Here is a 53,472-nt window from a genome sequence, read left to right as displayed (position 1 = left end):
GAGCGCCAGGGCCGCTTCACCGACCTGATCACCTCCGGCCAGATCTTCCGCGACCTCGGCCTGGACCAGGTGAAGTTCGACCCCGAGCACGACCGCGCCATGCTGTGCGGCTCGATGGCCATGATCAAGGACACCGCCGCCCTGCTCGAGGCCCATGGCCTGAAGGAAGGCTCCAACGCCGACCCGGGCGACTTCGTGATCGAGCGGGCGTTCGTGGGGTAAGTAAAAACCCTCTCTCATGGAGAGAGGGAGGGGTCCACGCCCCTGGCGTGGGAGGGTGAGAGGGTACGCCCTCTCAGAACGAAACTCCGGCGAAGACGAACGAAGCTAGGAACCTGGTACGCAAGATCCAGGATTTCGCGGCAGCGGTGTAACCTCTCACCCTCCCACCGCTTCGCGGCGGGCCCCTCCCTCTCTCTCAGAGAGAGGGATCTGTTACGAAGGGGACGCATGGCTGATCCCACCAACCTCAAGAACCTCACCGTCGAGGACGCCCGCGCCCGGATGCTGGACGGCGTCGCGCGCCTGGGCGTCGAGACCGTCACCATCGCCGACAGCCTGGGCCGCGTGCTGGCCGAACCCGTCGTCGCCTCGCGCCCTCAGCCGCCGTTCGACGCCTCGGCCATGGACGGCTGGGCGATCCGTCGCGCGGATTACACGTCCGGCAAGGCTTTCGCGATCGCCGGCGAGAGCGCGGCGGGCAAGGCCTTCGCGCGAGCCGTCGAGGCCGGCGAGGCGGTTCGCATCTTCACCGGCGCCCCGGTCCCGGCCGGCGCTGACCTGGTGATCATCCAGGAAGAGGCCGTCCGCGAGGGCGACGCCGTCCGCTTCGAAGCCGGCGAGGATCCCAAGTCCAACATCCGCCCCGCCGGCGGCGACTTCAAAGCCGGCGACGCCTTGCTGGCGCCCGGCCAGGTCATCGATCCCTGGCGGCTGGGCCTGGTCGCCTCGGCCGGCCTGGCAAGGGTTCCGGTCGCCCGCCGGCCGCGCGTGGCGATCCTGGCCACCGGCGACGAGCTGGTCCCGCCCGGCGGAGCGCCCCGTCCCGACCAGATCTTCGAGAGCGGCTCGTTCAGCCTCGTGGCCCTGATCCAGGCCTGGGGCGGCGAGGCCGTCCGCCTGACCGCTGCGGCCGACGACGCTGAGGCGATCGCCGCTGCCGTGGCGCCGGTGGACGCCGACCTGATCGTCACCATCGGCGGCGCCTCGGTCGGCGACCACGACCTGGTCAAGCCGGCCCTGCGCACTCTGGGCCTGGAGCTCGCCGTCGAGACGGTCGCGGTCCGCCCGGGCAAGCCGACCTGGTTCGGACGGCTCTCCGATAGCCGCCGGGTTCTGGGCCTGCCCGGCAACCCAGCCTCGGCCATGGTCTGCGCCGAGCTGTTCCTGCGGCCGCTGCTGGCGTCCCTGTCGGGCGCCGACGCCGAGCCGCGCCTGGTCGCCGCCCGGCTGGCCGAGCCCCTGCCCGCCACCGGCCCGCGCGAGCACTGGATGCGGGCGGTCCTGTCGGTCGACGCCGAGGGCCGAACGGTCGCCAAAGCCTTCCCGGATCAGGATTCCTCGCTGGTCGGCGTGTTCTCGCGGGCCGACGCCCTGTTGCGCCGGCGGGCCGGCGCGCCGGCCGTTTCGGCGAACGACGTCGTGGAAGTTCTGCCCCTCCGTCGCGGCTGAAACCGCGACGACGGCGAATTGGCGTGCTACTTCGGGACCGACTCTCCCCCGGGGCGCGCCCCGGCCTTCAGGCTCAAGAGGTTCGTTTCATGGGGCATGCAGGCAAGATCGCGACCCACGTCCTGCTGGCCTTCCTGGCCCTGCTGGTCGGGCGCTACCTCGTCATCGACATGCCGTTCACGCGGGACACGCTGCTGCAGGCGGGCGGCTACGCCCTGTCGGCGCTGATCGTCGAGCTGCTGTTCCGCGTCGAGCGCGCGCCCTGGCGTTTCGTGTCGGCCAGCGACCACCTGCGCCTGTTCCGCTCGGCCGTGCTGACGGCGGCGACCTTCATGGTCCTGACCCGCCTGTTCCATCCCGGCATCGATGGCGGCCTGCGCACCGTGGCCGGGGCCGCGCTGATCCAGGGCACCTTCCTGTCGGCCTTGCGCGTGATCCGCCGCAGCCTGCACGAGCGCCTGCTGCTCGACTCGGTGCTGCGCCTGGGTCCCGCCTCGATGCACCCGGCCCTGCCGCGCCTGCTGATCGTCGGCTCGGCGTCCGAGGCCGAAGCCTTCCTGCGCGCGCCCGCCGGCCTGGGCGAACGCTACGCCCCGATCGGCGTCGTCTCGCCGCTGGACCGCGAGACCGGCGACGAGCTGCGCGGCGTCTGCGTGCTGGGCGCGATCGCCGACTTCGACCGGGTGCTGGCCCGCCTGCGCGACAGCGGCCTGTCGCCGTCGGCCATCCTGTTCCTGACCGACAGCGCCATGAGCACCTTCGGGGCCGAGCGCCTGGGCCGGCTGAAGACCGAGGGCGTGCGCCTGCTGCGCCGCCATGGCGTGGTCGAGATGGGCGCTGGCGCCCCGCCCGGACCGGTCCTGCGCGAGATCAGCCTGGAAGAGCTGCTGAGCCGTCCGCCGGTGCGCCTGGATCCCGAGCCGGTCCGCGCCCTGGTCTCGGGCCGCCGCGTGGTGGTCACCGGAGCCGGCGGCAGCATCGGCTCGGAGCTGTGCCGCCAGATCGCCGCCAGCGGCTGTTCCCACCTGACCATGGTCGACGCCTCGGAATACAACCTGTTCCACATCGACCGCGAGATCGCCGAGAGCCACCCGGCCCTACATCGCCGCGAGATCCTCTGCGACGTGCGCGACGCCGCCCGGGTCCATCGCGTCTTCGCCGAGCAGAAGCCGGACATCATCTTCCACGCCGCGGCGCTGAAGCACGTCACCCTGGTCGAGAACCATCCGTGCGAGGGCGTGCGCACCAACGTGCTGGGCACCCGCAACGTCGCGATCGCCGCCAAGGCCTGCGGCGCGGCGCACCTGGCCTTGATCTCCACCGACAAGGCCGTGGCCCCGACCAGCGTGATGGGCGCGGCCAAGCGCGTGGCCGAGGCCGTGGCTCGCCAGTACGGCGGCGGCGGCGACATGCGCGTCAGCATCGTCCGGTTCGGCAACGTGCTGGGCTCGGCCGGCTCGGTGGTGCCGATCTTCCAGAGCCAGATCGCCCGCGGCGGCCCGATCACCCTGACCGACGCCGAGGTCGAGCGCTACTTCATGACCATCCCCGAGGCCGTGCAGCTGGTGTTGCGGGCCGTGGCCCTGTCGATGATCGCCTCCGAGCCCGAGGCCGGGGTCCTGACCCTGGAGATGGGCGAGCCGGTCAAGATCATCGACCTGGCCAAGCGGATGATCGAGCTGCAGGGTCTGGTCCCCGGCCGCGACATCGAGATCCAGATCACCGGCCTGCGTCCCGGCGAGAAGCTGACCGAGACCCTGGTCGACGTGAACGAGGTCGCCCGGCCCAAGGCCCCCGGCATCATGGAGGCCCTGCGCCTCTCGCCCGCCCCGACCATCGAGGACGCGCGCCTGGAGACCCTCGACGCCCTGGCCGAGGACGGCGACGAAGCGGCCGTCCGCGCCCAGCTGTTCGACCTGGTCGAGGACCTGCGCCAGGTCGGGCCGTCGAAGGTGGTGAAGATCCGGGCCTCCTAGGGCGCGGCGGGCTCCAGGCCCCGTCCCGCGAACGAGGTCCGACCTAGGGCCACTTCACGATCGGCGGCATCGAGCTGAGGATCGACTCGACATTGCCGCCGGTCTTGAGGCCGAACATGGTCCCGCGATCGTAGAGCAGGTTGAACTCGACATAGCGCCCGCGCTGCGCCAGCTGCTGCTCGCGCTCGTCGGCCGTCCAGGCCTCGCGCATGCGGCGGCGGACGAGGTCCGGATAGATCTCGAGGAACGCCCGGCCGACGTCCTGGGTGAAGGCGAAGTCCCGCTCCCAGTCGCCGCTGTCGTGATGGTCGTAGAAGATGCCGCCGATCCCGCGCGGCTCGTTGCGGTGGGGCAGGAAGAAGTACTCGTCGCACCAGGCCTTGTACTTGGCGTGCCAGGCCGGATCGTACTTGTCGCAGGCCCGCTGGTAGGCGGCGTGGAAGTCGACGGCGTCCGGGAAGTCCTGCTGGCGCTGGTAGCCGAGCAAGGGGGTCAGGTCGCCGCCGCCGCCGAACCAGCTCTTGGTCGTGGCGATGAAGCGGGTGTTCATGTGCACGGCCGGCACGCGCGGGCTGGTCATGTGGGCGATCAGGCTGATCCCCGTGGCGTAGAAGCGGGGGTCCTCGGCCGCGCCGGGCACGCTGGCCGCCATCTCGGGCGTGAAGGTCCCGTGCACCGTCGAGACGTGGACGCCGACCTTCTCGAACAGGCGGCCATGCATCATGCCCATGACGCCGCCGCCGCCGGCCGCGCGCTCCCAGGGCTTCTTCTCGAACCGGCCGGGTTCGCCGGGATAGAGGTCCGCGGGCGCCTCGTCCTCCAGCTGCTCGAAGGCGGCGCAGATCTGGTCGCGCAGGCTTTCGAACCACGCCTTGGCGCGCGCCTTCTTGGTGTCGAGGTCTTGATCGGTGCTCATGCCAGCCGATTAAGCCTCCGCGCGCCCGCGTGCAAATAGGGGCGCGCGCCTAAGGGGCCGACCGGACGCCGAAGTTGCGGCAGGTCATGGCGACATTCGACAAGAAGGAATGGGCGACCCCATATAGGGCCAAGGTTTCCGCGCCCCGGAGTTCACGCCCATGCCCGCCGCCAAATCGTCCGTTTCGAAGGCCACCAACGTCTGGTTGGCCGCCGGTGTCCGCACGCCGTTCGCCAAGGTCGATGGTCCTCTGGCCTCTTACGATGCGATCGAGCTGTCCGTGCCCGTCGTGAAGGCGATGCTGACGAAAGGCGCGCGGCCCGACTTCGCCGTCTGGGGCACGGTCATTCCGAACCTGACCTGGAGCAACATCGCCCGCGAGGTGCTGCTGGACGCCGGCGCCGACCCGACCATCCCCGCCTTTTCGACGGTGATGGCCTGCTCGACCAGCATGATCGGCGCGATCCAGGCCGCGGGCATGATCGACGGGCGCGGCCGCGATCTGGCCCTGGTCGGCGGCGTCGAAAGCATGAGCCGGGTGCAGATCGGCCTGTCGGTCGCCCTCTCCGACTGGATCCGCAGGTTCCAGGGCGCCCGGACCGGCCAGCAACGGCTCCAAGCCCTCGGCGCTCTGAACCTCAAGGACGTCCGCCTCTTCATCCCCAAGGTCGCCAACCGGGTGACCGGCCTTTCCATGGGCGAGCACACCGAGATCACCGCCAAGGACTGGAACCTGTCCCGCGCCGACCAGGACGCCATCGCGCTCGCCAGCCACCTCGACGCGGTGAAGGGCTGGGAGAGCGGTTTCTTCGACGACCTGGTCATCCCGATCGGCGGCGCCAAGCGCGACACCATCCCGCGCAAGGACACCTCGCTGGAGAAGCTGGCCAAGCTGGGCCCCGCCTTCGACAAGACCAGCGGCAAGGGCACGCTGACGGCGGGCAATTCCTCGCCCTTGACCGACGGGGCGGCGGCGATCTGGGTCGGCTCGGAGATCGGCATGGGCCGGCTGCCGGGCGAGACGCCGAAGGTCAGGATCATCGACCACGAGGTCACCTCGATCGACCTGCGCCACGAGGGCCTGCTGATGGCCCCGGCCTACGGCGTGCCACGCCTGCTGGCCCGCAACGGCATGACCTATGCCGACGTCTCGCTGTGGGAGATCCACGAGGCCTTCGCGGCCCAGGTGCTGTCGCACATCGCCGCCTGGGAGAGCGCCAAGTTCCTGTCGGACAAGGCGGGCGTGACGGCGGCGCTGGGCCAATTCCCGCGCGACCGCATGAACCCGCATGGCGGCAGTCTCGCCCTGGGTCACCCGTTCGGGGCCACCGGCGCGCGGATCCTCAGTCAGGCGGTGAAGGAGCTGGCCGCCCGCCCGAAGGGCGAACGCGCCATCGTCAGCATCTGCGCCGACGGCGGCCAGGGCACGATGATGCTGCTGGAATCAGCGTGAGCTAGGTCAGCGCCGTGAAGATCAAGGCCACGATGGCGACGTCGAAGATGCGGATGGCGACGGACAGCATGGAGGGCTCGCGGCGTTGAGGTCACCGACGATCAAGCAAGACTGGCGCCAAGCAGGCGGTCGCCGCTGATGGCCCTGTTCTTCGACGCCCCCTGGTACGATGCGCGTCTGGCCGAGCGCGGCCTGACCCGCGCCGTCCTGGCCGCCGCGGCGGGTCTGGCCGAGGCCGAACTGGACCTGGCCTTCAAGGATCAGCGCGAGCTGTCGATGCGGGAAGTGTCTGCTTTCGCCGAGCTTCTGGGCGTGACGACGGCCGAGGCCGCCTCGCGGGCTGGCGTCAGACCGCCGCCGCCGAGCGACAGCCAGCGGATCGCGGCGCTGGAGGCGCGTATCGCCGCTCTGGAGGCCGAGCTGGCCGCCTTGAAGCGCCGATGAAGCTTTAGATGTTGGTCTTCTTCAGCAGGCCCGCCTTGGGACGGCGGTCGGCCTCGCCGGAATATTCCGTCCCGAGATAGGTCGATCTGGCCGTGTCGAGCACTTCCTGCCCACCGCGCAGGCCGCGCTTCTGTCCGGACTGGCCCATGACGTGGGCGGCGAAGGCGGCGAAGCCTTCGCGACGCGGCGGCCGGGGCGGGGGCGGCGTCTCGTCCTCGACGACGAACACCGTCTCCTCGTCGGTCTCATGACGACCGCTGTCGCGCGGCGCCGGCAGGGCGCGGCGCGCGGGACCAGAGCGTCGAATGGGATCGATCGGGTCGTTCATGGCCAGGACCTTAGGGCCAGGACGGTTAAGAACGACTGGATCGGTTTGGTTAAGGCTTGTTCGCCAACTTGGCGAGCTGCTCCTGCATCGCCTCCATCTGGCGCTTGAGATCGGCCAGGGAATCGTCGCTGGACGGGGCGGCCGCGGGGGCCGGCGCCGGCTCGGCCTGGGCGGCCGCCGCGGCGTCCTCCGGGCGGACATAGGCGAACGGCGAGAACATCTTCATGGCCCGGTCGAACAGCGCCATGTTCTGGCGGATCTGCTCTTCGTAGACGCCCATGCCGGGGATCTTGCCGGGCGCCATGCCCGCGAACTGGCCGCGCATGCGCTCCTGCTGCTTGGAGAAGCTCTCCAGCGACATCTCGAGGTACGAGGGCAGGAAGGCCTGCATCGAATTGCCGTAGAAGCCGATCAGCTGGCGCAGGAACTGGATCGGCAGCAGGTTCTGGCCGCCGCCGCGGTTCTCTTCCTCGAAGATGATCTGGGTCAGGACCGAGCGCGTGATGTCGTCGTTGGTCTTGGCGTCATAGACCACGAAATCGACGCCCTCCTTCACCATGTCCGACAGGTGTTCGAGGGTGACGTACGAGGAAGACGCTGTGTTGTAGAGGCGACGGTTGGCGTATTTCTTGATGATCACGCGTTGACCGGCCGATTTCTCGGCTCCGGCGGCCGTTTCGCCTTTTTCAGGGTTCTCGGACATTTCGTTCCCTAGGACAGCGGTTACGTCCGCTTCTCGCACCGCAGTATCGCGGATGCAAAGGCATGGCGCCAGTGGTCTGATGACTTGGAGCCGTCGCCAAGGCGTGAAAATGTGCTCGTGACGAACGCGGTTCGGATGTGCATGCTGATGCTGCACTGCAAAAGAACGGACGCCGCAACCGCGCAAGCGTCACGTCAGAACGTCACGGGAGCTATCGCATGAGCGACATCGTCATCGTCTCCGCCGCCCGCACGCCGGTCGGCTCGTTCAACGGGGCGCTCGCCAGCCTGCCAGCCTCCGACCTCGGCAAGCTCGCGATCCAGGCCGCCGTCTCCCGCGCCGGCCTGACGCCGGCCGACATCGACGAGGTGATCCTGGGCCAGGTGCTGCAGGCCGCCGCCGGCCAGGGTCCCGCCCGCCAAGCGTCCGTGAAGGCCGGCATCCCGCTGGAGAGCCCGGCCTGGAGCCTGAACCAGCTGTGCGGCTCGGGCCTGCGCGCCGTGGCCTTGGGCGCTCAGCAGATCGCGGACGGCTCGGCCAAGATCGTCGTGGCCGGCGGCCAGGAGAGCATGAGCCAGGCCCCTCACGCCCAGAACCTGCGCGGCGGCCAGAAGATGGGCGACCTCAGCTTCGTCGACACCATGATCAAGGACGGCCTGTGGGACGCCTTCCACGGCTACCACATGGGCCAGACGGCCGAGAACATCGCCAACCGCTGGCAGATCACCCGCGAGGACCAGGACAAGTTCGCCGTCGCCAGCCAGAACAAGGCCGAGGCGGCCCAGAAGGGCGGCAAGTTCGACGAGGAGATCGTCCCGGTCACCATCAAGGGCCGCAAGGGCGACACCATCGTCGACAAGGACGAGTTCATCCGCCACGGCGCGACGCTGGAAAGCGTCGCCGGCCTGAAGCCCGTGTTCAACAAGGAAGGCTCGGTCACCGCCGCCAACGCCTCGGGCCTCAATGACGGCGCCGCCGCCCTGGTGCTGATGAGCGCCGACGAAGCCGCCAAGCGCGGCCTCAAGCCTCTGGCCCGCATCGCCTCGTGGGCCAATGCCGGCGTCGATCCCGAGATCATGGGCACCGGCCCGATCCCGGCCTCGAAGAAGGCGCTGGAGAAGGCCGGCTGGAGCGTGTCCGACCTCGACCTGATCGAGAGCAACGAGGCCTTCGCCGCCCAGTCGCTGTGCGTGGTCCGCGAGCTGGGCCTCGACCCGGCCAAGGTCAATGTCAACGGCGGCGCCATCGCCATCGGCCACCCGATCGGCGCCTCGGGCGCTCGGATCCTGACCACCCTGCTGCACGAGATGAAGCGTTCCGGCGCCAAGAAGGGCCTGGCCACCTTGTGCGTCGGCGGCGGCATGGGCGTGGCCATGTGCGTCGAGGCCATCTGAGCGCCTAAAGCCTTCAAGGCGGCGCAACCTTAACCGTGGCCGCGCGCTTCCTCTCCTTGCGGGGGCGCGCGGATCACGTGCAACCATAAGAATCTGCGATCGGGAGAGACAAGATGACGAGAGTTGCGTTCGTGACCGGCGGCACGCGCGGGATTGGCCGAGCGATCTGCGAACGACTGGTGGCCGACGGCATGAGGGTCGCGGCCGGCTATTCCGGCAACGAGGAAGCGGCCGCCGCCTGCGCCAAGGAGCTGGGCGTGATGGTCGTCAAAGGCAATGTCGGCTCGTTCGACGACTGCGCCGCCGCCGTGAAGAAGGTCGAGGCCGAACTGGGTCCGATCGACGTGCTGGTCAACAACGCCGGCATCACTCGCGACGGCATGCTGCACAAGATGACCTACGAGCAGTGGTCGGAAGTGATCCGGGTCAACATGGACTCGGCCTTCAACATGACCCGCCCGGTGATCGAAGGCATGCGCGAGCGCAACTGGGGCCGGATCGTCAACATCAGCTCGATCAACGGCCAGAAGGGCCAGATGGGCCAGACCAACTATTCGGCCGCCAAGGCCGGCCTGATCGGCTTCACCAAGGCCCTGGCCCTGGAGAACGCCAAGAAGGGCGTGACGGTCAACGTGATCTGCCCCGGCTACATCGACACCGAGATGGTGGCGGCGGTGCCGGAAAACGTGCTGGCCAGCATCATCGGCGGCATCCCGGTCGGCCGCCTGGGCAAGGGCGAGGAGATCGCCGACATGGTCTCGTTCCTGGCCGGCGAGCGCGCGGGCTTCGTGACCGGCGCCACGCTCAGCCTGAACGGCGGCCAGTACATGGCTTGACCTGAGCCTCACGGCCTCCCCGAAGCCAGGACTTGACGGCCACTGTTGCTGTTTGGCCTCATGTGCGTGACTTCGGGGAGCGGACGTTAACGCGTCCAAGATTCGCCCCAGTCGGCGGGCAGTACGGATCGCATGAAATTCTGTAAGGCGGAGTTGGGCGACTGGGGCGCTAGAGCGACCCTGACGATCGCGGCTCTGATGCTCATGGCGGCGTCGGCGAACGCCCAGCAACTTCCGCATTCGCTGCGGGACGCCCTGCTCGGCCACAAGGGTCCGGCCGAGGCTCGCCGGGTCGCAGCCCCGCCCGTGGCGCGCTACGTCTCCGAATCCGGCGGCGCCTTCGTCTTCGACCAGGCCGCCCCCCAGCCGCTGATCAAGTTCGACAACAGCACCGAGGTCTGGGTTCTGTCGGCCCAGCCGGCCTCGCGCGGCGACGTCATCTATCGCAACGACCTGGGCGAGCCCATGTTGCGGATCACCAAGCTGGGCGGCGTCATCCTGTTCACGGACGACGCCCCGATGGGGGCGGCGGCCGCCGTATCCGGCCGGGCGTCGTCGATTCAGCCGCCGGCGATCATCTCGTTCAACGTCTTCGTGCAGCGCGTCAGCATCGCCTCCGCCCGCGCCACGCGCGCGGCTCAGCACCTGGTCGAGTTCTCGACGGTCCAGGACGTGCGGCCCGAGACCTCGGTCCTGGCGGCCGACTCCGCCACCGTGGTGGCCGAGGCTTTCGAACGCATGGCCCGCAAAGGCGACCGCTCGCTGATCTCGCGGATCGTCCGGGTGCTGCTGGCCGAGGGCCGCAAGCCCTCCGCGGCCTTGAAGGACGGGGCCCTGACCATCACCTACTCGCCGGACCAGGGCCTGGCCGGACGCCCGTCGTCGAAGCGCATCATCAAGGTGCTGAACCGCTGACGGGCCGGGCTTTGCAAATCTTGCAAGCGTAACCATAAGCCCTCAGCCGGCGTTTACCCCGCTGGAATATCGCTGTTCGCCAACACGGCCTCGTGGCGTCGCCCCCAGCGCACAACCGCGCATATTGCGACGCCGTCGAGGCTTTTCGCGCGTCCGCAAGGTTCTATTGTCTCGTCATGGATAACCCCGACATCGTGGAGGCGCCCGAACGCGGGCGCCTGAAGATGGCCGATATCGCCCGGATGGCGGGCGTATCGATCTCGACGGTGTCGCGCGCTCTCGCGGGCAACCCGCTTATCCCCAAGGCTCTGCGCGACCAGATCGTCGAGATCGCCCAGACCCACGGCTATGTCGTCAATCAGTCGGCGCGCAATCTGCGCCTGCGCAAGACCGACACCATCGGCGTCGTCATCCCCGTGGCCCACGAGGCCGGGCAGCTGATCTCGGACCCGTTCTTCCTGGAGATGATCGGCCGCCTGGCGGACGAGATCACCCGCCGCGACTATTCGGTCCTGCTGAACAAGGTAGTCGTCACCGAGGCGGGCTGGCTGGAGCGGATCATCCAGTCGCACCGCGCCGACGGCCTGGTGCTGATTGGCCAGAGCACCCAGCACGCGGCGCTGAACGCGGTCGCCGACGTCTACAAGCCGATGGTGGTCTGGGGCGCTCGACTGCCGGGCCAGCGCTACTGCGCGGTCGGCAGCGACAATGTCGAAGGCGGCCGCCTGGCCGTGGCGCATCTGGTCGGCGCCGGTCGCGCGCGCATCGCTTTCCTCGGCCCGGTCGACGCGCCCGAGGCTGCCCAGCGCTTCGAAGGCTACAAAAAGGGCCTGGCCGAGGCGGGGATCGCCTTTGATCCCGCCCTGGCGGTCCCGACGCCCTACACGCTGGAAGAGGCGCAGCGGACGGTGGCGGCCTTCCTGTCCGCCGGCGTCGCCTTCGACGCCGTGTTCGCCTTTTCGGACGTCGTCGCCCTGGCCGCGATCGGCGCGCTGACCGAGGCGGGCAGGATTGTTCCCGGCGACGTGGCGGTGGTCGGCTTCGACGACATCGTCCTGGCCCGCCACAGCGCGCCGCCCCTGACCACGGTGCGCCAGGACCTGGCGTTCGGCGCGCGGGCGATGGTCGACCTGCTGTTCCGCCGCATGGCCGGCGAGGACGCGGCCTCGACCCTCGCGCCCGTCGAGCTCGTGGTCCGAGGCAGCAGCGTCTAGGCGAACTAGGCCGCCTCGACGCCGATCGTCTTCAATTCCTTGAGGAAGCGGGTCAGGCTGACGTGCGACCGTTTCAGGCCGTGCAGGACCTCGGGCTTGGACAGGGCCGACTGCGGGACGATGAAGCCCTCGCGGCCGATGCGCTGGGCCATGCCCTTTTCCAGCATCTCGACGAAGCGCCGGCGGACGGTTTCGTACGGCAGGCCCAGGGAGTCGGCGACTTGGCGGACGGTCAGCGGCCGGCGTTCGTTGTCCGGCGGAATGTCGTTGACCTCGGAATAGACGCCGCCGCCTCGGATGTGCGAGCAATTGCCCGCCCACAGGGTGGTGAAGACGAGGGCGTAAAGCAGGTCCGAACCGTGGACCTCGTTGGCGATTTCGACCCAGCGTAAAATGTAATCCGTCGCGTAGCGGGTAGCCGCGCGAGCGTTGACGTACTCATCGGACATAGGTGACTCGGTTCCCCTGGTCGCGCGAACAGCGTGACCTGAAAAGGATTGCATGGCTCATCGAACGACGCCATGCGACCAAGTTGCCCACTATGGGTACCCCAATCGGGGAGCTGCGGCAGGTTGACGCGGCTGCCAGATCAGCCGCGCGAGGGGCTCCAGTCGCGCGGCGCCATCTCGAACCCCTCGAACCGGAAGCCCGGCGCCACGGTGCAGCCGACCAGGGTCCAGGCGCCCAGGCCGACGGCGGTCTGCCACCACAGGGTCGGGACGACCACCTGGGGCCGGCAGCCGGCGCGGAGGTCGGGGCTGAGGACATAGCCGGTCGCGCCCGCGCCATCGGGCGGCGACAGGGTCAGCGAAAGCGGCGCGCCGGCGTACCAGTGCCAGGTCTCGACCGCGTCGACCCGGTGCCAGGCCGACATCTGTTCGGCCTCCAGCAGATAGTAGATGCAGGTCGAGGCCGGGCGGCCGTCGGCTCCGGGCGCGTCCTGAAAAGTCTGGCGATACCAGCCGCCCTCGGGATGCGGCTGAAGATCCAGCATCCGGACAATTTCCTTGGCGCCCAGGTCGCCGGCGATACCGTTCACGCTGCTCATCCCTTGAAGCTGTCCTTGGCGGCCCGGATCTCGGCGAAGGCCAGGGCGGGCGAGGCGGCGCCGGGCCGCAGCAGCGGCGCGCGCAAGAACGGATTGGTGGCCTTCTCGGCCGCGATGGTGGTCGGCACGGTCGGCTCGCCGCGCGCGCGGGCCGCGAACACCGCCTCGGCCCGCGCTTGCAGGGCCGGGTCGTCGTCGACCGACAGGGCGAAACGGGCATTCGAGGCCGTATATTCGTGGGCGCAATAGACGGTGGTGTCGTCCGGCAGGTCCGTGACCCGCGCCAGCGAGTCCCACATCTGCTCGGGCGTGCCCTCGAACAGTCGCCCGCAGCCCAGGGCGAACAGGGTGTCGCCGACGAAGGCGATGTGGTCGGCCGCGTCGTGATAGGCGATGTGGCCCAGGGTGTGGCCGCCGACGTCGATCACCGCGAACCGCGTCTCGCCCAGCATCACCATGTCACCGCCGCGCACGACCCGATCGAGGGGCGCGATGCGGGTCACTTCGGCCGGGCCGGTGATCGTCGCACCCGTGGTTTTCTTCAGCGCCTCGTTGCCGCCCGCATGGTCCGGGTGCCAGTGGGTGTTGAGGATCAGGTCCAGGCTCCAGCCCAGCTTGGCCAGCTGCGCGAGGATGGCGTCGGCGTCAGGGGTGTCGATGGTCGCGACCTTGCCGGTGGCTTCGTCGCGCGCGAGGAAGCCGTAGTTGTCGGACAGGCACGGGAACTGATGAACGGTCAGGGCCATGGGCGCTTGCTCTATCGCGCCGACGCCGACGCGAATACAAGGATGGCCTCTGCGCCCGGGAGACTCAATGCGCCGCGACGTGCTGGACTTGAGAGCCTTCTACGCCGCCCCCTTGGGCCGCGCGGCGAGGACCATGCTGACCCGCAAGGTCGAGGAGGCCTGGGGCGACACCCGGGGGCTCGACGTGCTGGGTGTCGGCTACGCCACGCCCTTCCTCGATGCGGCCCGGACCAACGCCCGACGCGTCGTGGCCGCCATGCCCGCCCAGCAGGGGGTGGAGGTCTGGCCGCACGGCGGCCGCAACCAGGCCTGCCTGGTCGAGGAGACGGCCCTGCCTCTGCCGAACGCCATGTTCGACCGTGTCCTGGCCGTCCATGCCCTGGAAGAAGCCGACGATCCCGCCGCCCTGCTGGCCGAGATTGGCCGGGTGATGGCCCCCACCGGCCGGCTGATCGTGGCGGCTTCTTCGCGCGACGGGGTCTGGACCGGGGCGGAGCGTACGCCGTTCGGCCACGGCCGCCCCTATAGCCGCAGCCAGCTGGAGAGCCTGATCCGCGAGGCGGGCCTGGAGCCGGCCGGCTGGACCCGCGCCCTCTATGTCCCGCCCGTCGGAGCCATGGCCAGCTGGGCCGAAGGGTTCGAACAGGTCGGGGCGCGCCTGTGGCCGCGCTTCGCCGGAATCATCCTGATGGAGGCGATCAAGCAGACCTTCGCGGTCAAGCCGCGCGGCCATCGGGCCCGGGCGCGGGTGTTCGCGCCAGGCGTTCTGCTGCCCAGTCCCGCGGGTCCGACCCCTGCGCGCCACACCGGCGGGCGGCCTATTCCCGTTCAAAAGGCGCCCGTTCCTCAGGCGCCGAGCGGTCGAGACCGCTGATCTGACTTGGAGCGAAGCGTTTCGACGCCTAGCTTGGAGTCGCAACAACCGTTCGCTCCTGGGAGCCGCGCCATGAAGATGATCGTCGCCGTGATTAAGCCGAGCCGCCTCGACGCGGTGCTCGAAGCGGTCACCGAGGCGGGGGCGTCAGGGTTGACGGTCACCGAGGTCCGCGGCTACGGCCGCCAGAAGGGCAAGACCGAGGTCTATCGCGGCGCCGAGTACGAGGTGAAGCTGCTGCCGAAGGTCAAGCTGGAGATCGCCGTGCCGACCGACGTGCTCGAGCCCGTCATCGAGGCCCTGCAGCGCACCGCCAACACCGGCAAGATCGGCGACGGCAAGGTCTTCGTCCTGGACCTGGAACAGGCCCTGCGGATCCGCACCGGCGAACGCGACGCCGCGGCGATCGCGGGCTGACCTCAGAAACTGTCATCCCGGCCAAGCGCGAAGCGCGCAGAGCCGGGACCGCAGAAAACGCCCGCGCTTGCCGCGATCCCGGGTCTTCGCCCGGGAAGACAACTATTTTTCGAGTTCCCGCAGATCCCGTCCGCGCGTCTCGGCGCCGAAGCGCGCCGTCAGCAGCGCGGCGATGGCCAGCGGGATGATGATCACCAGCGCGGCCACCTTCAGGGCCGGCACCGCGCCCAGGATGCCGAGCAGCTGGGCGATCAGGCCGCCGGACTTGCTGCAGGCGGCGATCCAGCCGGTGGCCCGGCCCCGGACCCGCAGCGGATAACTCTCGGCGGCGTAGGGCAGCAGGATGGCCAGCAGGCCGTTGGTGCCGATGATCATCAGGGCCACCGGCAGGATCGGGCTGGCGCCGTTCTCGATGGTCAGCACGCCCGCCACGCCGATGGCGCTGACCACCATCGTGCCGACCAGCGACCACTTCGTGCTCCAGCGGCTGTAGAGGAAGGCGCAGACGAACACCGTCGGGAAGGCGATCAGGGCCGACTTGGCCAGCAGCTGGCTGGAGACGCCCATGCTGTAGCCCTTGGACACCAGCTCGGCCGGCAGCCACAGCAGCAGGCCGAAGTTCACCAGCCCCCAGGCGACCGCCGCGATGCTCAGCGCCGTGGTCATGCCGGCGAACCGCCGCTCGATCGGCGGGGCGGTCAGGACGTGGTGGTGATGGTCGGCGGCTTCGGCCGGGGTCTCGTCGCGCTCGCGCACCACCGAGCCGAACCGCTTCATGATCGCGTGGGCGGCGTCGATCCGGCCGATGGTCAACAGGAACTTGGCCGACTCGGGGATCGCGCCGGACAGGGCGATCAGGATCAGGCCGGTCGGCAGGTTCAGGAACCACATGATCCGCCAGCCGAACTCGGGCTGCAGCAGCGCCGAGAGGCCCGACGAGGCCAGATAGCCGCCCACCGCGCCCAGGCCGCCGACCAGCACCAGGCTCCAGCCGCGATGCTTGGACGGCATGGTCTCGGCCAGCAGGGCGTAGACCACGGGCAGCAGGCCGCCGGCGGCCGCGCCCATCATGAAGCACATGCCGACGTTCCACCAGAAATCGGGCATGGCCCCGCAGATCGAGGTGCCGACGAACATCACCGCCGACAGCAGGATGGAGGCCCGGCGGCCGAAGATGTCGGCCAGAATCCCCCAGATGATCGAGCCGGTCACCGTGCCCGTCAGGGCCGCGAACGGCAGCCAGGCGACCATGGCCTTGGAGACTTCGTATTCCTTGATCATGCCCGGCACCACGAAACCCAGGCTGGCCGGCTTCATGATGTCGATGATCAGGGCCACCACCAGGGTGACCATCAGGCCCCAGTGGGCGCGCGACAGCGGCGCGTCCTCGGGTGGGGTGACATCCACCGTGTGGTGGTCATGGCTATGGTCGTGCCCGCGACGAGGCAGCAGGCCCCAGCCGGCCAGGGCGCAACCGGGCGGGATGATCAGCATGCCGATCGTCATCCCCAGGTCCATCGGCATGCCCGCCAGCCGGTAGCCGATGTCGGCGCCCATCAGGTACATCGGCAGGTGCAGCAGCACGCCGGCCGTGACCACCAGACAGCCCAGCCAGAACGCCCACAGCCTCTGTCGGTCGGACAGGACGTGCGGCGCTTTTGACGGATCGATCGCGGTCATGGCTGTTAGGCTCTTGTTTCTAGGGACGTGACCCCGAAGCGGAGCCATAACACGGGTCCGCGCGTTGTCGCATCTCACGGCTTTGGGGTGACATGAGTCCGAATTCTTCCGTCTTTCAACCAGGCTACAACTGCTGGCGGGTCGAGCCCGCGGACCGCGTGGCCCTGTTCATCGACAACGACGAGGCGTTCGACGCGCTGAAGCCCCTGATCCTGGCCGCCAAGAAGTCGATCTGGATCCTGGCCTGGGTGTTCGACCCGCTGACCCGGCTCGACCCCGACCGGGTGAGGAAGAGCCGCGACCCCACCCATGCCGACCGCATCGGCCTGATCCTGCGGCGCCAGGCGGCGCTGAACCCGGCGCTGGACGTGCGGGTGCTGACCTGGGACATGCCCTTTCCCATTGCTGCTTCGCAGCTTTTCGGGCCCCACCGCGGCGCGGCCTTCTTCGCCGGCTCGCGGGTCAAGTACCGGCTGGACGCCACCTTGCCGGCCAGCGCCTGCCATCATCAGAAGGCGGTGATCATCGACGGTGTCAGCGCCTTCGTCAGCGGCGGCGACATCGGCGTCGACCGTTGGGACGACACCCGGCACCTGGACAACAATCCGCTGCGCCGCCTGCCGACCGGCCGTCACTATCCGCCCCGGCACGAGGTCTCGATGCTGGTCGACGGCCGGGCGGGCGAGGCCATGGCCGACCTCTTCGTCGACCGCTGGCGGGCCTCGGGCGGCGATCCGATCGAGCGTCCGGAACGCCCCGAGGAAACGCCTTGGCCGGAGGACCTGCTGCCGGACCTGCGCCGCACGCCGATCGCCATCGCCCGCACCTCGGCCGAATGGCAGGGGCGGCCCGAGATCACCGAATGCATGCTGCTGCACCTGTCGGCCATCCAGCAGGCGCGACGGCTGATCTATCTGGAGAACCAGTACCTGACTTCGCCGATTATCGTCGAAGCCCTGGCCGAACGCCTGGCCGAGCCCGACGGTCCCGAGGTGGTGACGATCGGCCCGGCCCGCAGTCCCAGCTATTTCGACCAGATGACCATGGACAGCGCCCGCACGGCGGCGATCAACCGCCTGCGCGAGGTCGACCTCTACAAGCGCTTCGCCGCCTTCTCAGCCCATACGCCCAAGGGCGCGCCGATCATCGTCCACTCCAAGGTGGCGATCATGGACGACTGGCTGCTGCGGATCGGCTCGGCCAATCTGAACAACCGCTCGATCGGCCTCGACAGCGAGTGCGACCTGGCCTTTGAGGGCCATTCGGACCTCGAGCGCGAGACGATCCGCGCCTTCCTGGGCCGGCTGGTCGGTCACTTCCTGGATCGCTCGACCGCCGACGTGCTCGAGGCGATGGAACGAGAGGGCGGCCTCGCCGCGGCGATCAACGCCCTGGACGTGCGGGGCGGTCCGCCGCGCCGGCTGCAGCCGGTGCCGACGCGCAAGCTGACCGGGGTTCAGCAGTTCATCGCCGACTGGAGCCTCGGCGACGCCATCGCGCCGGACGACGCCTGGCGACCCTGGGGCCGCCGAACCCGCCTGCGACGCGACATCGCCCGGCTCACCGCGCCGCCGCCGACGCCTCCGGAGCGGTTTCAGCCGTGATCTCCAGGTCTACGACCAGCGGCAGATGGTCCGAGGCGACGCGGGCTCGCCCGTCATAGGGCGAGCTGACGCCGCGCGTCTCCAGGCCCTTGGTCAGGAAGACGTGGTCGATCCGCATGAACGGGAAGCTGGACGGGAAGGTCGCCGTCGCCGGGCGCGGCCAGGTCGGGCTGGGGGCCTGGGCGTCGCGCAGGGCCGTGCGCAGCATCCTGTAGGTCGCCGAATAGGGCGTGGCGTTGAAGTCGCCCAGCACCACGCCCGGCGCCAGCCAGCCGTCGGCGCCCATCCAGTCGGGGCCCAGCAGGGCCGCGGCCTGGCGCTTCTGCTCCTGGGGCACCAGGCCCAGGTGGGTGTTGATGATCTGGACCTTGGTCCCGCCGACCTCGACCTCGACCCACAGGGCGCCGCGCGGCTCTAGGCCGGGCACCCGGCGATACAACGGCAGGCCCTTGGCCTTGATGCGTCGTTCGGGCAGCGCCGTCAGGATGGCGTCGCCATAGAGTTCCTCTTCCACCGTCATGGCCGGATGGAAGTGGAAGCTCATCTTCAGCAGCTCGGCGAGGCGGTGGGCCTGGTCGACGCCCTTGGTCCGGGCCCGGCGGACGTCCAGTTCCTGCAGGGCCACGACGTCCGGCCGTTCGGCCGCGATGACCTCCGCCACACGCTCGACATCGAGCCTGCGGTCCGTGCCCACGCAACGGTGGACGTTGTAGGTCATCAGACGAAGTGTCTTCATCCGTCGAAGAGATCGCCCGAGCCGGGCGGAAGTTCCCCCCCGCCAAGTTTTTGGGTTGGCGCCAGACCGTTGCGGCTGAGCATGAACAGGCAGCTTTCTGCGCGCCAATTCTCCAGCGTGCTGGCCGGATTCATCGACCGCGCCGGACCCTGGCCGGCGAAGGCGGCGCAGGCGTCGACGCGCAGATTGAGGTCGGCCGTCAGGGCCAGGAAATCGGCCAGGGTGCAGAGGTGGATGTTCGGAGTCGACCACCACGGCATCGGCAGGGCCTTGGTCTCGGGCATCCGGCCGCGGCTGAGCAGCGACCAGCGCACCCGCCAGTGGCCGAAGTTCGGGAACGAGACGATGGCCCGGTCGGCGATGCGCAGCAGCTCGTCCAGCACGTGGCGCGGATTGCGCGTCGCCTGCAGGGTCTGGGACAGCACCGCGTAGTCGAACGAGCGGTCGGGGAAGTGGTCGAGGTCCTGGTCGGCGTCGCCCTGCACCACCGACAGGCCGCGCGCCATGCAGGCGGCGACGCCGCTGGCGCTGATCTCCAGCCCTCGGCCGTCGACCTGCTTTTCATGTCCCAGCAGGTCCAGCAGCGCACCCTCGCCGCAGCCGACATCCAGCACGCGCGAGCCGGGCCGCACCAGGCGCAGGATCTCGCGGAAGTCCTCGCGGATGGTCGCGTTCGTCACGTCAGTCCCCGGTCGCGCTCGGCCGAGCTCAGGAAGCCGGCCAGGGCCGAGTCCATCACCGGCTCGTCCAGCAGGAAGGCGTCGTGGCCCTTGTCGCTCTCGATCTCGGCGAAGGCCGCGCGGGCCCCGGCGGCGGTCAGGGCGCGGACCAGGTGGCGGCCTTCGGCGGTGGGATACAGCCAGTCGCTGGTGAAGCTGAGCACGCAGAAGCGCACGTCGCGCGCCCCGGTGAAGGCCTTGGCCAGCACCCCGCCATGGCCGGCGGCGATGTCGAAATAGTCGGTGGCCCGGGTGATGTAGAGATAGCTGTTGGCGTCGAACCGGTCGACGAAGCTGGCCCCCTGGTGGCGCAGATAGCTTTCGACCTGGAAGTCGGCGTCGAAGCCCCACGACAGACCGTCGCGCTTCAGCTCGCGGCCGAACTTCCGCTGCAGGGCCGGTTCCGACAGATAGGTGATGTGAGCGGCCATCCGCGCCACGGCCAGACCCTTTTCGGGCCGCACGCCATGGTCGGCATAGGCGCCGCCGCGCCAGTCCGGGTCGGCCATGATCGCCTGGCGGCCTACCTCGTGGAACGCGATGTTCTGGGCCGAGTGGCGCGAGGCCGAGGCCAGGATCACGGCGCTGAACAGGCGCTCGGGATAGTCCACCGCCCATTGCTGGGCCTGCATGCCGCCCATCGAGCCGCCGATCACGGCGAACAGGGTCTCGATGCCCAGCGCCTTCACCAGCATGGCCTGGGCGCGGACCATGTCGGGAATGGTGATCACCGGGAACGACAGGCCGTAGGGCTTGCCGGTGATCGGATTGGTCGAGGCCGGGCCGGTCGAGCCCATGCAGCCGCCGATCACGTTCGAGCAGATGATGAAGTGCCGCTCGGGATCCAGCGGCTTGCCGGGGCCGATCATCCGCAGCCACCAGCCGGGCTTGCCCGTCGTCGGGTGCGGCGAGGCGACATATTGGTCGCCGGTCAGGGCATGGCAGATTAGGACGGCGTTGGACTTGTCGGCGTTCAGGGTCCCGTAGGTCTGATAGCCGATCTCCAGGCCCTCGATCACACCGCCGGAATCGAGCCGCAGGGGTTCGTTGGCGGGAAATCGCCAGGTTCCCCCACCGATGGGCGTGTCGGCGAGCGTGAGCAAATCGAGCGCAGCCATGCCGCCTTGGAGCGCTTGGCGAAGAAGGTGTCAACCGCCCGCTTCCTGACAAGGCGACGGACGGCTATGGAGGACGCCATGGAGCGACTGATCCTGATGCGCCACGGCAAGGCCGAGCGGCACGCCGCCAGCGGCGGCGACTTCGAGCGCGCCCTAGCCGACAGCGGCCGGGCGGACGCCGCCGTCATGGGCAAGATGCTGGCCGGCCTGGGCCTGATCCCCGACCTGATGCTGGCCTCCTCGGCCCGGCGCACCCGCGAAACGGCCGAGCAGGCCGCCGCCAGCTTCCCCAAGGCGCGGGTCGAGCTCTCGCGCGACCTCTATCACGCCGATCCGGAAGAGATCGTCCAGGCGCTGGAGGACGAGGGCGACGCGGCCGCGACGGTCATGGTGGTCGGTCACAATCCCGGCATGCACGAGCTGGCCCTGCGTCTGGCCGTCCAGGGCGGCGCCTCGCCGATCCAGACCAACAAGCTGCGCGCCCGCTTCCCGACCGCGACGGTGGTGGTGTTCCGCTGGGGCGGCGGCGGCCCCCCGGTGCTGGAACATCTGTGCTACGCCAACGAGAACGGCGGAGCCGGCGGCGAATGACCCTGATCTACAAGATCCTGTCCCGCGCCGAGTGGGAGGCCGCCAAGGCCGCCGGCCAGTTCGAGGGCTCGGCCGTCGATCTTCAGGACGGCTTCATCCACCTGTCGGCCGCCGACCAGGCCCAGGAGACCGCCGCCAAGTGGTTCAAGGGCCAGACCGGACTCGTCCTGCTGGGCGTCGAGGCCGAGAGCCTGGGCCAGGACCTCAAGTGGGAAGCCTCGCGCGGCGGCGCGCTGTTCCCGCATCTCTATCGTCCGCTGCTGGTCGGCGAAGTGTTGAGCCAGGCCGATCTCGAACTGGACGCCGACGGCGTGCCGCAGCTGGGCGTTCTTTCCATATGAGCCTTCACGATCTCGCCGCCCGTGCGCTGCACGCCTTCGATCCCGAGGACGCGCACGGCCTGGCCATCCGGGGCTTGAAGCTGGGCCTGGGTCCCCGCGACGGCGGTCCGGACGATCCGATCCTGGCTGTGAGGCTCGCGGGCCTTGATTTGCCCAACTGCGTGGGCTTGGCCGCCGGCTTCGACAAGAACGCCGAGGTCCCGGACGCCATGCTGGACGCCGGCTTCGGCTTCGTCGAGGCGGGCACGGTCACGCCCCTGGCCCAGGCCGGCAATCCGCGTCCGCGCCTGTTCCGCCTGACCCAGGACCAGGCGGTGATCAACCGCATGGGCTTCAACAATGGCGGCCTGGATCCCTTCGCCCGACGCCTGGCGACGCGCCAGGGCAAGGGCGGCGTCGTCGGCGCCAATATCGGGGCCAACAAGGACGCCGGCGACCGGATCGAGGACTACGTGGTCGGCCTGACCCGGCTGTGGGGCCTGTCGGACTATTTTACCGCCAACATCTCCTCGCCCAACACGCCCGGCCTGCGGGCCCTGCAGACCAAGGCCGCGCTGGAAGAGCTGCTGGGCCGGCTGTCCGAGGCCCGCGCGGCGATGAAGGTCTCCACCGGCCGCGACTATCCGATCTTCCTGAAGGTGGCGCCGGATCTCGAGGACGGCGAGGTCGAGGCGATCGTCGAGACCGTGGTCGGTGCGGGCCTGGACGCCATCATCGTCAGCAACACCACCATCGCTCGTCCCGAGAGCCTGAAATCGGGTCAGGCGCGCGAGAGCGGCGGCCTGTCGGGCGCGCCGCTGCTGGCGCCGTCGACGGTGGTGCTGAGCCGCTTCCACGCCGCCGCCGCCGGCCGCGTGGCCCTGGTCGGGGCCGGCGGGATCGCCAGCGGCGCGGACGCCTACGCCAAGATCCGCGCCGGCGCGCGGGCGGTGCAGCTCTATTCGGCCCTGGTCTATGGCGGCCCGGGCCTGGTGACCCGGATCAAGCGCGACCTGGCCGCGCGCCTGCGGGCCGACGGCTTCACCGCGGTCGAGGACGCGGTCGGCGCGCCATGACCCGTGAGCGCGTCCTGACGCTGCTGCGCCGTTTCGGGCCGCTGGCGGTCATCGTCATCCTGTTCGTGGCCGCCTTGGCCAGCGGCGTGGCCGACCACATCTCGCTGGAGGAGCTGCGCGCGCGGGGCAGCCAGCTACAGAGGTTCGCCCACAACCGTCCGCTGCTGTGCGCGGCGATCTACTTGGCGATCTATGTCGGCACGGTCGCCGTCTCGCTGCCAGGCGCGCTGATCCTGTCCCTGACCGGCGGCTTCCTGTTCGGCCCGATCGGCGGCGGGTTCGCGGCCGTGACCGGCGCCACCGGCGGCTCCACCGTGATCTATCTGGTCTTCCGCACCGCGTTCGGGGACATCCTGCGCCGCAAGCCGGGCGCCTTCCTGGCCAGGGTCGAGGAAGGCTTCAAGGGCGACGCCTTCAACTACCTGCTGACCCTGCGCCTGATCCCCGCCTTTCCGCTGCTGATCGTCAATGTCGCGGCCGGGCTGATGAACATTCGCGTTCGCACCTTCGTGCTCGCCTCGTTGCTGGGCATGATCCCGAGCTCTTTCGTCTATGCCGGGATCGGCGCGGGACTTGGCCATATCTTCGCGCAAGGTGGGCCGGTGACGCTGGAAACCCTCTTCTCGCCGCGAATCTATCTTCCCATCATCGGCATGGGCGTTCTGGCCTTTCTGCCGCCGTTGTGGCGCCATTGGCGCAAAGGGCGCGGAGCCGCGCCGCTGGACGAGAAGTAGCCGCCCCGAATGGTCGAAACGGTTTCGCCGTCGGAGACTGAGCCCGCCCCGCCCCGGAAGCGATTTCCGTGGCCCGGCGGCCTGTCGGCGCGCCTGCTGCTGTTCACCGCCATCGTCGTCACCCTGGGCGGCCTGCTGGTCTTGCCGCCGACCTTGGCCGACTACGAGCGGCAGTGGCTGCTGGACCGGGTGCGCGCGGGCGAGCTGGCCTCGACCATCGCCGAGTCCGATCCGAACCTGCGGGTCAGCGACGCGGTCGCCAACCAGATGTTCGACCAGGCCGGGGCCGTCACGGTCGCGGTGCAGGCCGAGGGGGCGCGGCGCCTCGTTCTGCCGCCCAAGCAGCCGTTCGAGACGCCCTATCTGGTCGACCTGCGCCGCCAGAATCCGGGCTCGTGGCTGGCCGCCCCCTACTTCACCCTGACCAGCCCCAAGGGCAGCATGGTCCGGGTGATGGCCGAGCCGCGCTTCCGGAAGGCCGAGTTCGTCGAGGTCGTGCTGCCCGACGCTCCTCTGAAGGCGTTGCTGGTCACCTATTTCTGGCGGCTCACCGGGATCACCGTCTTCGTCGCGGCCCTGGCCGGCCTGTTCGTCTACGCCTTCCTGAACATCTTCCTGGTCCGCCCGATGCAGCGGATCACCCGGGCCATGGAGGCCTTCCGGGGCGACCCCGACGACCCGGCCGCCCGCATCACCGTATCCAAGCGTCGCGACGAGATCGGCCGCGCCGAGCTTGAGCTGGACCGGATGCAGACCGATCTGCTGACCGCCCTGGCCTCCAAGGCCCGCCTGGCCGCCCTGGGCGAGGCGGTGGCCAAGATCAATCACGACCTGCGCAACATGCTGACCAGCGCCCAGATGGCCTCGGACCGCCTGGCGGCCCTGGGCGACCCCAAGGTGGCCCAGGCCTTGCCGCGCCTCGAGCGAGCCCTCGACCGGGCCATCACCCTGGCCTCGGACGTCATGGCCTACGGCAAGTCAAAGGAGCCGGAGCCCGTCGTGCGGCCGATGTCGCTACGCCCCGCCCTGGACATGGCCGCCGAGGACGCCGGCCTGACGCCGCAGGGCGTGGGCCTGGAGACGGTGATCGACCCGCGCGAGCAGGTGCTGGCCGATCCAGACCAACTGCACCGCATCCTCACCAACCTGCTGCGCAACGCCCGCGAGGCGATCGAGGGCGCGCCCGACCGAGGCGGCAAGGGCAAGGTGTTCGTCGAGCTGCGCCGCGCCGACGGCATGAGCATCCTGCGCCTGTCCGACGACGGTCCCGGCGTGCCGGAACGGGCCCGCGCCAACCTGTTCCAGCCGTTCGTCGGCTCGGTGCGGCGCGGCGGCACGGGCCTGGGCCTGGCCATCGCCCGCGAGCTGGCCCAAGGTCACGGCGGCGATCTGGCCCTGGTGGAAACCGGTCCGGGGGGCTCGGTGTTCGATCTGACGCTGGCGGGCGTTCCGGATCCGCTGCCGGACCCGGACGACCGGACCGGCGCGTCCGCAGCCTAGGAGATAGTCCGATGACGACGACCTGGACCATCGCGGTGAAGATCGGCGCGTCTCCGAACAGCGCTCCGATCCACGAGATCACCGTCGAGGCGGTCGACGCGCCCACCGCCCTGCGCCGCGTGGCGGCGATGGTCGCGGTGCAGGAGGCGGCCGACGCTGAACTGCTGATCGACGGCCAGGAGGAGGTCTTCTCCCGCGCCGAGGTCGAGGCGGGCCTGGAAGAGCACCAAGCCCGAACCTAGAGCGCGAAGACCCTAGAGCCCCTTGGCCACGCCCTCGCGGCGCGGATCGGCGCCGCCTTCCAGCATGCCGCCCGGACGCACGATCACGCCCTGCAGGCCCGAGGTCTCCAACTGGCCGACCTTGACCGGCACGCCGTGCGCGTTCAGCGCCGCCAGCATTGCCGGGCCGAACAGGTCGGCGTCGCCCGAGAACATGTCGCCCCGCGCCACGATGTTGGGCAGCGACACGGCCTGCTGCACGTTGAGGCCCCAGTAGAACAGCCCGACCATGGCCTTCAGATTGTAGGACAGGATGGCGTTGCCGCCCGGCGAGCCGACGGCGGCGACGAACTTGCCCTTCTTGTCGAGCACGATGGTCGGAGCCATCGACGAACGGGGGCGCTTGCCCCCGGCCACGGCGTTGGCCGCCGGCGCGCCGTCCTTCTCCTTCGGCGAGAACGAGAAGTCCGTCATCTGATTGTTCAGGAAGAAGCCGCCGACCATGCGGCCCGAGCCGAAGATGCTCTCGACCGTGGTGGTCATCGAGACGACATTGCCCTGCGGGTCGACGACGACCAGGTGGGTGGTGCCGCCGGGCTCCTTGGTCATGTCGACGCCGGCCTTGGGCGCGCCCGGCGGACGGCCGAACGGCGGGGCCGCGCCGGCGGTCGGGGTGATCAGCTTGGCGCGCCGGGCGACGTATTTCGGGTCCAGCAGGCCCTTCACCGGCACCGTCACGTATGACGGATCGCCCACATAGCGGTCGCGGTCGGCGTACATGACCCGTTCGGCCTGGGCCAGCAGGGTCCAGGCGACCGGATCGGTCGGGCCGCGCTTGCCGATGTCGGTGTGCTCCAGCATCTGCAGCGCCTGGATCACCGCCAGACCGCTGGACTGCGGGTTGGGCACGCAGACGCTGTAGACCTTCCAAGGACGGCACAGGGCGGCGGCCGAGCGCGGCCGGTAGGTCTTGAGGTCCTGCAGGGACATGGCGCCGGCCAGTTCGCCCTCGTGCACGCGATCGACGATCGCCTGGGCCAGCGGGCCTTCGTACAGGGCCGACGGGCCCTCGGCGGCGATCCGGCGCACTGTCTCGGCATAGGCCGGGTTCTTCAGCACGTCGCCGGCCTGGTAGCGGCCGCCGTCCGGCTTGGTGAAGTACTTCACCGCGTCGGGCGCGGACGCCTGCGGCGCGCGGCTGGCGATCATGCCGGCCAGGCGCGGGCTGACCACGAAGCCGTCGGCGGCCAGCTTTTCGGCGTCGCTGAACAGGGCGCTCCAGGCGATCTTGCCGTGTTCCTTCTGGGCCTGGGCCAGCATGGCCACCGCGCCCGGCACGCCGGTGGCGCGGCCGGATAGCACCGCCCGCACGAAGGGCAAGGGCTTGCCGTCGGGGGCCAGGAACATGTCCGGTCCCGCGCCGGCGGGCGCCGTCTCGCGGCCGTCATAGGCCGTCACCTTGCCGGTCTTGGCGTCGTAGAACACCAGGAACGCGCCGCCGCCCAGCCCCGAGCTCTGCGGCTCCACCAGGCCCAGCACCGCCTGGATGGCCACGGCGGCGTCGACCGCGCCGCCGCCCTCGCGCAACACGCGCAAGCCCGCCTCGACCGCCAATGGATTGGCGGCGGCGACCATGCCCTTCGCCTGGGGGGAGGTGGTCGGCGCCTTGGGCGTGGGCATGCCCAGCGGAATCGACTCGGCCCGGATCGACTCGGCTTGGGCGGCGACCGGAGACAGCGTCAGTTGCAGCGCGGCGGACAAGGCGAGCAGGGAAACGAAACGACGCATACGGATCCTCATGACGAACGCTGGCGCGTGACGGACAGGCTCCAAGCGCGGCCTGCCCGCCGTCTCGGAAGCCTTCATGGACACCAATAGAGCGGCGCTGTCACGCCTGGATAGACCGCGAAAAGCGCGATCGATCCCGTTGAACCTTCACCAGGCGCCAGCGCGCGCGAGATTGCGCGCGAGGCTGAACGCCGTTGCGCGAAACTTTTCGAGATTATCCGGCGAACCGGGCTTGCGTCCCCGGAATGAACCGGCTATCTCCCCCGCCTCGCCGCAAGGCAGTGCGCGCCCGTAGCTCAGCTGGATAGAGCATCAGACTACGAATCTGAGGGTCGGACGTTCGAATCGTTCCGGGCGCGCCATTTTCTTCAATCACTTAGCCGAATTCGGCTTCGCCGATCTCCGTTCCAGGACGGTGTTTTGGATGATGGTCGCGGTTTTTCTCGCGCCAAGCCGCGGGCTCGTGCGTCCGGAAAATCGAGCGAGCGCTAGTCGCCTGCCAATCGCCATTCGCCCGCGGGAGCTGCTCCGGCGGCGGGGCGGACGAGGGTTAGGCGTTCACCCCTTCGTGTGAACGCGCCATGGCGCGCTTATAGGCGTCGCGGCCCATGGTGCGGGCGAGGTAGGCCTGTTCGACGTCGCCGAGGGTGATGCCGCAGTTCCGTTGGCCCAGGTTCAGGGCGTAGGTCACCGAGATGTCGGCGGCGGTGAAAGCCTCGCCGGCGAGATAGGGCGAGCGGGCAAGCCGTTGGCTGACCAGCTTCAGCCGTTTCTGGAACGACCGCAGACACCAGCTCGCGCCCCAGTTCTCCCGCTCGGCCTCGGGCGCGATGAAGCGGCTGACGACGACGGGCATCATCAGGGTGGCGAGGCCGGCTTCGCCCAGGTGCAGAAACTGCTGATAGGCGGGAAAGGTCGGATCGTTCGGCGCGGGCGCCAGCGGCGTCGGCCCGTAGCGGGCCATCAGGTACTCCATGATCGCGATCGACTCGACCATGACCACGTCGCCGTCCTCGATCGCCGGGATGTAGTCGGCGGGGTTGATCGCCAGGAACTCGGGGTCCTGCTCGGCGGCCAGCATGTCCACCTGCCGCACGCGGTAGGGCAGGCCCATCTCTTCCAGCACCCAGACGACCCGGATCGATCGCGAGGTCTGTCCGCCCCACACGGTAATCATGCGCCGGCCCTTTCCTGGCGTGACCGAGGATCGACCGTAGCGAACCTCATATGACCCTGGCGCTCCAGGCATAGGCGAAACCTAGCTTCAGTCAGGTTCGCTTTCCACCCTTTGCCGCCGGTCGTTTGGCTCGCTAAATCGCCGGCGGCCGCCAATTTTCCAAATCGCGTTGAAGAGGCTCCGTCCCACGAACGGAGCCCCATGAATTCAGACATCTCATTCTTCGAGAATCCTGGATGTCGATCCGACCTGGGGGCTACAGCCGCATCGACAGCTCGACGTCCTCGCCGAACGGGACCGACAAATAGCCCGCGTCCGTTGAGCGCACGCGCGCCAGGTATTCGGGCGCATAGTCGGCGTTGTCGGCGACGATCAGCGCGCCGGGCCGCAGGCGGCTCTCCAGCAGGGCCAGGATCTCGGGATAGAGCGCCTTGGCGCCGTCCAGCAGGACAAGGTCGATCGTCTCGGGCAGGTCGACGGCCAGGGTCTGCAGCGCGTCACCCAGGCGGATCTCGACCAGGTCCGACACGCCGCCGGCCATCAGGTGCTCCTGGGCGCGTTCGGCCTTGGACGGCTCGAACTCCGTCGTGATCAGATGGCCGCCGCCATTGTCGCGCAGGGCCGCGGCCAGGTGCAGGGTCGAGATGCCGAACGAGGTCCCGAACTCGACGATCGTCCGTGCGCCACAGCCGCGCGCCAGCATGTAGAGCAGCGCGCCGGTCTCGCGCGACACCGCCAGCGGGAACTCCTTCAGGTGGCCATAAAGGTCGAGGTATTCGGTCTTGCTGCGCATCAGGCGATCGCGTTCGGCGGCGGGAACGCCGGAGAAGACGGGGCGGGCCGTGTCGCTGAGCGTGAACAGGCGGTCCAGCAGCGGCGCCAGCTTTGTCAGGGTAGTCATCAGGGTCTCCAAGACGCGTCATTGCGCCCGGCTCAGAAATGCGACTAATTCGTCAGGTTTCCTATTCGCATTGCCCCAAACGTCGATGACCAACGAGCCAAGCCCCCGGATTTCCTCGCGAAAGCAGCCGCGTCAGGCCCGCTCGACCGAGCTTGTCGCGGCGATTCTCGAGGCGGCGGTTCAGGTTTTGGCCAAGGAGGGCGCCCAGCGGTTCACCACCGCGCGGGTGGCCGAGAAGGCCGGGGTCAGCGTCGGCTCGGTCTATCAGTACTTCCCCAACAAGGCGGCGATCCTGTTCCGGCTGCAGAGCGACGAGTGGCGCCAGACCACCGGCATGCTGCGCGGCATTCTCGAGGATCTCGACACGCCGCCGCTGGAGCGGCTGCGCGCCCTGGTCCACGCCTTCGTCCATTCGGAGTGTGAGGAGGCGCAGATGCGCACGGCGCTGAGCGACGCCGCCCCGCTCTATCGCGACGCGCCCGAGGCGCGGGAAGCCAAGGCCGCGGGAAGCGACATCGTGCTGAAATTCATGCGCGAAGTCCTGCCGAAGGTCCCGGAAGCAACGCGCGCCCAGGCCGGCGAGCTGATCAAGATGACGCTCAGCCAGGTCGGCAAGGCCTTTTCCGACAGTCCTCGGACCGCCGCCGAGATCGCCGCCTATGCCGACGCCATGGCCGACATGTTCAGCGCCTATCTGGAGAGCCTCAGGCCTTCGGGCACTTAGCGCCGGTGTCGATCCACGCCTTGATCAGCTCGCCGAACTGGGCCTGCGTGCCGGGGGCCGGGACGCGGCCCGCGCCAGGGTTCCACCCCCAGCCGACCAGGTGGTCCTCGGCCATGTGATGATGGATCTCGGCCAGGGAGCGGCCGCCGTTGGTGGCGGGGTTCTTGATCTGGCCGCAGATCGCGCCCAGCGACTTGCCCTGCCAGGCCATCTCGGCCGGGGCGAGACCCCATTTCGGATCGCCGGGGATGCTCTTGATGTCCTGGCCCCAGGTCGGGACGTTGGCCTGGGTGTGGCACGAGAAGCAGGGCATGCCGGCCGGGCCGTGGCCGCTGTCGCCCGCGATCATCGGCGGGTTGTGCGGGTGCAGGTCGTCACCCTGGGTCGGGGCGCGCTGGACCGGGTGGCAGTTCAGGCAGCGCGGGCTCTGGATCACCTTGCCGGCCTCGGTGAACAGCGCGATCGACCGCGCGGCCGGGTCCTTGATCGACTGGAAGCTGGCGGCGGTCTTCAGCCCGACGGGATTGGACGCCGGCGCGGCGGGCGTGTTCGCCGCCCCGTTGGCCATCACGGCGCCGGCGGCGGCCAGCGCCCCGGCCAGGATCACGACAGTGGCGGCGCGCATGGCGTTTCTCCGGGAAGGTCCCCGACAGGAACGCTCCAGCTTAGGCGCCGGTTTCCTTGCCGGTTTTTTGGGCGAGGAAACGACCGATCCACGCCGCCATCCGATCCCTGTCGTTCTCGGCGCTCAGACTGGCGATCGCCGCGTCGGCCTGCTCGTCGGTGAAGCGGGTCCCGCGCCGCGCCTCGATCAGGGCCTTGGCGTAGTCGGGCGAGAACTCGGGATGGAACTGCATCGAGATCGCCTTGGCGTCGTCATAGGCCAGCACCCCATAGGGCGTGAAGGCGCTGCCCGCCAGCACCCGCGCGCCGGGCGGCGGCTCGACCACCTGGTCCTGGTGTGAGCCGGGCACGGCGACGTGACGGGCGTCATCCATCCAAGGCTCGTGCTCGGCGACTTCGTAGGTCTGCAAGCCCACGCCCCAGCCCTTGTCGGATTTCACGACCTTGCCGCCGAACGCCTCGGCCATGATCTGGTGACCGAAGCACACCCCGACCATCGCCGCCTCGCCCTTGGCCTCGCGCAGGAACGCTTTCAGCGGCCCGATCCAGGGCAGGGGGTCATAGACCCCGGCCGACGAGCCGGTGATCACGTAGGCGTCGTTCTCGGCCGGTTCGGCCGGCAGCTCGCCCTTCTGGACATCGTAGACGCGGTAGCTGTGCTCGGGGCCCAGCAGCGCCTCGAACATCGACGCGTAGCTGCCGTATTTTTCCATGAGGTCGCCCGGCGGTTCGCCGGTCTCGAGCAGGCCGATCTTCAAGACACGCCTCCGACGGGTGGAGCTAGTAGACCATCCCTTGCGCGACGGCCTTCAGACGTTCGATAGCGCTGAACTTGTCCTCGATGAAGTCCTGGTCGATCCACCAGAGCTCGATCTCGCGCATCACCTCGCCGACGAGCGGTCCCTTGGGCACCCCGGCCTTCATCACCTCCTCGCCCGACAGCGGGAAGGCCGGCGGCGTCCAGGTCTCGGCCAGGGCCAGCAGCGCGCGCCATTGCGGGGCGGTCGAGTCGCGGCCGGAGCCGGCCCAGGCCAGCTTGACCCGGTCGCAGAAGGTGCGCTGGCCCAGGCCGTAGACGGCGCGGCGCGCTTCGCGCGGGCTCATCCACGAGACGATGCGCGGGCTCCTGCCGACCGCATCGACGATGCGGTCGCGGACGTTGTTGGGCAGGCGCAGGCGCTCGGCCAGCTCTCCGGCGACCTTGGGCTCGTCGGGGATCAAGGCTGCCAGGCGTAGGTCGGGATCGTTCTCGAACAGCTGCTCGGTTTCGATGGCGACCAGGGCCTCGAAGCGGGCCAGGGACTTCACCGTGGGCAGGATCGAGGACAGCACGCTGGTGGCGGCCATCAGGCGGAAGGCCGGACGCGGATCCTCCGCGGCCAGCATCTTCATCAGTTCCTTCTGGGTGCGCTCGGCGGCGCGGCCCGAGACCATGCCCTTCAGGGCCTTGCAGGCGGCCAGGGCCTTCTGGTCGGCCTCGCCCTTGCCGTACCAGGCCTGGAACCGGAAGAAGCGCAGGATGCGCAGATAGTCCTCGCGGATGCGGGTCATCGGATCGCCGACGAACACCACCTTGCCGTCGCGGGCGTCGTTCAGCCCTTCGCCGGTCGGGTCGTAGACGCGGCCTTCGGGATCGGCATAGAGGGCGTTGAAGCGGAAGTCGCGGCGCTCGGCGTCCTGGCCCCAGTCCTGGGTGAAGGCCACCACCGCCCGGCGGCCGTCGGTCGAGACGTCCTTGCGCAGGGTGGTGATCTCGTAGGGCCGTCCGCCGGACAGGGCCGTGATCGTGCCGTGGTCGACGCCGGTCGGGATGGCGCGCAGGCCGGCCTGCTCCAGGGCGTCGATGATCAAGTCGGGCGTCAGGGTGGTGGCGATGTCGATGTCGTCGACCGGCTTGCCCATCACGGTGTTGCGCACGCAGCCGCCGACGAACCGCGCGCAGCCGTGATAGCCGCGCGCCTCCAGGGCGGCGATCACCGCCTTGGTCTCCGGCAGCGCCAGCCACGGCGCCGCGCCGATCGATACACTACTCAAAAAACGAACTCCCCACGCTCGCGCCTCGTCCCCCCCCGGGCGAGGCGACATAGTTAGGCCAGGAGTCCCCGTCTCCGCCAGACGCCAACGGCCCTATTCGGAGAATTGACGACCGTTTTCGTCGTAAAGCGCCTCGTACAGCGATCGAAGCATGCCCGCCGTCGCGCCCCAGATGAACCGATCGTTCCACGGCATGGCGTAGAAGTTGCGGCGCTCGCCGGTCGGCGTCTCGCGGTGCTGGCGTTGGTGGTTGGCCGGATCCATCAGGAACTCGAACGGCGTCTCGAAGACGTCGGCTACTTCCTCGGGACTGGCTGTGAAGGTCGCCTTCGGATCGATGAAGCCGACCACCGGCGTCACGTGAAAGCCCGTCACCGTCTGGTAGCCGTGCAGCAAGCCCGCCAGGGTGACGAAGGAAGGGTCCAGGGCGACCTCTTCCTGGGCCTCGCGCAGGGCCGTGACCCAGGGGGTCTCGCCTGGATCGCAGCGGCCGCCGGGAAAGGCGATCTGGCCGGTGTGGCTGCGCAGGGTGTCGGACCGGCGGGTCAGCAGCACGGTCATGCCGTCCTCGTGCTCGACCAGCCCGACCAGCACCGCGGCGGGGCGCAGGGCGTGCGGATTGTCGACCTTCAGCCCCGGATTGAGGTCGAAGTCCGACTTCTGGGGATTGGCCAGGCTCGGATCATAGTCCGCGATCGGATGCAGCCGACTGGTGATCCACGCCCGGCGCTCTTCGCGCGTCATGCGAGGGCCGATCCGGGCGGCGCGATCGGGAAGAAGGCTCCGTTGGAGGTCACGCCCCACAGGTCGCCCTTGGGCGAGGCCATCTCGGCCAGTTCGTAGAACACCGGCCGGGCGATCAGCGCCTCCAGGCCCCGGCGCACGTGCACATAGGGCCGCGGTTCGCCGGTCTCGGGATCGATCTCGACGCGGATCGCGTTCTCGGGTCCCGCCTCGACCGTGTCGCCGACATTGGTCTGGAAGACCAGGCACTCGCCCACCCGGTCGACGCGGGTGGCGATGAACGGCGCGTCCTCGACGGTGATCTTCATCTTCTCGACCGGCGTGACCAGGTGATAGCCGTCCGGGTCGAGGCGCAGCACGGTCGAGAACAGCCGCACCAGGGCCTCGCGGCCGATCGGCGTGCCTTCGTGGAACCAGACGCCGTCCTTGCGGATGCGGATGTCGATCTCGCCGCAGTGGGCCGGGTTCCACAGATGCACCGGCGGCAGGCCGCGTTCGCCAGCGGCCTGCGCGTTCTGGGCGGCCTTGGCGACGCCCTCTAGCCCGGCCTTGGCGGGTGCGTCGGTCATCGCTGATCAGTTAGGCCGTCCGGCCCGCCGGCTCAAGCGCCGATGGACCGGACGCGCCGGCGACTCAAGCGCGCGGATCGATCACGACCGGACCCGAGAGACCCTCGTCGCCGCCCGGCCGCAGCGGCAGGAGCAGCACGCGGCGCTGGTCCACCGGACCCGGCATGACGACGCCGGCCGTGTGGGCGTTGGTAAAGCCGACCCGGCCGAAATAGGGGCCATCCCCGACCAGCAGCACGGCGCGCCAGCCGGCGGCGCGGGCCGCCTCGACGGCCGCCTCGACCAGGGCCTGGCCCAGGCCGGCGCTGCGCTCGTCGGGATCGACGGCCAGGGGACCAAGGAAGGCCACGGGCTCGCCGCCGATCGTCACCGGCCACAGGCGCACGCAGCCCACGGGCGCGCCGTCGCGGACGGCGACGAACGAGCAGTCCAGCAGCGGGGTGTTGCCCTCGCGCAGACGCTCGGACGACTTGGCGAAGCGGCCGGGGCCGAACACCCGGTCGATCAGATGGATGACGGCCGTCTCCATCGCCGGGATCTCGTGGACCAGCGGCGGATACGACGGGGCAGGGGAAACGGTCTTTTGAACGGAGGTCATCGGCCTTCGGGAAATGCGAAAGGGCGTCGGGGGCTCCCGACGCGAAGGCGCGCGGGAGGGCTTCAGATCGTGGCGCGTTCGCGCGGCATTCGTCGAAGGCGTCGCATCGCCTAGAACCTCCAAAGGAGCGCGCGCTGTAGGGCCAAGCCTTTCTCAGGTCAATAACGTTGCGGCGCGGCGGCGGAGCCCTATGTTGCGAGCCGATGTCCGACCCAGCTTCCCCAGAGGCGCCCGCCTCCGCGTCCGCGCCCGACACCTCTACCCGCGCCCTGTTGCGGGAACGTGACTTCCTCTTCTTCTGGGCGGCGCGGTTCGTCTCCACCCTAGGGGTGCAGATCCAGTCGGTGGCCCTGGGCTGGCAGGTCTACGCCATCGCCCGCCTGACCAAGTCGGTCGGAGAGTCGGCCTTCCTGGTCAGCATGATCGGCCTGGCCCAGTTCCTGCCGCTGTTCCTGCTGACCCTGATCGCCGGCGAGACCGCCGACCGTCGGACGCGCAAGCTGATCGTCGCCACGACCCTGGCCCTGGACGCGGTCAGCGCCGCCGTCCTGCTGACCCTGGCGCTGATGGGATCGCACCAGCTGTGGCCGATCTTCGCCATCTCGGTGTTGTTCGGCGCCAGCCGCGCCTTCCTGTCGCCCGCCAGCAGCGCCATGGGTCCGATGCTGGTGCCCAGATCGCTGCTGCCCCGCGCCATCGCCTGGAACTCCCTGGCCTGGCAAAGCGCGTCGATCGCCGGCCCGGCCCTGGGCGGCCTGCTGCTGATCCATTCCCCGGCCGCGGCGTTCGGGACGTCGTTCGGCCTCTACCTGACAGCCGCCCTGCTGGCCCTGGCGATCCGCAAGTCGACCAAGCCCGAGACCCAGCCCGGCTCGCGCGTCGAGCTGATCAAGGAAGGCCTGGCCTATGTCTGGAACAACAAGATCGTCTTCGGCTCGATCTCGCTGGACCTGTTCGCGGTGATCCTGGGCGGGGCCACGGCCTTGTTGCCAGTGTTCGCCAAGGACGTGCTGCACATCGGCCCGGGCGGCTTCGGCCTGCTGCGCGCCGCGCCGGCGATCGGGGCGACCGTGGTCGGCGTCTATCTGGCCAGCACGCCGATCCGCCGCCACGCCGGCCGCATCATGTTCGCCGGCGTCGCCGTCTTCGGCCTGGCCACGGCGGTGTTCGGCCTGTCGAAGCTGGTCTGGCTGTCGGTAGTCGCCCTGGCCGTCCTGGGCGGGGCCGACATGCTGTCGGTCTATGTCCGCCAGACCCTGGTGCAGATCGTCACGCCCGACGCCATGCGCGGCCGCGTCGCCGCCGTCTCCGGCGTGTTCATCAGCGCCTCCAACGAACTGGGCGAGGTCGAGAGCGGCGCGGCGGCCTGGCTGCTCGGGCCCGTCGGCGCGGCGGTGTTCGGCGGCGTCGGGGCCATGGCTGTCACCGCGCTGTGGGCCTTCCTGTTCCCCGACCTGCGCAAGGCCGATCGGCTGGAATAGTCGCTACAACCCCGCCAGCCTCCGCAGCGGCTCGCCGGTCAGGCGGCGGATGATCCACTCGTCCATCGCCGCCGCGCCCAGGCTGTCATAGAAGGCGATCGACGGCGCGTTCCAGTCCAGCACCGACCATTCGAAGCGGCCGAGGTTCTCCTCGACGCAACGGCGGGCCAGGTTGACCAGCAGCGCCTTGCCCGCCCCGGAGCCCCGCGCCGAAGGCCGCACGAACAGGTCCTCCAGCCAGATTCCATGCCGGCCGACGAAGGTCGAATAGTTGTAGAACCACAGGGCGAAGCCGACCGGCTCGCCGTCCAGCTCGGCGATGTCGGCGAAGGCGCGCGGGTTGTCGCCGAACAGGGCGCCGGCCACGTCGGTTTCGGTCGCTTCCACGGTGTCGAGCAGATTTTCATACTCGGCCAGGTCGCGGATGAACTGGTAGACCAGAGCGGCGTCGGCAGGCGTGGCAGGACGGATGGAAACGGGCATGGCGGTCTCTGCGGACTATCGGGACTTCGTTCTGGAGCAACTGGCGCCCCTGGGCCAGATCACCGCGCGCCGGATGTTCGGCGGAGTCGGCATCTATGCGAACGGCTTGTTCTTCGCCGTGATCGACGACGACGTCCTGTACCTGAAGAGCGATGACGCCCTGAAGCTCGAGTTCGAGGCGGCGGGCTCGCACGGCTTCGATCCGTTCGGCGACGGCAAGCCGATGGCCTACTGGTCCGCCCCCGCCGAGGCGCTGGACGACCAGGACCTCCTGATCGAGTGGTCGCGAAAGTCGCTCGAGGTGGCGGCGCGGAAGGCGAGCAAGAAGAAGCGCTAGCCGATCTTCACGCCCGGCGGCGGAACACTGCTCTCCGGCACGAAGAAGTCCGGCATCAGGGCCGCGGCGGGATCGACCTTGTACTGATCGAAGTCGCGCACGCCTTCGCCGTACAGGAACGTGTCGTCGATCAGGAAATTGCCGCTGAAATCCCGCGACGGCTTCAAGAAGATCGCATGCGCCGCGTCGGCCATGATCTCGACCGTCCGGCAGTGGCGCAGGCCCTCCTCGCCAGCCAGGGCGAACTGGATGGCGGCGGTGGCGATGCCGGTGCGCGGCCACAGGGCGTTGAAGGCGATCCCGTCGCCCTTGAACTCCTCGGCCATGCCCAGAACGCACATCGACATGCCGAACTTGGCCATGGTGTAGGCCACGTGCGGCCCGAACCAGCGCGGCGACATGTCCAGCGGCGGCGACAGCATCAGCACGTGCGGGTTCTCCGCCTTCTTCAGATGCGGGATGCAGGCCTTGGAGGTCAGGAACGTGCCGCGCGTATTGATCTGGTGCATCAGGTCGTAGCGCTTCATGTCGGTCGACAGGGTCCCGGTCAGCGAGATGGCCGAGGCGTTGTTCACGCAGATGTCGATACCGCCGAACTGGGCGACGGCCTTCTCGACCGCCTCCTGGACGCTGGCCTCCTCGCGGACGTCGACCACCAGGGGCAGGGCCTGACCGCCGGCCGCCTCGATCTCCTTGGCGGCGGTGTAGATGGTGCCCGGCAGCTTCGGGTGCGCCTCGGCCGTCTTGGCGGCGATGACGATATTGGCCCCGTCACGCGCCGCCCGCAGGGCGATGGCCAGGCCGATGCCGCGCGAGGCGCCGGTGACGAACAGGGTCTTGCCCTTTAAGCTCATGCGGGTTCTCCACGCGTTTTGATCAGGCCGACGCCGGCCGCGACGAAGCCGAGGATGAAGCTCATCTTCGCCACGTGCGCGACGGGACCGTGATCCTTCAGAAGCAGGCCGGCAAGGCCGATGACCAGCGCCGCGATCCAGAGACCGGCGGCGAGGCGGAACACCTTGGCCCGCAGCAGATCGACCGCCCAGATGACCATGCCGATCGACCAGAGGCTGGAGGCGATCATGTACGAGGCCTCGCCGAAGATCCTGGCCGATGACGTCCGCACCAGCATGACGCCCAGCAGGGCCAGGACGAATCCAGCCAGGGCCAGCGCGCCGGTCGACCGAGCGGTGGCCGACCGCACGCCCAGCATGCCGAAGAGCAGCAGCAGGTCGATGGTCGCATAGACCAGGTGCGGCTGCGGCTCGACCAGGCGCGGATAGATGACGAACGGCGCGATGATGTCGATGGCCGCGCCGGCCAGGGTCGCGGCGCCGGCGAGGCGCAGAACCGAACGCCGCTCCATCAGGCGCCGACGCCGGTGGTCTTCACCGACAAGTCCCACAGCCGGTCGGCCGCCTCGGGATCCAGCGCATGCGGCATGACCCCGTTCCAGGGGCGTTCTTGGCTCCACGGGACGGCCTGTTTGCAGTCCTCCAGATAGAGCCCGCCCACGCCTTCCAGTTCGTCGCCGACGGCGGCCCAGACGCTGGTCGCCGCGCCCTGCTCGGTGGTCTTGAAGCCCTCGCGCGGCTTGTCGTTCTCGTCCAGCCAGCCCAGGGCCCGCTGCTCGTCCAGGGTCATGTGCCGCTGCAGCGGGGTCATGATCCCGCCGGGCATGACGGCGTTGGCGCGCACGCCCTGGTCCTTGAACCGCTCGTCGAAGCCGACCGCGAACAGGCTGTTGGCGGTCTTGGCCTGACCATAGGCCTCCCATTTGTCGTAGGGCCGGGTCTCGTAGTTCGGATCGTCGAAATGAATGGGCGAGCGCCGGTGGCCGATCGAGGACAGCGACACCAGTCGCGAAGCTTTGCCGCTGGCCTTTGCCCCCGCGACCAGGTTCGGGGCCAGCAGCACCGACAGCAGGAAATGGCCGAAATGGTTGGTGCCGATCTGCATCTCCAATCCGTCGGCGGTGCGCGACAGGGGGCAGGCCATGACGCCGGCGTTGTTGATTAGGATGTTGATCGGCCGGTCGCCCCACAGATGGGCGAAGTGGCGGATCGACTCGAAGCTGGAGAGATCCAGCATGGCGAAGCTGGCGCGCTTTACGCCCACGCCGAGATTGATCGCGTTGGCGACCTCTTCGCCGAGTTCCGGCTTGCGAGCGGCGATGATCACCTCCGCGCCCGCCTCGGCCAGGGCCCTGGCCGTCTCGACGCCGATGCCGGTGGCCGCGCCGGTGACGATGGCGACCTTGCCCGACAGGTCGTGGCCGGCGACGACCTCGCGCGCCGTCGACTTCGCGCCGAAGGGCGAGGTGATGCGATCGCTCATGATGTTTCTCCCTAGGCCTTGGCCTTCTGGCCGCGGCTCTTGTCTTGTTTGGAACGCTACAGCTGGATGGCGCAAATCCCCAGGGCGATGGCCAGGCATAGCGGGCCGTAGGCGCGACGGTTCAGCCGCGAGAACGGGGTGCCTTCGGCATAGCGGAAGACCGATGGAACATACGTCGCCACGCCCCGGCCCGCGAACACGGCGAACAGGATCCAGCGCGCGGTTTGCAGCCACGACTCGAACGGGGGCGGCGGAAAGATCGTCGCCAGCACCAGGCCGCCGCCGGTCGCCAGGGCCAGGGCGACCGCAGCGCTGGCCAGCAAGCCCGGCGCCTTCATGCCGCGCGTGCGGCCGACGACATGCTCGACCATCGAGGCCTCGTCATGGCCCGGCCAGCGCCCGCCAGAACCCCAGTAGAGGTGGATGGCCGCCAGCAGGAACAGGATCCCCGCGACCAGCAGGGCCAGCAGCACGGCCTAGCCGACGTGGCTGAAGTCGGGGGCTCGGCGCTCGGCGAAGGCCATGAAGGCCTCACGCGCCTCGGCGGTCTGCAGGCGGGCGGCGAACTCGGCGCCTTCGGTGTCCATCAGGGCGGCGATCTTCTCGGCGTCGCGCATCAGGCGCTTGGTCACGGTCAGGGCGCCCAGCGGACGCTTGGCCAGCTGGTCGGCGGCGGCGCGGGCGCGGGCCCGCAGGTCGCCGAGCTCAGCCGCGCCATTGGCGATGCCCCAGGCTACCGCCGTGCCGCCGTCGATCGCCTCGCCCAGCGCGAACATGGCGTAGGCGCGGGCGTGGCCGATCCGGGCGGGCAGCAGCCAGCTGGACGCCGCCTCCGGCACCAGGGCCAGGTTGACGAACGGCGTGGTCAGGCGCGCGTCCGGCGTCACGAACACCAGGTCGCAATGCAGCAGCATGGTCGTGCCGACGCCCACAGCCTGGCCCTGGACCGCGGCGACCAGCGGCCGGGTGGCGTTGGCCAGGGCCTTCAGGAAGCGGATCACGTGGCGTTCGCCCGTGAAGGCGCCGGTGGCCTGGGCCGCGAAGTCCTGCAGATCGTTGCCGGCCGTGAAGCTGTCGCCGTCGGCCTGGAGGATCACGACGCGCACCGCCGGATCCCGCTCGGCGGCCTCCAGGCTGTCGGCCAGCACGCCGTACATGGCGTTGGACAGGGCGTTCTTCTTTTCCGGACGCGCCAGGGTGAGGGTCATCACGCCGGCGTCGATCTCGACCTTAACTTGGTCGGTCATCACGAATCTCCCTTGGGGAACTTGGTCTGCAGGCTGGAGAGCCAGCGCGCGACCACGCCGATCTCTTCGTCGGTGAAGCCCTCGGTCAGGTGGGCGTTGATCCCGTCGAGACCGGCCTTGGCCGCTTCACGGGCGGTGCGGCCCTTGTCGGTCAGGTACAGGCGCATGGCCCGGCCATCCTTGGGATCGGCGCGGCGCTCGACCAGCTCGGCGCGGGTCATGCGGTCGATCAGGCCGGTCATGGCCGAGGGGGCCAGGTCGAGCGCGTCGGCCGCCTCGCCGATCAGGGCTCCGTTCTGGTCGCCCAGGAAGAACAGCACTCCCGACTGGGCGGCGGTCAGGCCACCCTTGGCGGCCATCTTGCCCTCGATCCAGCGCTGGACGCGCCGTTGGCCGGCGTTGAGCAGGAAGATGAGGCGGCGATCGGGAGGCACGGACATGTCGCCAGACTATGTTTCGCGTGCGAAATGTCAAACGACCGTTTCTTGCCTTGGCTTGAAATCAGCCCGGGCTCGATTCCGCGACGTACCAGGCGACGCCGTCGGCATCGACCTCACGCCGGATGCGGCCTCGGCCGATCAGACAGTTGAGGTGCGCCAGCGCCTCTCCCGTGGCCATGCCCAGCAGATCCGGGCCGATCGGCCGGGCGAACAGGGCGCCAAAAGTGTCGACCGCCCGCTTGGGCTCGGCCAGCTTCTTTTCCAGGCGCGAGAGGCCGCGCTCGTGGCCGGCGATCAGGGCGTCGATCCGGGTGTGCAGGCCCTCGAACGGATCGTTGTGGGCAGGCAGGACAATGACTTCGTCGGGCACGGTCGCCTTCACCTTGGCCAGGGACCGCAGCCAGTCGCTCAGCGGATCGGCGTCGGGCTCGGTCGGGAAGACGGAGACGTTCGACGAGATGCGCGGCAGCACCTGGTCGCCCGAGATCAGCAGGTTCAGCGCGGGTGACCAGAGACAGGCATGGTCGGGCGAGTGGCCCTGTCCGGTCACCACCCGCCAGGTCTCGCCGCCGATCTCGAAGTCCTCGCCGTCCGACAGCCGGCGGTAGCTGTCGGGCAGGGCGTAGATCGCTTTGCCGAAGCCGCCGAAGCGGGCCTTGTAGTTCTCGATCGCGTCCTCGTCCCAACCGGCGGCGCGGAAGAACTTCACCCCGTCCTCGGGGGCTTCGCGCCCGGTGTCGGCGACCAGCATCCGGCACTGGAAATATTCCAGCCGGGTCATCCACAGCCGGCAGTCGAACTTGCGGGTCATCCAGCCGGCCAGGCCGACATGGTCGGGATGCAGGTGCGTGCAGATCACCCGCGTGATCGGCTTGCCGCCCAGCGCGCCGGCGAAGGCGTCGCGCCAGGCCTGACTGGTCTCGCGGGTCTGGACGCCGGTATCGACGACGGCCCAGCCTTCGCCGTCGGCGATGGCCCAGACATTGATGAACTGCAGCGAGCCGCCCAGCGGCATCCGCAGCCACAGGACGCCGGGCCCGACCTCGACCGCCTGGCCCGAACCGGGCTCCGGCGCCGTCTCGAACGGATAGACCAGGCGCGCCTTGCGCGGCGGCTCGGCCTCTTCATCCTCGATCCCGTCGCGCATTCCGTCCCCTCCGGAGGCCGTTCAACCGGCGCTTGTCGTTGATCCGACCCATTTTTTGGCCTGAAGGCCAGTCATCATCCCGCCTAGGTCGGACGGTATCTTGACCCCTGATACAAGCACGCGCTTATGTCCGCGCGAGGAATCCACCCAGGAGACATTTCCCATGAAGCGTTTCGCGATCGGCCTGACGGCCGCCCTCGCGGTCGCCATTCTCGTGCCGGCCGCCGTCATTTCGGCGCCGAAGGAAGAGAAGGGCAAGCCCGCCATCGACGCCAAGGCGCGCGAGGCGGGCATGAAGGAAGCCCCGGCTATCATTCAAGCCAGCGGCGCCGGCTGCACGGTTTCGGACGCCCGCTTCATCGGCGAGGACAAGAAGGCCGGCGCGAAATATTACGAAGTCGCCTGTAACGAGGGCATGGGCTTCGCGATGATCGCCAAGAAGGACGTGGCCCCGCAGGTCTATACCTGCCTCGAGTCGAGCCAGCCGGGTCCTGACGGCAAGGTCGGCGGCTTGGCCTGCGTTCTGCCCGGCAACGCCAACCCTGGCGCGGGCCTGGCCCCGTACGTCAAGAAGGGCGGCGTGACCTGCGATATCGAGAACACCCGCGCCATCGGCTCGGGCGCCAAGAACTCGTACTTCGAAGTCGCCTGTAAGGGTGGCGCGGGTTACGTGGTCCAGACTGTCTCGCCGCTGAACATCAGCGGCGAAGTCACCGTCAACAGCTGCCTGCTCTATGAGGAAGGCGGCAATGTGAGCTGCAAGCTGACCAACCGTCAGACCCAGCTCGCCATCGTGGACACCCTGAACGGCGCCGCCAAGGCCGCTGGCACGGCCTGCGACATCAAGGACAAGCGCTACATCCTGAGCACCAAGGTCGACAACTATTACGAAGTCGCCTGCCAGGACGGTAAGGGCTACGTGTTCCAGCAGACGGCGGCCACCGGCGCCTTCGCCCGCGCCATCCCCTGCGCCCAGGCCGGCTTCGTCGGCGGCGGCTGCACGCTGACCGACGCCGTCGCCGCCCTGACCGAGCAGGCCGGCTTCTACGGCAAGCTGTCGGCCAAGGCTGGTTTCCCCTGCGACGTCGAGAAGTACGGCATGCTGCCGACCAACGACCCGAAGAAGGAAATCGTCGAGCTGAAGTGCAAGGGCAGCGACGCCGGCGCCATCGCGGTGTTCACCGCCACCGGCGGCACGATCTATGACTGCGTCACGGCCGAGCTGAACGGCTTCCGCTGCAGCTTCACCAAGAAAGACCCGCAGTACGCGCGCCTGACCAAGGACCTGGTCGGCTTCAACAAGGCCTCCTGCCAAGTCTCGGACGCCCGCATCATCGGCGCCACCGACACCGAGGGCTTCGTCGAAGTGGCCTGCTCGGACGGCCTGCCCGGCTGGGTGCTGGGCTATCCGATCGGTGTCAGCAAGCCGGCGGCCAAGGAGTTCCTCTCCTGCGCCCAGGCCAAGGGCATCGGCGGCGGCTGCAAGCTGCCGACCAACAAGGTCAAGGGCTGATCCAGCCCTCGGCCGTAAGGTCCTGAAGGACGAGGCCCGCCGGAGCGATCCGGCGGGCCTTTTCTTTAGCCCATCGCCGCCTCGATCAGGCGCGGCCCCGGCGTCGCCATGGCCCGGGCGAAGGCGTCGTCGAAGGCCTCGGCGGTCTCGACCCGCTCGGCGGCCACGCCCATGCCCCGGGCGATCGCCACCCAGTCCAGTCGCGGATCGCCCAGGTCCAGCAGCCGGGAAGCCGCCGGGCCGGGATTGCCGGCCCCGGTGCGGCCCAGCTCGATGCTCAGGATGCGGTAGGCGTGGTTGGCGAAGACCACGACCGTCACGTCCAGCCTCTCCCGCGCCATCGTCCAGAGGCCCTGCGCCGTGTACATGCCCGCCCCGTCGCCGGTCAGGGCCAGGACCTTGCGGTCGGGGCAGGCCACCGCCGCGCCGATCGCCAGCGGAATCCCCTGGCCGATCGCGCCGCCGGTCAGGGACAGCCAATCGTGGGCGCGGGCGGCGCGGGTCTGGGTGAAGATCGGCAGGCCAGCGGTCACCGCGTCATCCGAGATCACTGTCTCCGCCGGCATGTGCCGCGCCAGCGAAGCGCCGATCGCCCAGGCGTCCAGGCGGCCGACGGGCGCCTCGGGCGGGGCGTAGGCCTCGAGCGGACCGCTCGCCGGCGCGCCGATCGCGTCGGCCAGGGCGTTCAGGGCCGCGGCGGCGTCGACCTCGCGGCCGCACAGGGTCTCGACCGAGCAGCCTTCCGGCACCAGCACGCTGGGTCGGTCGGGATAGGCGAAGAAGGCGACCGGGCGCTGGGTCGAGACCAGCACCATCAGGTCGACGCCCTCCAGCGCCTTCAGGGCCTGCTCGGCGAAATAGGGCAGCTTGTCGGGGCGGAAGCGGCCCTCGCCGCGCGCCTGGCGAGCGGTGAAGGTGTCGGTCAGCACCCGCACGCCGTGGGCGGCGAGGCGTCCGGCCGCGGCCAAGGCGGCCTCGCCACAAGCGCCCGAGCCCAGCAGCAGCACCGGCGTCTTGGCGAAGGCCAGGGCCCGGGCGACACTCTCGACGGCGGCCTTGTCGGGCTGGGCGAAGGCCGGCGGCGTGACGACCGGTCCCTTTACCGTCGCCTCGTTCCAGGCGCTGTCGGCCGGCAAGACCAGACAGGCATTGCCGCCCGGCGTCCCGTAGCTGGCGACGATGGCTTCGGCGGTCAGCGGGCCGACGCTGTCGGCGCACTCGGCCGACTTGACCCAGACCGAGTTGGGCGCGGCCAGGGCGGCGATGTCGCTGTTCAGCGGGGCGTCGAAGCCGCGGTGATAGGTGGCGTGGTCGCCGATGACGTTGACGATGGGGGTGTACGCCCTCCGGGCGTTGTGCAGATTGGCCGCGCCGTTGGCGTAGCCGGGCCCCAGGTGCAGCAGGGTGCAGGCAGGCTTGCCGGCCATGCGGCCGTAGCCGTCGGCGGCCCCGGTCGCCACACCCTCGAACAGGCAGAGCACGCTGCGCATGCGCGGCTCGCGGTCCAGGGCGGCGACGAATTGCATCTCGCTGGTGCCCGGATTGGCGAAGCACGCCGTGACGCCGTTGTCGGCCAGGGTGGTGATCAGGGCGTCGGCGCCGTTCATGGTGTTCTCTTTCCTTTGTCATCCCGGCGAAAGCCGGGACCGCCGGATACGCCGGCGCTCGCCGCGGTCCCGGGTCTTCGCCCGGGATGACAGCGCTCACAGCACGATAATTTCCCCGTCCGGCGTCTCCGCGAACAGCCGCGCCAGCTCCGCCGGCCGCCGCTCGCGCGCCAGGGCCTGGTTGATATAGCCCTTGTCGGTCAGCTCGCCGCTGGCCGCGTCGGGCGCGCCGTCCAGGATCAGGGCCCGGACCACCTTGCCGCCGCCGCCCTTGGCCGAGGCGTTCAGCCGCGCCAACCCCCCGGCGATCGCCGCCCGCACGGCCGACCGGTCGCCCAGGCGTTCGCAAGCCTTCGCGTCGAGGAACAGCATCAGGCCGACGCCCTCTTGGCCCTCGCCGCAGACCACCGCGTCCGAGACGGATCCGCCGATCGCCGACACCGCCGCCACCCGCAGGGCCCCTGCGGCCACGAAGGTCCCGCTAGCCAGCTTGAAGTTCTCGACCAGCCGCCCGTCGAACACCAGGCCCGCCGCCGGCTCTTCCGGATCGGCCAGCCGCGCGGCGTCGCCCAGGCGGTAGAAGCCGTCCTCGTCGAAGGCCTGGGCCGTCGCTTCCGGCTGGTCCAGATACCCCGGCGAGACCTGCGGCCCCTTCACCCGAATCTCGAACTTGCCGCCGTCGCCGGCGGGAACCAGCTTCACCGAGGTGCCTGGCGTCGGCAGGCCGACCATGCCCGAGCGGGCGTTCAGCCAGTGGATGTTGCAGGCGGTCGGGCCGGTCTCGGTGGCGCCATAGCCGGCGGCGAAGGTGATCCGCTCTCCGATCGTCCGCACCGCCACGGCCTGGACGCGGTCGAGGATCGACTGGGCCATGGACGCGCCGCCGTACTGCAGCACCCGGACCTTCTCGAAGAACCTGGCCGCCAGGACTGCGTCGCGCTCCAGCTCGCCGACCAGCATGCCCCAACCAGCCGGGACCATGTTGTGATAGGTCGTGACGACCTCGCGCAGGTTGCGCAGCGTCTCCGAAAAGCGGCCGGGCGTGGGCTGGCCGGCGTCGATGTACAGGGTTCCGCCCCGGTGCAGCACCATGTGCAGGATGGCGTTGGCCCCCAGGCTGTGGCTCCAGGGCGCGGAATTGACCAGCACCGGCGGCTCGGGATCGGCGTAGCAGGCCTCGATCTGGGCGGCGTTCAGGGCGATGTTGGCGTGGGTGCAGACCACGGCCTTCGGACGTCCCGTGGAGCCGGAGGTCAGCAGCAGCTTGGCGATGTCATCCGGCCGGGCGATGGGCGACAGGGGGGCGCTAGTCAGCAGGTCTTCGAACGCGACGTCGCCGGGCCGCGCATGGCGGCTGGCGACCACGGGCAGGCCTGCCAGGAACGGCGCGGCCAGGGCGTCGCCGAACGCCTCGGCGTCGTCGGCATAGACGGCGGCGGGCTTCAGCCGCTCGACCGCATGGGCGAGGCGGGTCAGGTCGGCCCCCTTCAAGCCGTACTGTGGCGAGACCGGCGCGGCGGGCGCGCCCAGGCTCATGGCCGCATAGGCGATCAGGGCGTGGTCGATACCGTTGCGGGCCAGGATCAGCAGCGGCTGGCCACGCGACAGGCCCAGGCTCGCGAGGCCGCCGGTCAGGGCCTCCACGCGGGTCTTGGCTTCGGCGTAGGTCACTGTCCGCCAAGCCTCGCCATCCCTCTCGGCCAGCCAGACCCGATCCGGCGCCTCGACCGCCCAGCGCGCCAGCGGCGCGGTGGTCGTTCGCACCGCGTCCGAATAGGGCATGGGATTGCGCAGGATCAGCGTCTCGCCGTGACGCTCTACCTCCAGCGCGCGAGGTGCGTAACGGGCGTCGCGGAAAGGCGCGGTGCTGGGGGTCGATCCGTCCATGGCGTCCTTTATGTCGCGCCTCATACGACTGTTCAATCACTTGCCCCCTCCGCGCTGGCGCGCTCCTCCCCCGGAGGGGGAAGAAGGAACGCGAACCTTCCGCCCCCTCCGGGGGCGGACGGCCGCGAAGCGGCCAGGTGGGGGCAAGTGACATGGTCCCACGCGGTCGCCCGCTGAGAGGATGAACGGGGCTCGACGGCGTTTCTGCCCCTCGACATTTTTCCCCGCCCACTGTCGAATCCGCCAGAGCCGGCGCGTCTCAGAGATCGAAGCGCCGCGATGGTCGCGGGCTCACGGGAGACATCGCCATGCAATACGCCCTGCTGATCTACGAAAACGAAGAGCTCTATCGCGGCGCCAACGGTCGTTCCTTCGAGGCGATCATCGCCGCCCACCGCGCCCTGGCCGGCGAACTGGCGACCCAGGGAATTCTCAAGGGCGGTTCGGGCCTGAAGACCGCCGACACCGCCACCACCGTGCGCAAGGCCGGCGGCGAGCACGCCCTGCACGATGGCCCCTATGCCGAGGCGCGCGAGCAGCTGGGCGGCTTCTATCTGGTCGACGTGCCCGACCTGGACGCGGCCTTGGCCATCGCCAAACGGATCCCGTTCGCCGGCGACGGCGCCATCGAGGTTCGGCCGGTGATCGAGGAAGGTTGAAAACCCTAGACCAGACTGCGCGGGAGGCCGGCGGGCGCATTGTCGCCGCCCTGGCCGCGGCCTTCCGCGACCTCGACCTGGCCGAGGAGGCCTTCGCCGAGGCCTGCGCGCGGGCGGCGGCCGTCTGGCCGGCCGCCCCACCGCTGGACCCGGCCGCCTGGCTCTACGCCACGGCGCGCCGGCGCGCGCTGGACATGATCCGCAGACGGAGTGTCCGCCAGCGCCTGACGCCCGACGACCCCGAGCCGGAGCCCTCGGCCGAGGACCTGCTGACTTCCGACACCCGCCTGATCCCCGATGAGCGGCTGCGGCTGATCTTCGTCTGCTGCCACCCGGCCGTCGCGCCCGAGGCCCGCGCCGCCCTGACCCTGCGCCTGGTTTGCGGCCTGTCGGTGCAGGAGATCGCTCGCGCCTTCCTGGCCGCCGAGCCGGCCATGTTCCAGCGCCTGACCCGGGCCAAGAAGAAGATCGCCGAGGCCGGCGTGTCGTTCGAGGTCCCCGGCCCCGAGGCCTGGCCCGAGCGCCTGGCCGCGGTGCTCTCGACCCTGGAGGTCGCCTACGCCCGGGCCCATGAGGATGCGGCCGGGGCCGGGACCCACGCCGGCTATGCCCGCGAGATGCTGGACCTGACCGCCGTGCTGGCCGAGCTGCTGCCGAACGAGCCGGAATGCCTGGCCTTCGCCGCCACGGTCCGCTTCGCCGAGGCCCGCCGGCCGGCGCGGCTGGACGCCGAGGGGGCGATGGTCCCGCTGTCGGAACAGGACCCAGCGCGGTGGAGCCGGCCGCTGATCCTGGAGGCCGACGCCCTGTTACGCCGCGCGGCGCGGCTGAACGCCTCCGGCCCTCGCCAGCTGCGCGCCGCCCTGCACGGGGCCTGGAGCCTGCGCCGCTCGCTGGCCGAGCCACCGCCGTGGTCGGCGATCCTGGCGTTGTACGACCTGCTGCTGGCCTGGCGCGAGGACCCGTTCGTGCGCATCAACCGCACGGTCGCCCTGGCGGAGGTGGCCGGCCCGGCCGTGGCCCTGGCCGAGGTCGAAGGGCTGGACGCGGCGCGGCTAGCCGACTTCCTGCCGTTCCATGCCGTGCGGGCCGACCTGCTGACGCGGCTGGGCCGGCGGGAGGAGGCGCTGGCGGCCTATGACCGCGCGCTGGACCTAGGGCCGCAGGCGGCGGAGCGGCTGTGGTTGATGCAGCGGCGCGGGGAAGTCGCACAAGCGCTCTAGACCCTGTCATCCCGGACGGTCCGAAGGGCCGATCCGGGACCGCCGGAAACGCGGTGCTTTCCGAGGTCCCGGCTCTCCGCGTCGCTGCGGCCGGGATGACAGGAAAATGGAACCGCCTACCCCGCCAACGTCTCCAGGAACCGCACCGGCTCCCCACGGCCCTCGGCCACGATCTCGTCGTCCCGCATCACCACCACCCCGCGCACGATCGTCGCCTTCGGCCAGGCCTTGGCCTCGAAGCCGTCGAACGGGGTCCAGCCCGAGCGGGTGGCCATCCAGTCGTGGGTGATGGTCCGGCGCGCCTTCATGTCGACGATGGTGAAGTCGGCGTCGAAGCCCTCGGCGATACGGCCCTTGTCGGCGAGGCCGAACACGCGGTTGACGCCATGGCTGGTCAGGTCGACGAAGCGCTCCAGGCTCAGCCGGCCGTCCACCACATGGGTCAGCATGATCGGAACGAGCGTCTGGACGCCCGGCATGCCCGAGGGCGAGGCCGGATAGGGCCGGGCCTTCTCCTCGCGGGTGTGGGGGGCGTGATCGCTGCCCAGCACGTCGGCGATGCCCGCCTCGATGCCGCGCCAGACGCCGGCCACGTGGTCGGCCGAGCGGATCGGCGGGTTCATCTGGGCGAAGCCCTTCAGGCGCTCATAGGCCTCGGGCGCGACCAGGGTCAGGTGCTGGGGCGTGACCTCGACGGAGGCGACGTCCTTGTTCTGGGCCAGGAAGTCGATCTCTTCCTTGGTGGTCACGTGCAGGACGTGGATGCGCTTGCCCAGGCGCTTGGCGATACGGACCAGGCGGTGGGTCGACTGCAGGGCCGCCTGGGCGTCGCGCACCTCGGGGTGGCTGGTCCAGTCGCCGGGACGGGCCAGGCTGCGGCGCTCGGCCAGGCGGTACTCGTCCTCGGAGTGGAACGCCGCGCGACGGTTCACATGCCGCAGCACGTTCTCGACGCCCTCGTCGTCTTGCACCAGCAGCGAGCCGGTCGAGGCGCCCATGAACACCTTGATGCCGCAGCAGCCCGGCAGCCGCTCCAGCTCGCCCAGGAAATTGGCGTTCTCGTGGGTGCCGCCGACATAGAAGGCGTGGTCGGTATGCATCCGGTTCTTGGCGCGGGCGAGCTTGTCGGCCAGGGCCTCGGGGTCGGTGGTGGTCGGCTCGGTGTTGGGCATCTCGAACACGGCGACCACGCCGCCCAGGGCCGCGCCGCGCGAGCCGCTCTCGAGGTCTTCCTTCCACTCCAGGCCGGGTTCGCGGAAGTGGACCTGGCTGTCGATCACGCCGGGCAGCACGGTCAGGCCGGTGGCGTCGAACACCTCGCCGGCGCTGGCCCGGGACAGGTCGCCGATGGCGACGATCTTGCCGCCGCGCACGCCGATGTCGGTGAAGCCGCGGCCCGCGTGATTGACCACCTCGCCGCCGCGCACGATCAGGTCGAAGGTCTGGGTCATCGGACGGCTCCTGGGTGGGTTGAGGGCGGTCTAGGACCGCCTCTCGAAACAGGCAACCGAGAAATCCCTTCAGCTTGGGTCGCGCTCGGGCACGCGTTCCTCGGCCAGGGCCTCCTGGACCACTTCTTCCTGCGGCGAGACCTCTTCAGTGATCTCCACCACCGGCTCGACAGCGTCAGTCGACGGCGGAGCCTCCTCGGCGCCGACCGCTTCGTCGGCGATCGTCTCGACGACCGCCGCTTCTTCCGGCGAGACCTCGGCGCTAGGCTCGGTGCGGGTCAGCAGGGCCTTGGCGGCCTTGACCACGGTGGCCACCGGCAGGTCGCTCATGTGGCGGATGGCCTGGGTCAGGTCGGGGTCGATGGCCAGGAACTGGTCGAAGCTGCGGGGTCCGCGCACCGCCACGGCCTTGTCGCCCCACGGCGCGTAGCGGCGCTCGTCCGAGGGCCCGAACAGGCCGATGGTCGGGGCGCCGGCAGCGGCGGCGATATGCATCAGGCCCGAGTCGTTGCCGATGAACAGCCGCGCCCGCCGCAGGCAGGCATAGGCGGTCAGCAGGTCGACCTTGCCGGTCAGGTCGATGGTCCGGCCGCGCGCCGAGGCCATGCGCAGCTCCTCGACCATGCGGGTGTCCTCGGGACCGCCCAGGATCAAGAGGCGCCCGCCGGCCATCGGGCCGTCCTTGCCCAATAGCTGGGCGGCCGTCTGGGTGAAGCGCTCGATCGGCCAGACCTTGCCGACCCAGTTCGAGGCCGGGCCCATGGCCAGGATCGGCCCGCCTTCCCCCAGCAGCTCGTCGGCCAGGGCCTGGACCTCCGGCGTGATGTAGAGATGCGGCGCGGGCGGATCGCCTTCCAGCTTCAGGGTGCGGGCGGCGTCGACCACCTTGTGCACGACCTCGCCGGGCAGCTTCTTCCAGATCGCCCGCTTCTCGCGGCGCAGAAAGAGGGCCGTGGCGCTGCCACGCAGGTCGACGATCAGGCTCCACTTCTTGTGGCGCACCTGGCGCCAGAGCTTGAACCAGTGGCCCTTGCCCTTGCCCTTCTCCATCACGATGACCCGGTCCAGCCCCGGCACGTGGGCGAACAGCGGCGCGGCCAGGGGGCCGGAGACGATCGTGAAGCGCGCGTTGGGGATCTGGTCGGCCAGCATCCTGATCAGGCCGGACGACAGCACCGCGTCACCGATGCGCGTCGCCGTGATGAAGAGAATCGGGAAGGCCCGCTGTGTCATCGGTCCATCTATAGGCCGGTCGGTGAGTCGGCGCATCCCACGTTAACAGTTGAGCTTTCGCCTTTTGGGGGACTGGTGTGGACGCCTTGTCGGCGCCACATCTGCGGGCATGAGCGCCCCAACCATCGCCCACCTCGCGTCCCGCGCCGTCATCACCGTCTCCGGACCGGACTGGCGAAGCTTCCTGCAGGGCCTGCTGACCCAGGACGTCGAGACCCTCGCGCCCGGCGATCTGCGGTTCGCGGGCCTGCTGACCCCGCAGGGCAAGCTGCTCTACGACCTGTTCGTGGCTGGAACACCAAAAGGAGTAGAGGGGGACGGCGCCCTGCTCGACGTGGCGGCCGAGCACCGGGCCGCGATCCTGACGCGCCTGACCATGTACCGCCTGCGGGCCAAGGCGGAGCTGATGGCCAGCGACACGCCGGTCTTCGCCGTGTTTGGCGGCGGCGACCTCGCGGGCGAGGGCCTCTATGCCGATCCGCGCCTGCCGGCCTTGGGCGCGCGGGCTTATGGCGCGCGCGCGGCGACGGCGGACGAGGACGCCTATGAGGCCCATCGCCTGGCTCTGGGCGTGCCCGGGCCCGCCGACTGGGGCAGCGAGACGACCTATCCGATCGAGGCCGACTTCGACCTGCTGGCGGGCATCGACTTCAAGAAGGGCTGCTTCGTCGGCCAGGAGACGACCAGCCGCATGAAGCGGCGCGGGACGATCAAGACCCGCATGCTGCCGATCGTCTTCGAGGGGCCGCCGCCGGCGTTCGGGGCCGAGGTGCTGGCCGGAACCCTGCGGGCCGGAGAGGTGCTGAGCGGTCGCGACGGCCGGGCCATGGCCCTGCTGCGCCTCGACCGCATCGAGGGCGCGGCCCTGACGGTCGACGGCCGCGCGGTTCGGGTAGAGCCTCCGGACTGGCTGCCGAAAACCTGAGATTGCGGTCCGCTTCGAAGCGGAGCACACCCTTGGCAAAACGGTGGCCTCCGACAGGGTGGCCGGCCAGAGCTTAGGGGCAATCCAAATGAACCGTCGTGAGATCCTGGGCGCGGGCGCCGCGCTGACCGCCGCCGCTATCGCAGGGCCCGTCCTGGCCGCCGAAGCCGACCGCTTCACCGTCGAGGTCCAGGGCCAGGGTCCGGACGTGATCCTGATCCCCGGCCTGTCGTCGTCGCGCGAAATCTGGGCGCCGACCGCCAAGGCCCTGGAGGGCCGCTACCGCGTGCACGTCGTCCAGGTCGCGGGCTTCGCGGGCGCGCCGACCGCCGGCAACGCGGAGGGCAAGGTCGCCGCGGGCGTGGCCGAGGGTCTGGCGGGCTACATCCAAGCCAAAGGCCTTAAGAAACCGGCGGTGATCGGCCACTCGATGGGTGGTTCGATAGGCATGATGCTGGCCGCGCGCCATCCCGACCTGGTCGGCAAGCTGATGGTCGTCGACATGTTCCCGAACCTGGCCGTGGCCTTCTTCGGCCCGACCGCGACGCCCGAAACCATCACCAAGAACGCGGCCATGTTCCGCCAGCGGATCGAGGGCGCGCCGCAGGAGCAATTCGTCGCCCAGCAGACCCAAACCATCGCGACCATGGTGCTGACCGAGAGCGCCCGTCCGGCCATCGTCGGCCATGCCCTGGCCAGCGACCGCCAGGTGGCGGGCCGGTCGATGGAGGAGCTGCTGACCACCGACCTCTCGCCGGAACTGCCGAAGATCACCGCCCCGACCACGGTGCTGTGGGCCTGGAACAAGGCCAGCCCGGCCCCGGCCGCCGTGTTCGGCGGGTGGTACCAGGCCGCCTACACGCCGCTGAAGGGCGCCAAGGTCGTCCGCATCGACGACAGCGCCCATTTCATCATGGTGGATCAGCCGGCCAAGTTCATGGCCGAGGTCGAGACCTTCCTGGCCGGCTGAGGCTAAGGGTCAGCTAGCGGCAGCTGCCGAAGCGGTCCGGGGACGCCCCCGGGCCGCCGCGCCAGCCGGGCGGATTCTCCCAGTTGGTGCCGGGGCCGCCGCGCGGGCCGGGCGGGTTGTCGTCGCGATCGAACCAGCA

59 protein-coding genes and 1 tRNA gene (2 of these 60 running past the window's edge) are annotated in these 53,472 nt (G+C 69.7%); 27 read left to right on the top strand and 33 right to left on the bottom strand.

Going from position 1 to position 53,472, the window contains the following annotated elements:
• The 3 genes from ASC70_RS22250 to ASC70_RS22240 form a co-directional block, all read left to right on the top strand.
• Nucleotides 1-222, top strand: the final stretch of a protein-coding gene (locus ASC70_RS22250) for a ferredoxin--NADP reductase (RefSeq protein ID WP_056054817.1). 609 nt of this gene lie to the left of the window's left edge; 222 of the gene's 831 nt are visible here — the last part of the coding sequence; its start codon lies beyond the left edge, outside the window; it ends in the stop codon at nt 220-222.
• Between the two features lie 228 nt (nt 223-450).
• Nucleotides 451-1,671: a gephyrin-like molybdotransferase Glp gene (gene glp / locus ASC70_RS22245; RefSeq protein WP_056054814.1), complete on the top strand. Its 1,221-nt coding sequence runs from the start codon at nt 451-453 to the stop codon at nt 1,669-1,671.
• Between the two features lie 89 nt (nt 1,672-1,760).
• The gene (locus tag ASC70_RS22240) at nt 1,761-3,647 is read left to right on the top strand and encodes a nucleoside-diphosphate sugar epimerase/dehydratase (protein ID WP_056054812.1); all 1,887 of its coding nucleotides are present in this window, start codon (nt 1,761-1,763) and stop codon (nt 3,645-3,647) included.
• Nucleotides 3,648-3,690: 43 nt separating this feature from the next.
• Here the strand turns inward: ASC70_RS22240 and hemF are convergent, their stop codons facing one another.
• Entirely contained in the window at nt 3,691-4,563 is an 873-nt protein-coding gene (gene hemF, locus ASC70_RS22235) for an oxygen-dependent coproporphyrinogen oxidase (protein WP_056054808.1), read from the bottom strand.
• 160 nt (nt 4,564-4,723) lie between these two features.
• On the opposite strand from hemF, the gene ASC70_RS22230 reads away from it, so the two are divergent.
• Both ASC70_RS22230 and ASC70_RS22225 read left to right on the top strand, forming a co-directional pair.
• Complete coding sequence (locus ASC70_RS22230) at nt 4,724-6,016, top strand: acetyl-CoA C-acyltransferase (RefSeq protein WP_056054805.1); 1,293 nt, start codon at nt 4,724-4,726, stop codon at nt 6,014-6,016.
• 138 nt (nt 6,017-6,154) lie between these two features.
• Nucleotides 6,155-6,460: a helix-turn-helix domain-containing protein gene (locus ASC70_RS22225; protein WP_056054802.1), complete on the top strand. Its 306-nt coding sequence runs from the start codon at nt 6,155-6,157 to the stop codon at nt 6,458-6,460.
• A 4-nt stretch (nt 6,461-6,464) separates the two neighbouring features.
• Here the strand turns inward: ASC70_RS22225 and ASC70_RS22220 are convergent, their stop codons facing one another.
• Nucleotides 6,465-6,788 carry a hypothetical protein gene (locus ASC70_RS22220; protein ID WP_056054800.1) on the bottom strand — a complete coding sequence of 108 codons (324 nt, stop codon included), beginning with the start codon at nt 6,786-6,788 and terminating at the stop codon, nt 6,465-6,467.
• A gap of 49 nt (nt 6,789-6,837) precedes the next feature.
• The gene (gene phaR / locus ASC70_RS22215) at nt 6,838-7,491 is read right to left on the bottom strand and encodes a polyhydroxyalkanoate synthesis repressor PhaR (RefSeq protein WP_056054798.1); all 654 of its coding nucleotides are present in this window, start codon (nt 7,489-7,491) and stop codon (nt 6,838-6,840) included.
• Nucleotides 7,492-7,709: 218 nt separating this feature from the next.
• On the opposite strand from phaR, the gene ASC70_RS22210 reads away from it, so the two are divergent.
• The 4 genes from ASC70_RS22210 to ASC70_RS22195 all read left to right on the top strand — a co-directional run bounded on the left by ASC70_RS22210 (nt 7,710) and on the right by ASC70_RS22195 (nt 11,850).
• Complete coding sequence (locus ASC70_RS22210; RefSeq protein ID WP_056054795.1) at nt 7,710-8,885, top strand: acetyl-CoA C-acetyltransferase; 1,176 nt, start codon at nt 7,710-7,712, stop codon at nt 8,883-8,885.
• 113 nt (nt 8,886-8,998) lie between these two features.
• Nucleotides 8,999-9,721, top strand: coding sequence for a beta-ketoacyl-ACP reductase (locus ASC70_RS22205; RefSeq protein WP_056054792.1), 723 nt, complete (start codon nt 8,999-9,001; stop codon nt 9,719-9,721).
• A 132-nt stretch (nt 9,722-9,853) separates the two neighbouring features.
• Nucleotides 9,854-10,636 (top strand): DUF4908 domain-containing protein, encoded by a 783-nt coding sequence (locus tag ASC70_RS22200; RefSeq protein WP_047411711.1) that lies wholly within the window; start codon nt 9,854-9,856, stop codon nt 10,634-10,636.
• A 224-nt stretch (nt 10,637-10,860) separates the two neighbouring features.
• The gene (locus tag ASC70_RS22195) at nt 10,861-11,850 is read left to right on the top strand and encodes a LacI family DNA-binding transcriptional regulator (protein ID WP_056055301.1); all 990 of its coding nucleotides are present in this window, start codon (nt 10,861-10,863) and stop codon (nt 11,848-11,850) included.
• Between the two features lie 5 nt (nt 11,851-11,855).
• On the opposite strand, the gene ASC70_RS22190 is transcribed toward ASC70_RS22195, so the two are convergent.
• The 3 genes from ASC70_RS22190 to gloB all read right to left on the bottom strand — a co-directional run bounded on the left by ASC70_RS22190 (nt 11,856) and on the right by gloB (nt 13,644).
• Nucleotides 11,856-12,299 (bottom strand): hypothetical protein, encoded by a 444-nt coding sequence (locus ASC70_RS22190; RefSeq protein WP_047411707.1) that lies wholly within the window; start codon nt 12,297-12,299, stop codon nt 11,856-11,858.
• Nucleotides 12,300-12,439: 140 nt separating this feature from the next.
• Nucleotides 12,440-12,889 carry a cupin domain-containing protein gene (locus ASC70_RS22185; protein WP_369815111.1) on the bottom strand — a complete coding sequence of 150 codons (450 nt, stop codon included), beginning with the start codon at nt 12,887-12,889 and terminating at the stop codon, nt 12,440-12,442.
• Between the two features lie 5 nt (nt 12,890-12,894).
• Nucleotides 12,895-13,644, bottom strand: a complete 750-nt coding sequence (gene gloB, locus ASC70_RS22180) for a hydroxyacylglutathione hydrolase (protein WP_056054787.1) — start codon at nt 13,642-13,644, stop codon at nt 12,895-12,897.
• Nucleotides 13,645-13,711: 67 nt separating this feature from the next.
• On the opposite strand from gloB, the gene ASC70_RS22175 reads away from it, so the two are divergent.
• Nucleotides 13,712-14,518: a class I SAM-dependent methyltransferase gene (locus ASC70_RS22175; protein ID WP_056054785.1), complete on the top strand. Its 807-nt coding sequence runs from the start codon at nt 13,712-13,714 to the stop codon at nt 14,516-14,518.
• A 72-nt stretch (nt 14,519-14,590) separates the two neighbouring features.
• Nucleotides 14,591-14,935: a P-II family nitrogen regulator gene (locus ASC70_RS22170; RefSeq protein WP_047411696.1), complete on the top strand. Its 345-nt coding sequence runs from the start codon at nt 14,591-14,593 to the stop codon at nt 14,933-14,935.
• A gap of 102 nt (nt 14,936-15,037) precedes the next feature.
• Here the strand turns inward: ASC70_RS22170 and ASC70_RS22165 are convergent, their stop codons facing one another.
• Nucleotides 15,038-16,615, bottom strand: a complete 1,578-nt coding sequence (locus ASC70_RS22165) for an MFS transporter (protein ID WP_056054783.1) — start codon at nt 16,613-16,615, stop codon at nt 15,038-15,040.
• A gap of 92 nt (nt 16,616-16,707) precedes the next feature.
• Between ASC70_RS22165 and ASC70_RS22160 the strand changes: the two genes are divergently transcribed.
• Nucleotides 16,708-18,219, top strand: coding sequence for a phospholipase D-like domain-containing protein (locus ASC70_RS22160; protein WP_056054780.1), 1,512 nt, complete (start codon nt 16,708-16,710; stop codon nt 18,217-18,219).
• Here the strand turns inward: ASC70_RS22160 and ASC70_RS22155 are convergent.
• The 3 genes from ASC70_RS22155 to ASC70_RS22145 are packed head-to-tail and all read right to left on the bottom strand — an operon-like array spanning nt 18,176 to nt 20,792.
• The gene (locus ASC70_RS22155; protein ID WP_056054779.1) at nt 18,176-18,955 is read right to left on the bottom strand and encodes an endonuclease/exonuclease/phosphatase family protein; all 780 of its coding nucleotides are present in this window, start codon (nt 18,953-18,955) and stop codon (nt 18,176-18,178) included. The genes ASC70_RS22160 and ASC70_RS22155 overlap by 44 nt on opposite strands.
• Nucleotides 18,952-19,635, bottom strand: a complete 684-nt coding sequence (gene metW, locus ASC70_RS22150; RefSeq protein WP_056054776.1) for a methionine biosynthesis protein MetW — start codon at nt 19,633-19,635, stop codon at nt 18,952-18,954. Before metW ends, ASC70_RS22155 begins: the two co-directional genes overlap by 4 nt.
• The gene (locus ASC70_RS22145; protein WP_056054774.1) at nt 19,632-20,792 is read right to left on the bottom strand and encodes a homoserine O-acetyltransferase; all 1,161 of its coding nucleotides are present in this window, start codon (nt 20,790-20,792) and stop codon (nt 19,632-19,634) included. The genes metW and ASC70_RS22145 overlap by 4 nt, the downstream gene beginning before the upstream one ends.
• A 78-nt stretch (nt 20,793-20,870) precedes the next feature.
• On the opposite strand from ASC70_RS22145, the gene ASC70_RS22140 reads away from it, so the two are divergent.
• Genes ASC70_RS22140 through ASC70_RS22115 form a run of 6 tightly spaced genes read left to right on the top strand, consistent with a single transcriptional unit; the run spans nt 20,871 to nt 25,255 of the window.
• Entirely contained in the window at nt 20,871-21,383 is a 513-nt protein-coding gene (locus ASC70_RS22140) for a histidine phosphatase family protein (protein WP_056055297.1), read from the top strand.
• Nucleotides 21,380-21,724: a DUF952 domain-containing protein gene (locus ASC70_RS22135; RefSeq protein ID WP_056054772.1), complete on the top strand. Its 345-nt coding sequence runs from the start codon at nt 21,380-21,382 to the stop codon at nt 21,722-21,724. The genes ASC70_RS22140 and ASC70_RS22135 overlap by 4 nt, the downstream gene beginning before the upstream one ends.
• Nucleotides 21,721-22,779 carry a quinone-dependent dihydroorotate dehydrogenase gene (locus tag ASC70_RS22130; protein ID WP_056054769.1) on the top strand — a complete coding sequence of 353 codons (1,059 nt, stop codon included), beginning with the start codon at nt 21,721-21,723 and terminating at the stop codon, nt 22,777-22,779. Before ASC70_RS22135 ends, ASC70_RS22130 begins: the two co-directional genes overlap by 4 nt.
• Nucleotides 22,776-23,513: a TVP38/TMEM64 family protein gene (locus ASC70_RS22125; protein ID WP_056054768.1), complete on the top strand. Its 738-nt coding sequence runs from the start codon at nt 22,776-22,778 to the stop codon at nt 23,511-23,513. The genes ASC70_RS22130 and ASC70_RS22125 overlap by 4 nt, the downstream gene beginning before the upstream one ends.
• Nucleotides 23,514-23,522: 9 nt before the next feature.
• Nucleotides 23,523-25,013: a HAMP domain-containing sensor histidine kinase gene (locus ASC70_RS22120; RefSeq protein WP_056054764.1), complete on the top strand. Its 1,491-nt coding sequence runs from the start codon at nt 23,523-23,525 to the stop codon at nt 25,011-25,013.
• An 11-nt stretch (nt 25,014-25,024) separates the two neighbouring features.
• The gene (locus ASC70_RS22115) at nt 25,025-25,255 is read left to right on the top strand and encodes a hypothetical protein (protein ID WP_056054762.1); all 231 of its coding nucleotides are present in this window, start codon (nt 25,025-25,027) and stop codon (nt 25,253-25,255) included.
• 12 nt (nt 25,256-25,267) lie between these two features.
• On the opposite strand, the gene ggt is transcribed toward ASC70_RS22115, so the two are convergent.
• Nucleotides 25,268-27,022, bottom strand: a complete 1,755-nt coding sequence (gene ggt, locus ASC70_RS22110; protein WP_056054759.1) for a gamma-glutamyltransferase — start codon at nt 27,020-27,022, stop codon at nt 25,268-25,270.
• Nucleotides 27,023-27,307: 285 nt separating this feature from the next.
• Here ggt and ASC70_RS22105 point away from each other — a divergent pair.
• A tRNA-Arg gene (locus ASC70_RS22105) sits at nt 27,308-27,384 on the top strand.
• Nucleotides 27,385-27,572: 188 nt separating this feature from the next.
• Here ASC70_RS22105 and ASC70_RS22100 read toward each other — a convergent pair.
• Together ASC70_RS22100 and ASC70_RS22095 are read right to left on the bottom strand one after the other, a co-directional pair.
• The gene (locus tag ASC70_RS22100) at nt 27,573-28,199 is read right to left on the bottom strand and encodes a glutathione S-transferase family protein (protein WP_056054756.1); all 627 of its coding nucleotides are present in this window, start codon (nt 28,197-28,199) and stop codon (nt 27,573-27,575) included.
• A gap of 256 nt (nt 28,200-28,455) precedes the next feature.
• Complete coding sequence (locus ASC70_RS22095) at nt 28,456-29,100, bottom strand: O-methyltransferase (protein ID WP_056055294.1); 645 nt, start codon at nt 29,098-29,100, stop codon at nt 28,456-28,458.
• 85 nt (nt 29,101-29,185) lie between these two features.
• Between ASC70_RS22095 and ASC70_RS22090 the strand changes: the two genes are divergently transcribed.
• A complete protein-coding gene (locus ASC70_RS22090; RefSeq protein ID WP_056054755.1) occupies nt 29,186-29,824 on the top strand; it encodes a TetR family transcriptional regulator in 639 nt (212 codons plus the stop codon).
• Here the strand turns inward: ASC70_RS22090 and ASC70_RS22085 are convergent.
• The 7 genes from ASC70_RS22085 to ASC70_RS25330 form a co-directional block, all read right to left on the bottom strand.
• Nucleotides 29,805-30,449, bottom strand: a complete 645-nt coding sequence (locus tag ASC70_RS22085; protein WP_056054752.1) for a hypothetical protein — start codon at nt 30,447-30,449, stop codon at nt 29,805-29,807. The two genes, ASC70_RS22090 and ASC70_RS22085, sit on opposite strands and share 20 nt — an antisense overlap.
• Before the next feature lie 40 nt (nt 30,450-30,489).
• Entirely contained in the window at nt 30,490-31,206 is a 717-nt protein-coding gene (locus ASC70_RS22080; RefSeq protein WP_056054750.1) for a glutamine amidotransferase, read from the bottom strand.
• A gap of 22 nt (nt 31,207-31,228) precedes the next feature.
• Nucleotides 31,229-32,482, bottom strand: a complete 1,254-nt coding sequence (locus ASC70_RS22075) for a CCA tRNA nucleotidyltransferase (RefSeq protein ID WP_056054746.1) — start codon at nt 32,480-32,482, stop codon at nt 31,229-31,231.
• Nucleotides 32,483-32,575: 93 nt separating this feature from the next.
• A complete protein-coding gene (locus ASC70_RS22070; protein ID WP_056054743.1) occupies nt 32,576-33,226 on the bottom strand; it encodes a CoA pyrophosphatase in 651 nt (216 codons plus the stop codon).
• Nucleotides 33,223-33,795: a DUF1285 domain-containing protein gene (locus ASC70_RS22065; RefSeq protein ID WP_056054740.1), complete on the bottom strand. Its 573-nt coding sequence runs from the start codon at nt 33,793-33,795 to the stop codon at nt 33,223-33,225. Before ASC70_RS22065 ends, ASC70_RS22070 begins: the two co-directional genes overlap by 4 nt.
• A 64-nt stretch (nt 33,796-33,859) precedes the next feature.
• Nucleotides 33,860-34,393 (bottom strand): GNAT family N-acetyltransferase, encoded by a 534-nt coding sequence (locus ASC70_RS22060; protein WP_056054738.1) that lies wholly within the window; start codon nt 34,391-34,393, stop codon nt 33,860-33,862.
• A 62-nt stretch (nt 34,394-34,455) separates the two neighbouring features.
• The gene (locus ASC70_RS25330) at nt 34,456-34,500 is read right to left on the bottom strand and encodes a hypothetical protein (protein WP_197056745.1); all 45 of its coding nucleotides are present in this window, start codon (nt 34,498-34,500) and stop codon (nt 34,456-34,458) included.
• A gap of 96 nt (nt 34,501-34,596) precedes the next feature.
• Between ASC70_RS25330 and ASC70_RS22055 the strand changes: the two genes are divergently transcribed.
• Complete coding sequence (locus tag ASC70_RS22055) at nt 34,597-35,874, top strand: MFS transporter (protein ID WP_056054735.1); 1,278 nt, start codon at nt 34,597-34,599, stop codon at nt 35,872-35,874.
• Nucleotides 35,875-35,877: 3 nt separating this feature from the next.
• Here ASC70_RS22055 and ASC70_RS22050 read toward each other — a convergent pair whose 3' ends face one another.
• Nucleotides 35,878-36,357, bottom strand: a complete 480-nt coding sequence (locus ASC70_RS22050) for a GNAT family N-acetyltransferase (RefSeq protein WP_056054733.1) — start codon at nt 36,355-36,357, stop codon at nt 35,878-35,880.
• Here ASC70_RS22050 and ASC70_RS22045 point away from each other — a divergent pair.
• Nucleotides 36,344-36,694, top strand: coding sequence for a TfoX/Sxy family protein (locus tag ASC70_RS22045; RefSeq protein WP_369815113.1), 351 nt, complete (start codon nt 36,344-36,346; stop codon nt 36,692-36,694). The genes ASC70_RS22050 and ASC70_RS22045 overlap by 14 nt on opposite strands.
• Here the strand turns inward: ASC70_RS22045 and ASC70_RS22040 are convergent.
• The 7 genes from ASC70_RS22040 to ASC70_RS22010 form a co-directional block, all read right to left on the bottom strand.
• The gene (locus tag ASC70_RS22040; RefSeq protein ID WP_056054727.1) at nt 36,691-37,548 is read right to left on the bottom strand and encodes an NAD(P)-dependent oxidoreductase; all 858 of its coding nucleotides are present in this window, start codon (nt 37,546-37,548) and stop codon (nt 36,691-36,693) included. The two genes, ASC70_RS22045 and ASC70_RS22040, sit on opposite strands and share 4 nt — an antisense overlap.
• Nucleotides 37,545-38,060: a hypothetical protein gene (locus tag ASC70_RS22035; protein ID WP_056054724.1), complete on the bottom strand. Its 516-nt coding sequence runs from the start codon at nt 38,058-38,060 to the stop codon at nt 37,545-37,547. Before ASC70_RS22035 ends, ASC70_RS22040 begins: the two co-directional genes overlap by 4 nt.
• Nucleotides 38,060-39,031 (bottom strand): SDR family NAD(P)-dependent oxidoreductase, encoded by a 972-nt coding sequence (locus ASC70_RS22030; RefSeq protein ID WP_056054721.1) that lies wholly within the window; start codon nt 39,029-39,031, stop codon nt 38,060-38,062. The genes ASC70_RS22035 and ASC70_RS22030 overlap by 1 nt, the downstream gene beginning before the upstream one ends.
• Before the next feature lie 56 nt (nt 39,032-39,087).
• Entirely contained in the window at nt 39,088-39,504 is a 417-nt protein-coding gene (locus tag ASC70_RS22025; protein WP_056054718.1) for a DUF3995 domain-containing protein, read from the bottom strand.
• A 3-nt stretch (nt 39,505-39,507) separates the two neighbouring features.
• Nucleotides 39,508-40,278: an enoyl-CoA hydratase-related protein gene (locus tag ASC70_RS22020; protein ID WP_056054715.1), complete on the bottom strand. Its 771-nt coding sequence runs from the start codon at nt 40,276-40,278 to the stop codon at nt 39,508-39,510.
• Nucleotides 40,278-40,718: a MarR family winged helix-turn-helix transcriptional regulator gene (locus ASC70_RS22015; RefSeq protein WP_056054713.1), complete on the bottom strand. Its 441-nt coding sequence runs from the start codon at nt 40,716-40,718 to the stop codon at nt 40,278-40,280. The genes ASC70_RS22020 and ASC70_RS22015 overlap by 1 nt, the downstream gene beginning before the upstream one ends.
• Before the next feature lie 61 nt (nt 40,719-40,779).
• Nucleotides 40,780-41,865: an MBL fold metallo-hydrolase gene (locus ASC70_RS22010; protein ID WP_056054709.1), complete on the bottom strand. Its 1,086-nt coding sequence runs from the start codon at nt 41,863-41,865 to the stop codon at nt 40,780-40,782.
• Nucleotides 41,866-42,028: 163 nt separating this feature from the next.
• Between ASC70_RS22010 and ASC70_RS22005 the strand changes: the two genes are divergently transcribed.
• Entirely contained in the window at nt 42,029-43,378 is a 1,350-nt protein-coding gene (locus ASC70_RS22005) for a hypothetical protein (RefSeq protein WP_056054708.1), read from the top strand.
• Nucleotides 43,379-43,443: 65 nt separating this feature from the next.
• On the opposite strand, the gene ASC70_RS22000 is transcribed toward ASC70_RS22005, so the two are convergent.
• Both ASC70_RS22000 and ASC70_RS21995 read right to left on the bottom strand, forming a co-directional pair.
• Nucleotides 43,444-44,985 carry an acetolactate synthase large subunit gene (locus ASC70_RS22000; protein WP_056054704.1) on the bottom strand — a complete coding sequence of 514 codons (1,542 nt, stop codon included), beginning with the start codon at nt 44,983-44,985 and terminating at the stop codon, nt 43,444-43,446.
• A 96-nt stretch (nt 44,986-45,081) separates the two neighbouring features.
• Nucleotides 45,082-46,872 (bottom strand): feruloyl-CoA synthase, encoded by a 1,791-nt coding sequence (locus tag ASC70_RS21995; protein ID WP_056055290.1) that lies wholly within the window; start codon nt 46,870-46,872, stop codon nt 45,082-45,084.
• A gap of 308 nt (nt 46,873-47,180) precedes the next feature.
• Between ASC70_RS21995 and ASC70_RS21990 the strand changes: the two genes are divergently transcribed.
• Both ASC70_RS21990 and ASC70_RS21985 read left to right on the top strand, forming a co-directional pair.
• Nucleotides 47,181-47,531 (top strand): YciI family protein, encoded by a 351-nt coding sequence (locus ASC70_RS21990; RefSeq protein ID WP_056054700.1) that lies wholly within the window; start codon nt 47,181-47,183, stop codon nt 47,529-47,531.
• The gene (locus ASC70_RS21985; RefSeq protein ID WP_056054697.1) at nt 47,528-48,754 is read left to right on the top strand and encodes an RNA polymerase sigma factor; all 1,227 of its coding nucleotides are present in this window, start codon (nt 47,528-47,530) and stop codon (nt 48,752-48,754) included. The genes ASC70_RS21990 and ASC70_RS21985 overlap by 4 nt, the downstream gene beginning before the upstream one ends.
• Before the next feature lie 116 nt (nt 48,755-48,870).
• Here ASC70_RS21985 and ASC70_RS21980 read toward each other — a convergent pair whose 3' ends face one another.
• Nucleotides 48,871-50,205, bottom strand: a complete 1,335-nt coding sequence (locus tag ASC70_RS21980; protein ID WP_056054694.1) for a dihydroorotase — start codon at nt 50,203-50,205, stop codon at nt 48,871-48,873.
• Nucleotides 50,206-50,274: 69 nt separating this feature from the next.
• Nucleotides 50,275-51,438, bottom strand: coding sequence for a glycosyltransferase family 9 protein (locus ASC70_RS21975; protein WP_056054691.1), 1,164 nt, complete (start codon nt 51,436-51,438; stop codon nt 50,275-50,277).
• A gap of 109 nt (nt 51,439-51,547) precedes the next feature.
• On the opposite strand from ASC70_RS21975, the gene ASC70_RS21970 reads away from it, so the two are divergent.
• Together ASC70_RS21970 and ASC70_RS21965 are read left to right on the top strand one after the other, a co-directional pair.
• On the top strand, nt 51,548-52,363 hold the full coding sequence (locus ASC70_RS21970; RefSeq protein WP_056054688.1) for a folate-binding protein YgfZ: 816 nt from the start codon (nt 51,548-51,550) through the stop codon (nt 52,361-52,363).
• A gap of 88 nt (nt 52,364-52,451) precedes the next feature.
• Nucleotides 52,452-53,333: an alpha/beta fold hydrolase gene (locus ASC70_RS21965; RefSeq protein WP_056054686.1), complete on the top strand. Its 882-nt coding sequence runs from the start codon at nt 52,452-52,454 to the stop codon at nt 53,331-53,333.
• A 13-nt stretch (nt 53,334-53,346) separates the two neighbouring features.
• Here ASC70_RS21965 and ASC70_RS21960 read toward each other — a convergent pair whose 3' ends face one another.
• Nucleotides 53,347-53,472: the end of a hypothetical protein gene (locus ASC70_RS21960; RefSeq protein ID WP_056054684.1), read on the bottom strand. Its footprint extends 300 nt past the window's final position; only the last 126 of its 426 coding nucleotides appear in the window; its start codon lies beyond the right edge, outside the window; the stop codon is at nt 53,347-53,349.

Origin of the sequence: Caulobacter sp. Root343, assembly GCF_001425745.1 — a bacterium.
Classification (GTDB): domain Bacteria; phylum Pseudomonadota; class Alphaproteobacteria; order Caulobacterales; family Caulobacteraceae; genus Caulobacter.
Note: the sequence above shows the minus strand (reverse complement) of the source record. Positions and strands in the feature narration are given on the sequence as shown.

Bases quoted from the DNA above. Each gene is read 5' to 3' on its own strand.
- ASC70_RS22155 (WP_056054779.1), bottom strand. From the start codon at position 18,955: ATGAAGACACTTCGTCTGATGACCTACAACGTCCACCGTTGCGTGGGC.
- ASC70_RS21980 (WP_056054694.1), bottom strand. From the start codon at position 50,205: ATGACCCAGACCTTCGACCTGATCGTGCGCGGCGGCGAGGTGGTCAAT.
- ASC70_RS22170 (WP_047411696.1), top strand. From the start codon at position 14,591: ATGAAGATGATCGTCGCCGTGATTAAGCCGAGCCGCCTCGACGCGGTG.
- ASC70_RS22015 (WP_056054713.1), bottom strand. From the start codon at position 40,718: ATGTCCGTGCCTCCCGATCGCCGCCTCATCTTCCTGCTCAACGCCGGC.
- ASC70_RS22160 (WP_056054780.1), top strand. From the start codon at position 16,708: ATGAGTCCGAATTCTTCCGTCTTTCAACCAGGCTACAACTGCTGGCGG.
- ASC70_RS22085 (WP_056054752.1), bottom strand. From the start codon at position 30,449: ATGCGCGCCGCCACTGTCGTGATCCTGGCCGGGGCGCTGGCCGCCGCC.
- ASC70_RS22020 (WP_056054715.1), bottom strand. From the start codon at position 40,278: ATGACCGACCAAGTTAAGGTCGAGATCGACGCCGGCGTGATGACCCTC.
- ASC70_RS22055 (WP_056054735.1), top strand. From the start codon at position 34,597: ATGTCCGACCCAGCTTCCCCAGAGGCGCCCGCCTCCGCGTCCGCGCCC.
- ASC70_RS22065 (WP_056054740.1), bottom strand. From the start codon at position 33,795: ATGACCGACGCACCCGCCAAGGCCGGGCTAGAGGGCGTCGCCAAGGCC.
- ASC70_RS22200 (WP_047411711.1), top strand. From the start codon at position 9,854: ATGAAATTCTGTAAGGCGGAGTTGGGCGACTGGGGCGCTAGAGCGACC.
- ASC70_RS22070 (WP_056054743.1), bottom strand. From the start codon at position 33,226: ATGACGCGCGAAGAGCGCCGGGCGTGGATCACCAGTCGGCTGCATCCG.
- ASC70_RS22005 (WP_056054708.1), top strand. From the start codon at position 42,029: ATGAAGCGTTTCGCGATCGGCCTGACGGCCGCCCTCGCGGTCGCCATT.
- ASC70_RS22210 (WP_056054795.1), top strand. From the start codon at position 7,710: ATGAGCGACATCGTCATCGTCTCCGCCGCCCGCACGCCGGTCGGCTCG.
- ASC70_RS22225 (WP_056054802.1), top strand. From the start codon at position 6,155: ATGGCCCTGTTCTTCGACGCCCCCTGGTACGATGCGCGTCTGGCCGAG.
- ASC70_RS21990 (WP_056054700.1), top strand. From the start codon at position 47,181: ATGCAATACGCCCTGCTGATCTACGAAAACGAAGAGCTCTATCGCGGC.
- gloB (WP_056054787.1), bottom strand. From the start codon at position 13,644: ATGGCCCTGACCGTTCATCAGTTCCCGTGCCTGTCCGACAACTACGGC.
- ASC70_RS22035 (WP_056054724.1), bottom strand. From the start codon at position 38,060: ATGGAGCGGCGTTCGGTTCTGCGCCTCGCCGGCGCCGCGACCCTGGCC.
- ASC70_RS21995 (WP_056055290.1), bottom strand. From the start codon at position 46,872: ATGGACGGATCGACCCCCAGCACCGCGCCTTTCCGCGACGCCCGTTAC.
- ASC70_RS22090 (WP_056054755.1), top strand. From the start codon at position 29,186: ATGACCAACGAGCCAAGCCCCCGGATTTCCTCGCGAAAGCAGCCGCGT.
- ASC70_RS22165 (WP_056054783.1), bottom strand. From the start codon at position 16,615: ATGACCGCGATCGATCCGTCAAAAGCGCCGCACGTCCTGTCCGACCGA.
- hemF (WP_056054808.1), bottom strand. From the start codon at position 4,563: ATGAGCACCGATCAAGACCTCGACACCAAGAAGGCGCGCGCCAAGGCG.
- ASC70_RS22140 (WP_056055297.1), top strand. From the start codon at position 20,871: ATGGAGCGACTGATCCTGATGCGCCACGGCAAGGCCGAGCGGCACGCC.
- ASC70_RS22045 (WP_369815113.1), top strand. From the start codon at position 36,344: ATGGAAACGGGCATGGCGGTCTCTGCGGACTATCGGGACTTCGTTCTG.
- ASC70_RS22125 (WP_056054768.1), top strand. From the start codon at position 22,776: ATGACCCGTGAGCGCGTCCTGACGCTGCTGCGCCGTTTCGGGCCGCTG.
- ASC70_RS22050 (WP_056054733.1), bottom strand. From the start codon at position 36,357: ATGCCCGTTTCCATCCGTCCTGCCACGCCTGCCGACGCCGCTCTGGTC.
- ASC70_RS22100 (WP_056054756.1), bottom strand. From the start codon at position 28,199: ATGATTACCGTGTGGGGCGGACAGACCTCGCGATCGATCCGGGTCGTC.
- ASC70_RS22190 (WP_047411707.1), bottom strand. From the start codon at position 12,299: ATGTCCGATGAGTACGTCAACGCTCGCGCGGCTACCCGCTACGCGACG.
- glp (WP_056054814.1), top strand. From the start codon at position 451: ATGGCTGATCCCACCAACCTCAAGAACCTCACCGTCGAGGACGCCCGC.
- ASC70_RS21975 (WP_056054691.1), bottom strand. From the start codon at position 51,438: ATGACACAGCGGGCCTTCCCGATTCTCTTCATCACGGCGACGCGCATC.
- ASC70_RS22095 (WP_056055294.1), bottom strand. From the start codon at position 29,100: ATGACTACCCTGACAAAGCTGGCGCCGCTGCTGGACCGCCTGTTCACG.
- ASC70_RS21965 (WP_056054686.1), top strand. From the start codon at position 52,452: ATGAACCGTCGTGAGATCCTGGGCGCGGGCGCCGCGCTGACCGCCGCC.
- ASC70_RS22120 (WP_056054764.1), top strand. From the start codon at position 23,523: ATGGTCGAAACGGTTTCGCCGTCGGAGACTGAGCCCGCCCCGCCCCGG.
- ASC70_RS22060 (WP_056054738.1), bottom strand. From the start codon at position 34,393: ATGACCTCCGTTCAAAAGACCGTTTCCCCTGCCCCGTCGTATCCGCCG.
- ASC70_RS22175 (WP_056054785.1), top strand. From the start codon at position 13,712: ATGCGCCGCGACGTGCTGGACTTGAGAGCCTTCTACGCCGCCCCCTTG.
- ASC70_RS22115 (WP_056054762.1), top strand. From the start codon at position 25,025: ATGACGACGACCTGGACCATCGCGGTGAAGATCGGCGCGTCTCCGAAC.
- phaR (WP_056054798.1), bottom strand. From the start codon at position 7,491: ATGTCCGAGAACCCTGAAAAAGGCGAAACGGCCGCCGGAGCCGAGAAA.
- ASC70_RS22195 (WP_056055301.1), top strand. From the start codon at position 10,861: ATGGCCGATATCGCCCGGATGGCGGGCGTATCGATCTCGACGGTGTCG.
- ASC70_RS22000 (WP_056054704.1), bottom strand. From the start codon at position 44,985: ATGAACGGCGCCGACGCCCTGATCACCACCCTGGCCGACAACGGCGTC.
- ASC70_RS22135 (WP_056054772.1), top strand. From the start codon at position 21,380: ATGACCCTGATCTACAAGATCCTGTCCCGCGCCGAGTGGGAGGCCGCC.
- ASC70_RS22010 (WP_056054709.1), bottom strand. From the start codon at position 41,865: ATGCGCGACGGGATCGAGGATGAAGAGGCCGAGCCGCCGCGCAAGGCG.
- ASC70_RS22205 (WP_056054792.1), top strand. From the start codon at position 8,999: ATGACGAGAGTTGCGTTCGTGACCGGCGGCACGCGCGGGATTGGCCGA.
- ASC70_RS22030 (WP_056054721.1), bottom strand. From the start codon at position 39,031: ATGAGCGATCGCATCACCTCGCCCTTCGGCGCGAAGTCGACGGCGCGC.
- ASC70_RS22040 (WP_056054727.1), bottom strand. From the start codon at position 37,548: ATGAGCTTAAAGGGCAAGACCCTGTTCGTCACCGGCGCCTCGCGCGGC.
- ASC70_RS22130 (WP_056054769.1), top strand. From the start codon at position 21,721: ATGAGCCTTCACGATCTCGCCGCCCGTGCGCTGCACGCCTTCGATCCC.
- ASC70_RS22220 (WP_056054800.1), bottom strand. From the start codon at position 6,788: ATGAACGACCCGATCGATCCCATTCGACGCTCTGGTCCCGCGCGCCGC.
- ggt (WP_056054759.1), bottom strand. From the start codon at position 27,022: ATGCGTCGTTTCGTTTCCCTGCTCGCCTTGTCCGCCGCGCTGCAACTG.
- ASC70_RS22230 (WP_056054805.1), top strand. From the start codon at position 4,724: ATGCCCGCCGCCAAATCGTCCGTTTCGAAGGCCACCAACGTCTGGTTG.
- ASC70_RS22145 (WP_056054774.1), bottom strand. From the start codon at position 20,792: ATGGCTGCGCTCGATTTGCTCACGCTCGCCGACACGCCCATCGGTGGG.
- ASC70_RS21970 (WP_056054688.1), top strand. From the start codon at position 51,548: ATGAGCGCCCCAACCATCGCCCACCTCGCGTCCCGCGCCGTCATCACC.
- ASC70_RS22240 (WP_056054812.1), top strand. From the start codon at position 1,761: ATGGGGCATGCAGGCAAGATCGCGACCCACGTCCTGCTGGCCTTCCTG.